Annotated in this window: 59 protein-coding genes (2 of these 59 only partly in view); 31 read left to right on the top strand and 28 right to left on the bottom strand. The window is 70.7% G+C overall.

Annotated features, from left to right (window positions below):
* The 17 genes from ACFFJC_RS04445 to ACFFJC_RS04365 all read left to right on the top strand — a co-directional run.
* On the top strand, nucleotides 1-795 hold the 3' portion of the coding sequence (locus tag ACFFJC_RS04445; protein WP_379486290.1) for a phage portal protein. 354 nt of this gene lie to the left of the window's left edge; 795 of the gene's 1149 nt are visible here — the last part of the coding sequence; its start codon lies beyond the left edge, outside the window; its stop codon occupies nucleotides 793-795.
* Nucleotides 792-1100, top strand: a complete 309-nt coding sequence (locus ACFFJC_RS04440) for a DUF6127 family protein (protein ID WP_379486289.1) — start codon at nucleotides 792-794, stop codon at nucleotides 1098-1100. Before ACFFJC_RS04445 ends, ACFFJC_RS04440 begins: the two co-directional genes overlap by 4 nt.
* Complete coding sequence (locus ACFFJC_RS04435) at nucleotides 1097-1534, top strand: HK97 family phage prohead protease (RefSeq protein WP_379486288.1); 438 nt, start codon at nucleotides 1097-1099, stop codon at nucleotides 1532-1534. Before ACFFJC_RS04440 ends, ACFFJC_RS04435 begins: the two co-directional genes overlap by 4 nt.
* A gap of 93 nt (nucleotides 1535-1627) precedes the next feature.
* Entirely contained in the window at nucleotides 1628-2761 is a 1134-nt protein-coding gene (locus ACFFJC_RS04430) for a phage major capsid protein (protein ID WP_379486287.1), read from the top strand.
* Between the two features lie 86 nt (nucleotides 2762-2847).
* A complete protein-coding gene (locus ACFFJC_RS04425; protein WP_379486286.1) occupies nucleotides 2848-3396 on the top strand; it encodes a head-tail connector protein in 549 nt (182 codons plus the stop codon).
* Complete coding sequence (locus ACFFJC_RS04420) at nucleotides 3393-3569, top strand: hypothetical protein (protein ID WP_379486285.1); 177 nt, start codon at nucleotides 3393-3395, stop codon at nucleotides 3567-3569. Before ACFFJC_RS04425 ends, ACFFJC_RS04420 begins: the two co-directional genes overlap by 4 nt.
* Nucleotides 3570-3572: 3 nt before the next feature.
* Nucleotides 3573-3962, top strand: a complete 390-nt coding sequence (locus ACFFJC_RS04415; RefSeq protein WP_379486284.1) for a DUF3168 domain-containing protein — start codon at nucleotides 3573-3575, stop codon at nucleotides 3960-3962.
* Between the two features lie 165 nt (nucleotides 3963-4127).
* Nucleotides 4128-4532 carry a phage major tail protein, TP901-1 family gene (locus ACFFJC_RS04410; RefSeq protein ID WP_379486283.1) on the top strand — a complete coding sequence of 135 codons (405 nt, stop codon included), beginning with the start codon at nucleotides 4128-4130 and terminating at the stop codon, nucleotides 4530-4532.
* Nucleotides 4529-4840, top strand: a complete 312-nt coding sequence (locus tag ACFFJC_RS04405) for a GTA-gp10 family protein (RefSeq protein WP_379486282.1) — start codon at nucleotides 4529-4531, stop codon at nucleotides 4838-4840. Before ACFFJC_RS04410 ends, ACFFJC_RS04405 begins: the two co-directional genes overlap by 4 nt.
* Complete coding sequence (locus tag ACFFJC_RS04400) at nucleotides 4837-5037, top strand: phage tail assembly chaperone (protein ID WP_379486281.1); 201 nt, start codon at nucleotides 4837-4839, stop codon at nucleotides 5035-5037. The genes ACFFJC_RS04405 and ACFFJC_RS04400 overlap by 4 nt, the downstream gene beginning before the upstream one ends.
* Nucleotides 5027-5584: a tail tape measure protein gene (locus tag ACFFJC_RS04395; RefSeq protein WP_379486280.1), complete on the top strand. Its 558-nt coding sequence runs from the start codon at nucleotides 5027-5029 to the stop codon at nucleotides 5582-5584. The genes ACFFJC_RS04400 and ACFFJC_RS04395 overlap by 11 nt, the downstream gene beginning before the upstream one ends.
* A 12-nt stretch (nucleotides 5585-5596) precedes the next feature.
* Nucleotides 5597-7945: a phage distal tail protein, Rcc01695 family gene (locus ACFFJC_RS04390; RefSeq protein WP_379486279.1), complete on the top strand. Its 2349-nt coding sequence runs from the start codon at nucleotides 5597-5599 to the stop codon at nucleotides 7943-7945.
* Nucleotides 7942-8763: a phage/gene transfer agent baseplate hub protein gene (locus ACFFJC_RS04385; protein ID WP_379486278.1), complete on the top strand. Its 822-nt coding sequence runs from the start codon at nucleotides 7942-7944 to the stop codon at nucleotides 8761-8763. The genes ACFFJC_RS04390 and ACFFJC_RS04385 overlap by 4 nt, the downstream gene beginning before the upstream one ends.
* Nucleotides 8760-9182, top strand: coding sequence for a hypothetical protein (locus ACFFJC_RS04380; protein WP_379486277.1), 423 nt, complete (start codon nucleotides 8760-8762; stop codon nucleotides 9180-9182). The genes ACFFJC_RS04385 and ACFFJC_RS04380 overlap by 4 nt, the downstream gene beginning before the upstream one ends.
* 1 nt (nucleotide 9183) lies before the next feature.
* Nucleotides 9184-11394: a phage tail protein gene (locus ACFFJC_RS04375; protein ID WP_379486276.1), complete on the top strand. Its 2211-nt coding sequence runs from the start codon at nucleotides 9184-9186 to the stop codon at nucleotides 11392-11394.
* Between the two features lie 18 nt (nucleotides 11395-11412).
* Nucleotides 11413-11871: a DUF2793 domain-containing protein gene (locus tag ACFFJC_RS04370; protein ID WP_379486275.1), complete on the top strand. Its 459-nt coding sequence runs from the start codon at nucleotides 11413-11415 to the stop codon at nucleotides 11869-11871.
* Nucleotides 11872-12056: 185 nt separating this feature from the next.
* On the top strand, nucleotides 12057-13076 hold the full coding sequence (locus ACFFJC_RS04365) for an OmpA family protein (protein ID WP_379486274.1): 1020 nt from the start codon (nucleotides 12057-12059) through the stop codon (nucleotides 13074-13076).
* 153 nt (nucleotides 13077-13229) lie between these two features.
* On the opposite strand, the gene queC is transcribed toward ACFFJC_RS04365, so the two are convergent.
* The 6 genes from queC to ACFFJC_RS04335 all read right to left on the bottom strand — a co-directional run bounded on the left by queC (nucleotide 13230) and on the right by ACFFJC_RS04335 (nucleotide 18385).
* Entirely contained in the window at nucleotides 13230-13925 is a 696-nt protein-coding gene (gene queC / locus ACFFJC_RS04360; RefSeq protein ID WP_379486273.1) for a 7-cyano-7-deazaguanine synthase QueC, read from the bottom strand.
* Nucleotides 13926-13964: 39 nt separating this feature from the next.
* The gene (locus tag ACFFJC_RS04355) at nucleotides 13965-14366 is read right to left on the bottom strand and encodes a hypothetical protein (protein WP_379486272.1); all 402 of its coding nucleotides are present in this window, start codon (nucleotides 14364-14366) and stop codon (nucleotides 13965-13967) included.
* A 98-nt stretch (nucleotides 14367-14464) separates the two neighbouring features.
* Nucleotides 14465-15373: an Hsp33 family molecular chaperone HslO gene (gene hslO, locus ACFFJC_RS04350; RefSeq protein WP_379486271.1), complete on the bottom strand. Its 909-nt coding sequence runs from the start codon at nucleotides 15371-15373 to the stop codon at nucleotides 14465-14467.
* On the bottom strand, nucleotides 15370-16296 hold the full coding sequence (gene argF, locus ACFFJC_RS04345; RefSeq protein ID WP_379486270.1) for an ornithine carbamoyltransferase: 927 nt from the start codon (nucleotides 16294-16296) through the stop codon (nucleotides 15370-15372). The genes hslO and argF overlap by 4 nt, the downstream gene beginning before the upstream one ends.
* Entirely contained in the window at nucleotides 16296-17486 is a 1191-nt protein-coding gene (locus ACFFJC_RS04340; protein WP_379486269.1) for an aspartate aminotransferase family protein, read from the bottom strand. The genes argF and ACFFJC_RS04340 overlap by 1 nt, the downstream gene beginning before the upstream one ends.
* A gap of 131 nt (nucleotides 17487-17617) precedes the next feature.
* Nucleotides 17618-18385 (bottom strand): cold-shock protein, encoded by a 768-nt coding sequence (locus ACFFJC_RS04335; protein WP_379486268.1) that lies wholly within the window; start codon nucleotides 18383-18385, stop codon nucleotides 17618-17620.
* A 299-nt stretch (nucleotides 18386-18684) separates the two neighbouring features.
* Between ACFFJC_RS04335 and ACFFJC_RS04330 the strand changes: the two genes are divergently transcribed.
* Entirely contained in the window at nucleotides 18685-19110 is a 426-nt protein-coding gene (locus tag ACFFJC_RS04330; RefSeq protein WP_379486267.1) for a protein tyrosine phosphatase family protein, read from the top strand.
* Nucleotides 19111-19314: 204 nt separating this feature from the next.
* Here the strand turns inward: ACFFJC_RS04330 and ACFFJC_RS04325 are convergent, their stop codons facing one another.
* The 12 genes from ACFFJC_RS04325 to hisN form a co-directional block, all read right to left on the bottom strand.
* Nucleotides 19315-20634 carry an ammonium transporter gene (locus ACFFJC_RS04325; protein ID WP_379486266.1) on the bottom strand — a complete coding sequence of 440 codons (1320 nt, stop codon included), beginning with the start codon at nucleotides 20632-20634 and terminating at the stop codon, nucleotides 19315-19317.
* Between the two features lie 13 nt (nucleotides 20635-20647).
* Nucleotides 20648-20986 carry a P-II family nitrogen regulator gene (locus ACFFJC_RS04320; RefSeq protein ID WP_007687500.1) on the bottom strand — a complete coding sequence of 113 codons (339 nt, stop codon included), beginning with the start codon at nucleotides 20984-20986 and terminating at the stop codon, nucleotides 20648-20650.
* Between the two features lie 161 nt (nucleotides 20987-21147).
* A complete protein-coding gene (locus ACFFJC_RS04315) occupies nucleotides 21148-21852 on the bottom strand; it encodes an endonuclease/exonuclease/phosphatase family protein (RefSeq protein WP_379486265.1) in 705 nt (234 codons plus the stop codon).
* Nucleotides 21853-21956: 104 nt separating this feature from the next.
* The gene (locus ACFFJC_RS04310) at nucleotides 21957-23492 is read right to left on the bottom strand and encodes a peptide chain release factor 3 (protein WP_379486264.1); all 1536 of its coding nucleotides are present in this window, start codon (nucleotides 23490-23492) and stop codon (nucleotides 21957-21959) included.
* Nucleotides 23493-23594: 102 nt separating this feature from the next.
* Nucleotides 23595-24344, bottom strand: a complete 750-nt coding sequence (locus tag ACFFJC_RS04305) for an SDR family NAD(P)-dependent oxidoreductase (protein WP_379486263.1) — start codon at nucleotides 24342-24344, stop codon at nucleotides 23595-23597.
* Nucleotides 24345-24355: 11 nt separating this feature from the next.
* Nucleotides 24356-25243, bottom strand: coding sequence for an aldose 1-epimerase family protein (locus ACFFJC_RS04300; protein ID WP_379486316.1), 888 nt, complete (start codon nucleotides 25241-25243; stop codon nucleotides 24356-24358).
* A gap of 27 nt (nucleotides 25244-25270) precedes the next feature.
* Nucleotides 25271-27679, bottom strand: a complete 2409-nt coding sequence (gene pheT, locus ACFFJC_RS04295) for a phenylalanine--tRNA ligase subunit beta (protein ID WP_379486262.1) — start codon at nucleotides 27677-27679, stop codon at nucleotides 25271-25273.
* A 20-nt stretch (nucleotides 27680-27699) separates the two neighbouring features.
* Entirely contained in the window at nucleotides 27700-28797 is a 1098-nt protein-coding gene (pheS, locus tag ACFFJC_RS04290; RefSeq protein WP_379486261.1) for a phenylalanine--tRNA ligase subunit alpha, read from the bottom strand.
* Nucleotides 28798-28998: 201 nt separating this feature from the next.
* Nucleotides 28999-29364, bottom strand: a complete 366-nt coding sequence (gene rplT, locus ACFFJC_RS04285; RefSeq protein WP_379486260.1) for a 50S ribosomal protein L20 — start codon at nucleotides 29362-29364, stop codon at nucleotides 28999-29001.
* Nucleotides 29365-29377: 13 nt separating this feature from the next.
* Nucleotides 29378-29581: a 50S ribosomal protein L35 gene (rpmI, locus tag ACFFJC_RS04280; RefSeq protein ID WP_091142070.1), complete on the bottom strand. Its 204-nt coding sequence runs from the start codon at nucleotides 29579-29581 to the stop codon at nucleotides 29378-29380.
* Between the two features lie 110 nt (nucleotides 29582-29691).
* Complete coding sequence (locus ACFFJC_RS04275; protein WP_379486259.1) at nucleotides 29692-30138, bottom strand: gamma-glutamylcyclotransferase family protein; 447 nt, start codon at nucleotides 30136-30138, stop codon at nucleotides 29692-29694.
* A gap of 15 nt (nucleotides 30139-30153) precedes the next feature.
* Entirely contained in the window at nucleotides 30154-30942 is a 789-nt protein-coding gene (gene hisN, locus ACFFJC_RS04270; RefSeq protein ID WP_379486258.1) for a histidinol-phosphatase, read from the bottom strand.
* Nucleotides 30943-31121: 179 nt separating this feature from the next.
* Between hisN and ACFFJC_RS04265 the strand changes: the two genes are divergently transcribed.
* On the top strand, nucleotides 31122-32066 hold the full coding sequence (locus ACFFJC_RS04265) for a helix-turn-helix domain-containing protein (protein WP_379486257.1): 945 nt from the start codon (nucleotides 31122-31124) through the stop codon (nucleotides 32064-32066).
* Nucleotides 32067-32117: 51 nt separating this feature from the next.
* On the opposite strand, the gene ACFFJC_RS04260 is transcribed toward ACFFJC_RS04265, so the two are convergent.
* Nucleotides 32118-33053, bottom strand: coding sequence for a ribose-phosphate pyrophosphokinase (locus tag ACFFJC_RS04260; protein ID WP_379486256.1), 936 nt, complete (start codon nucleotides 33051-33053; stop codon nucleotides 32118-32120).
* Nucleotides 33054-33260: 207 nt separating this feature from the next.
* Nucleotides 33261-34241, bottom strand: a complete 981-nt coding sequence (gene glpX / locus ACFFJC_RS04255) for a class II fructose-bisphosphatase (RefSeq protein WP_379486255.1) — start codon at nucleotides 34239-34241, stop codon at nucleotides 33261-33263.
* A 60-nt stretch (nucleotides 34242-34301) separates the two neighbouring features.
* Between glpX and ACFFJC_RS04250 the strand changes: the two genes are divergently transcribed.
* Entirely contained in the window at nucleotides 34302-34760 is a 459-nt protein-coding gene (locus ACFFJC_RS04250) for a hypothetical protein (protein ID WP_379486254.1), read from the top strand.
* A 12-nt stretch (nucleotides 34761-34772) separates the two neighbouring features.
* Here ACFFJC_RS04250 and ACFFJC_RS04245 read toward each other — a convergent pair whose 3' ends face one another.
* Nucleotides 34773-36080, bottom strand: a complete 1308-nt coding sequence (locus ACFFJC_RS04245) for a homoserine dehydrogenase (protein WP_379486253.1) — start codon at nucleotides 36078-36080, stop codon at nucleotides 34773-34775.
* Nucleotides 36081-36164: 84 nt separating this feature from the next.
* Nucleotides 36165-37010 carry a hypothetical protein gene (locus tag ACFFJC_RS04240; RefSeq protein ID WP_379486252.1) on the bottom strand — a complete coding sequence of 282 codons (846 nt, stop codon included), beginning with the start codon at nucleotides 37008-37010 and terminating at the stop codon, nucleotides 36165-36167.
* Nucleotides 37011-37386: 376 nt separating this feature from the next.
* On the opposite strand from ACFFJC_RS04240, the gene ACFFJC_RS04235 reads away from it, so the two are divergent.
* The 5 genes from ACFFJC_RS04235 to ACFFJC_RS04215 all read left to right on the top strand — a co-directional run bounded on the left by ACFFJC_RS04235 (nucleotide 37387) and on the right by ACFFJC_RS04215 (nucleotide 41504).
* A complete protein-coding gene (locus tag ACFFJC_RS04235; protein WP_379486251.1) occupies nucleotides 37387-38052 on the top strand; it encodes an energy transducer TonB in 666 nt (221 codons plus the stop codon).
* A 60-nt stretch (nucleotides 38053-38112) separates the two neighbouring features.
* Nucleotides 38113-38883 carry a MotA/TolQ/ExbB proton channel family protein gene (locus tag ACFFJC_RS04230; RefSeq protein ID WP_379486250.1) on the top strand — a complete coding sequence of 257 codons (771 nt, stop codon included), beginning with the start codon at nucleotides 38113-38115 and terminating at the stop codon, nucleotides 38881-38883.
* Nucleotides 38884-39002: 119 nt separating this feature from the next.
* Entirely contained in the window at nucleotides 39003-39536 is a 534-nt protein-coding gene (locus ACFFJC_RS04225; RefSeq protein ID WP_379486249.1) for an ExbD/TolR family protein, read from the top strand.
* 27 nt (nucleotides 39537-39563) lie between these two features.
* Nucleotides 39564-39998: an ExbD/TolR family protein gene (locus ACFFJC_RS04220; protein ID WP_379486248.1), complete on the top strand. Its 435-nt coding sequence runs from the start codon at nucleotides 39564-39566 to the stop codon at nucleotides 39996-39998.
* 204 nt (nucleotides 39999-40202) lie between these two features.
* A complete protein-coding gene (locus ACFFJC_RS04215) occupies nucleotides 40203-41504 on the top strand; it encodes a hypothetical protein (RefSeq protein ID WP_379486247.1) in 1302 nt (433 codons plus the stop codon).
* A gap of 485 nt (nucleotides 41505-41989) precedes the next feature.
* Here the strand turns inward: ACFFJC_RS04215 and ACFFJC_RS04210 are convergent, their stop codons facing one another.
* The 5 genes from ACFFJC_RS04210 to ACFFJC_RS04190 form a co-directional block, all read right to left on the bottom strand.
* Nucleotides 41990-44500 (bottom strand): ligase-associated DNA damage response DEXH box helicase, encoded by a 2511-nt coding sequence (locus tag ACFFJC_RS04210; RefSeq protein WP_379486246.1) that lies wholly within the window; start codon nucleotides 44498-44500, stop codon nucleotides 41990-41992.
* 60 nt (nucleotides 44501-44560) lie between these two features.
* Nucleotides 44561-46087 carry a phosphomannomutase/phosphoglucomutase gene (locus tag ACFFJC_RS04205; protein ID WP_379486245.1) on the bottom strand — a complete coding sequence of 509 codons (1527 nt, stop codon included), beginning with the start codon at nucleotides 46085-46087 and terminating at the stop codon, nucleotides 44561-44563.
* Nucleotides 46088-46252: 165 nt separating this feature from the next.
* On the bottom strand, nucleotides 46253-46849 hold the full coding sequence (locus ACFFJC_RS04200) for a DUF1993 domain-containing protein (protein ID WP_379486244.1): 597 nt from the start codon (nucleotides 46847-46849) through the stop codon (nucleotides 46253-46255).
* An 85-nt stretch (nucleotides 46850-46934) separates the two neighbouring features.
* Nucleotides 46935-47225 (bottom strand): molecular chaperone DnaJ, encoded by a 291-nt coding sequence (locus tag ACFFJC_RS04195; RefSeq protein ID WP_379486243.1) that lies wholly within the window; start codon nucleotides 47223-47225, stop codon nucleotides 46935-46937.
* Between the two features lie 4 nt (nucleotides 47226-47229).
* Nucleotides 47230-48042, bottom strand: coding sequence for a division plane positioning ATPase MipZ (locus ACFFJC_RS04190; protein WP_379486242.1), 813 nt, complete (start codon nucleotides 48040-48042; stop codon nucleotides 47230-47232).
* A gap of 136 nt (nucleotides 48043-48178) precedes the next feature.
* Here ACFFJC_RS04190 and panC point away from each other — a divergent pair, with 136 nt between their 5' ends.
* From panC to ACFFJC_RS04160, 6 genes are all read left to right on the top strand, one after another.
* Nucleotides 48179-49060: a pantoate--beta-alanine ligase gene (panC, locus tag ACFFJC_RS04185; RefSeq protein ID WP_379486241.1), complete on the top strand. Its 882-nt coding sequence runs from the start codon at nucleotides 48179-48181 to the stop codon at nucleotides 49058-49060.
* 615 nt (nucleotides 49061-49675) lie between these two features.
* On the top strand, nucleotides 49676-50362 hold the full coding sequence (locus ACFFJC_RS04180; protein WP_379486240.1) for a response regulator transcription factor: 687 nt from the start codon (nucleotides 49676-49678) through the stop codon (nucleotides 50360-50362).
* Entirely contained in the window at nucleotides 50359-51714 is a 1356-nt protein-coding gene (locus ACFFJC_RS04175; RefSeq protein WP_379486239.1) for a sensor histidine kinase, read from the top strand. Before ACFFJC_RS04180 ends, ACFFJC_RS04175 begins: the two co-directional genes overlap by 4 nt.
* The gene (locus ACFFJC_RS04170; RefSeq protein WP_379486238.1) at nucleotides 51711-52295 is read left to right on the top strand and encodes a hypothetical protein; all 585 of its coding nucleotides are present in this window, start codon (nucleotides 51711-51713) and stop codon (nucleotides 52293-52295) included. Before ACFFJC_RS04175 ends, ACFFJC_RS04170 begins: the two co-directional genes overlap by 4 nt.
* A 95-nt stretch (nucleotides 52296-52390) precedes the next feature.
* The gene (locus ACFFJC_RS04165) at nucleotides 52391-53491 is read left to right on the top strand and encodes a sensor histidine kinase (RefSeq protein WP_379486237.1); all 1101 of its coding nucleotides are present in this window, start codon (nucleotides 52391-52393) and stop codon (nucleotides 53489-53491) included.
* Nucleotides 53488-54306 (top strand): LytR/AlgR family response regulator transcription factor, encoded by an 819-nt coding sequence (locus tag ACFFJC_RS04160; protein WP_379486236.1) that lies wholly within the window; start codon nucleotides 53488-53490, stop codon nucleotides 54304-54306. Before ACFFJC_RS04165 ends, ACFFJC_RS04160 begins: the two co-directional genes overlap by 4 nt.
* A 132-nt stretch (nucleotides 54307-54438) precedes the next feature.
* Here ACFFJC_RS04160 and ACFFJC_RS04155 read toward each other — a convergent pair whose 3' ends face one another.
* On the bottom strand, nucleotides 54439-54484 hold the final stretch of the coding sequence (locus ACFFJC_RS04155) for an autotransporter domain-containing protein (RefSeq protein ID WP_379486235.1). The gene runs 7079 nt beyond the window's last position; only the last 46 of its 7125 coding nucleotides appear in the window; its start codon lies beyond the right edge, outside the window; its stop codon occupies nucleotides 54439-54441.

Raw genomic sequence — 54484 nt, 5'->3', positions numbered from 1 at the left:
GTCGAGCTCTTCGCGCTCAGGCCCGAGCGGGTGAGCGTGGTGGCGGGGGAGGACGGCTGGCCCGCCGCCTACGCCTACGAGGTCGCCGGGCGTCGCCTGTCGATCGCCGTGCTCGACGAGGACGCCGCGCCCAACCTCGTCCATATCCGCCATTTCCACCCCGGCGACGACCACTACGGCGCCGGCTGCCTGTGCGCCGCGGACGAGGCGATCGCCACCCACAACGCCGCCTCCGCCTGGAACCGGCAGCTGCTGGAGAACGCGGCGCGGCCCTCCGGCGCGCTGGTCTACGGCGCGGGCGACGGCGCGGCGCTGACCGGCGAGCAGTTCGACCGGCTCAAGGCCGAGCTGACCGGCGCCTATGCCGGCTCGGCCAACGCCGGGCGGCCGATGCTGCTGGAAGGCGGGCTCACCTGGCAGGCGATGGCGATGACGCCGGCGGACATGGACTTCGCCACGCTCAAGGCCGCCGCCGCGCGCGACATCGCGCTGGCCTTCGGGGTGCCGCCGATGCTGCTCGGGCTGCCGGGCGATTCCACTTACGCCAACTACCGCGAGGCCAATCGCGCGCTCTGGCGGCTGACGCTGCTGCCGCTGGCGGCCAAGATCTTCGCCGCTCTCGGCGAGGGGCTGGCGCCCTGGTTCCCCGAGGCGGCGCTGGCCATCGACCTCGATCGCGTGCCCGCGCTGTCCGAGGACCGCGAGCGGCTCTGGGCGCAGGTGAGCGCCGCCGATTTCCTGCAGCCTGCCGAGAAGCGTGCGCTTCTGGGGCTTGAACCGGAGAACAAACCATGAACTCCAACGACATGCTGGCCGGCCTGCTCGCGCAGGCGGCATCGGGAGGGGCCGACCTCGTCACCTTGCGCGCCGTCGTCGAGGAGGCCAGCGAGCTCGGCGCCCGGCGGATGCTGGCGCGCATCGGCCTGGACGACGAGACCGCGCCCCAGGACGTGAGCGAGCTGCGCGAGCTGCTCCAGGCCTGGCGCGACGCCAAGTCTAGCGCGCGGGCGGCGGCGATCGGCTGGATCGTGCGCGGGGCGCTGGCGCTGCTGCTGCTCGGCCTGGCCGTGCGCCTCGGCGCCACCGGGCTGCTGCGGTGATCCCTCGACAGGCCGGGGACGCGCGGGCGCTGCGCTTCGCCGGCTACGCCGCGCTGTTCGGCCGGCCCGACTGCGGCCGCGACACCATCCGCCGCGGCGCCTTCGCCCGCACCCTGGCCCAGCGGCGCCACCCGCTGCCGCTCTACTGGCAGCACCGGCCCGACCTGCGCATCGGCTGGGTGGAGGCGGCGCGCGAGGATGCCCGCGGGCTGCGCGTGGTCGCCACCATCGACAACCCGCAGGGCGCGGCCGGGCTCGCATTGCGGCGGGGCGCCGTGACCGGTCTCTCCTTCGGCTTCCGCGCCCGTGACAGCCGCCGCAGCGAGGCGGGGCGCGAGCTGCTCGACATCGAGCTGCTCGAGGTCAGCCTCGTCACCCATCCGATGCAGCACGAGGCGCGCGTCCACCTGGTGGCGCCCCCCCCCCCGGCCTGACCGGGGCTCGTCCCGCTTCGCCCGCTTCCCGTTCTCACGACGCCCGTTCTTCCCGCCGCGCCCGCGCGGCTCCAACCGAAAGGTGAATGCCCCATGGAATCCACACCCCCGGTCGAGGCGCTGGACGCCTCGTTCGACCTCGTCGCCCGGCAGGATGCGACCGACGCCACGGTCGCGGCGCTGCGCGGCGACGTCGACGACGTGAGGGCCCGGCTCGACCGCGTCTCGCGCGCCGCTGCCCGCCCGGTGATCGAGGGCGGCGCGCCCGGCATCGAGGTCAAGAGCTTCGTCCAGGGCTACCTGCGCGCCGGGCGCGAAACCGAGCTCAAGTCGCTGTCCGGCACGGTGGCGGCGGACGGCGGCTATGCCGTCCCGCGCGAGATCGACGCGCTGATCTCCGCCCGGCTGCGCGCCATCAGCCCGATCCGCGCGATCGCCCAGGTGGTGCAGACCGGCACCGCCGGCTACCGCAAGCTCGTCACCACGAGCGGCACCGCCTCTGGATGGGTGAGCGAGACCGCGGCGCGCCCGGAGACCGCGACGCCCGCCTTCGCCGAGATCGCGCCGCCCTCGGGCGAGCTCTACGCCAACCCGGCGGCGAGCCAGGCCATGCTCGACGATGCCGCCTTCGACGTCCAGTCGTGGCTGGCGGACGAGATCGCCATGGAGTTCGCGCGCGCCGAGGGGGCGGCCTTCGTCGGCGGCAGCGGCACCAACCAGCCGCGCGGGTTCCTGACCGGCACCACCAGCACCGCGGGCGACGCCGCCCGCACCTTCGGTCAGCTGCAGCACCTCGTCTCGGGCCACGCCACCGGCTTCGACACCGCGCCCGAGATCAAGCTGATCGACCTCGTCCACGCGCTCAAGGCGGGCCACCGGCAGGGGGCGAGCTGGGTGATGAACTCCCGGACGCTGGCGCTGGTGCGCAAGCTCAAGGCGGCGGACGGATCGTTCCTGTGGCAGCCGGGCCTGATGGAGGGCCAGCCCAACCGCCTGCTCGGCTATCCGGTGGTCGAGGCGGAGGACATGCCCGACGTCGCCGCCGGAGCGCTGCCGATCGCCTTCGGCAACTTCCGCGCCGGCTACCTCATCGCCGAGCGCAGCGCGACCGCGATCCTGCGCGATCCGTTCACCAACAAGCCCTTCGTCCACTTCTACGCCACCAAGCGGATCGGCGGGCAGGTGCTCGATTCCGACGCGATCAAGCTGCTCAAGATCGCGACCTGACGCGGCCGGGCGCCCGCGCCGTAGCTCCCCTCCGGCGGCGCGGGCACCTTCGCGTTCCCCAGCCCTTCCCTCGATCGGAGTTCCCCATGAACCGGGTCATCCTCACGCCCGCGGCCGTGCCGTCGCCGGCGCTTGCCGAGCTCAAGCAATGGCTCGGCATCACCACCGCGGTCGACGACGCCCCGCTCGCGGCGCTCATCGCCGCCGCGACCGAGACCTGCGAGGGCTTCACCGGCGCCTTGCCGGTCGAGGCCGAGTGCGAGGAAGTGCTCGCGCCGGCAAGCGGCTGGCGGCGGCTGGCGACGCGGCCGGTGCTCGCCATCATCGCGGTCGAGGCGCTGGCCGGCGATGGATCGCGCACGCCGCTGCCGCCGGGCGCGTGGGACAGCGATCTCGACGCCGAGGGCGGCGGCCATGTCCGCATCGCTCCGACTGCGGCGGCCGGGCGCGTGGCGGTGCGCTTCACCGCCGGCCTCGCCCCCGCCTGGGACGCGCTGCCCATGGCCCTGCGCCACGGCATCGTCCGCCTCGCCGCGCACCAGCACCGCGAGCGCGAGGGCGCGGGCGCGGCGCCGCTGCCCCCCGCTTCGGTGGCGGCGCTGTGGCGCCCCTGGCGCCGGATGCGGCTGGCATGAGCGGGCGCGCGATCCAGGTGCGCGTGGGGTTCGACGCCTTCGCCGCCCGCCTCGCGCGCCGCGCCGCAGCGCTCGCGCGCGCCCGCACCGCCGCCACCCTTCTCGCCGCACGCGGCGACGCGCGCCGCTGGCGCCGCCCCGCGCTCCTGTGGCCGCTCTTCGCGAAAGGATAAGCCATGGAACTGACCTTGCGCGCCGCGCTCGTCGCCTGGCTGGCGTCCGACCCGGTGCTCGCCGCCCGCCTCAACGCCGTGGCGGAGGAGGCGCCCGCGCGCACCAGCCTGCCCTGGCTCGCCGTCGCCGCCAGCGCCAGCACCGACTGGAGCTGCAAGACCGCCGCGGGCCGCGAAGTGCGCATCGCGCTCGAGCTGCACTGCCGCGGCGACGCCCCGGACGCCGCCGCCGATCTCGTCGCCGCCATCGAGGCGCGAGTGGAAGCGCTGCCGCGCACGCAGGGCCCGCTGCGGATCGCCGCCATCCAGTTCCTGCGCGCCCACGCCGAGCAGCGCCCCGCCAACACCCGCGCGGTGCTGCTGGAATACCGCTTCCGCGCGCTCGCCACGTAAGCCGGCGGGTCCATCCTTCGACAAGCTCAGGATGAGCGGCTTCGACAAGCTCAGGATGAGCGACTTCGAAAAGCTCAGGATGAGCGGAATGGGAGGACCGCACCTTTTCGTTGAACCCGCGTGGGCTGAGCCTGTCGAAGTCCCGCACCACCAAGGAGCCGAACCATGACCGCCCAGAAAGGCAGCGCCTTCCTGCTCAAGATCGCCAGCGGCACGCCCGCCAGCTACCAGACCGTCGCCGGCCTCAGGACCACCCAGATGTCGGTGACCGGCGACGCCGTCGTCGTCACTTCCAAGGACAGCGGCGGCTGGCGCGAGCTGCTCTCGGGTGCGGGCGTACGCTCCGTGTCGGTCAGTGCGGCGGGAATCTTCCTCGGCAGCGCGGCCGAGGCCCAAGTGCGCGCCAATGCGATGGCCGGCACGCTCGACGACTACGAACTGAGCTTCGAGGACGGCGAGAGGCTGCGCGGCCGCTTCCTGGTCCAGCGCCTCGACTACGCCGGGGACTTCAATGGCGAGCGCAACTACACGCTCCAGCTCGAAAGCTCGGGCCAGGTCTCGCCGGCATGAGCACGGCGAATCCCCTGCGCGGCGAGGCGGAGCTGGCGATCGCCGGCACCCGGCGCCTGCTGCGCCCCAGCTTCGCCGCGCTGTGCGCCGCCGAGGCGGAGCTGGGGCCGCTGTTCGCACTCGTCGCGCGCGCCGGCGCGGGCGAGCTGCGGCTGGCCGAGATGGCAGCGCTGTTCTGGCACTGCCTGGTCGAGCGCGAGGGCCTGAGCCGCGAGGCGGTGGGCGAGGCAGTGGTCGCGCAAGGCCTCGCCGCCTGCGCCGCGCCCTTGCGCAGCCTCCTGGCGCAAATCCTCAAGGGCGCGCCATGAACGCGCGGTTCGACGGCGCGGCCCTCGCGCTGTGGGCGCTCGCTGCGCGCACGCTCGGCTGGCGGCCGGCCGAGTTCTGGGCCGCGACGCCGGCCGAGTTCGCTGCCTCCCTGGGCCTCGCGCGCCTCGATGCGCCCGCTCCCGGCCTCGATAGGCAGACCCTGCAACGGCTGATGGACAACGATCATGGACGATGAGATCGACACGCTGCTGGTGGAAGTGCGCGCCGGCACCGAGGGCTTCGCGCGCGACATCGCCCGCCTGCGCGGCGCGGTGGAGGGCGACCTCGCCGCGGGCTTCACCCGCGCCGGCGATGCGCTGGAGCGCGGGCTGGCGAGCGCCATCCGCAGCGGCAACCTGGGCTTCGACGATCTCAGGCGCAGCGCCAGCTCCGCGCTCGGCGCGATCGCCGCGCAGGCCGCCGAGACGCTCGCCGCCCTGATGACCGGCAGCGGCACTCCGGCCGGGGCCGACATCGGCGGCCTGCTCACCGGCGCACTCGGCCTGCCGGGCCGCGCCACCGGCGGCAACGTGTCCCCGGGGCGCGGCTACCTCGTGGGCGAGCGCGGGCCCGAGGTCTTCGTGCCCACCGCCGCCGGCCGGGTGGAGGCCCCGCGCGCCGCGCTCCGCGACGTGCGCGTCTCGATCAGCCTCGACGCCCCGCGCGGCGCCTCCGTCCCGCAGTCGCTCCAGCGCTCCTCGCGCCAGGTGGCGAGCGCGGTGCGCCGCTCCCTCTCGAACTAGGAGGCCCGTTCCATGGCATTCTGGCTGGCAAGCGAGCGCGAGGGTCAGGCGAGCGACTGGATCATGCGCTTCGACCCGCGCTTCTGGACCGTCAACTTTCCGCGGCCGATGATGGCGGCGGTCGTCTCGACCGGCCCGGACGCGCTGCGCGTCGAGGCCGCGTTCCTGCGCAAGTGCGACCTGGGCGGCCTGATCTGGGACAGCGAGGACCGGCTCGACCACCCGCTTCTCGCCTACCGCACCGACCGTGACTACGCGCACACCGCGCTGCGCTTCCGCTGGCGCTCGGGCGGAATCGCCCCACTCGACGCGGTGAACGGCCCCACGCTGACGGTGGAGGGCCGCGACGCGGCGGGCGCTCCGCGGACCTGGTACGTCAGGCTCTGGAACTATGCCGAGGGAACCGGCGAGGACGCGCTGGTCTCGCTCGACTTCTCCCAGCTCGATGGCGGCTTCCTGCTGCCCGCGGAAGCGGATCGCGTGTGGCCAAGCGCGATCGAGCGCATGTTCATCTCCTTCGCCCCGCCCGGCTACGACGCGGAGAGCGACGAGCCGCTGCCGGCCGAGGCCGAGGGCTGGATCGAGGTGAGCGCCATCGCCGCCGACGGGGCGCGCGCCATGCTGGAGATCGGCGACGTGCTGGTTCAGGCGCACGGCCTTGGCATCGCCACCGGCTTCGACGACCAGGGCGTGCAGACCCCCGCCCGGCTCCTGCGCGCGGCGCGCCAGCTCGGCTACCGCGGTTCGGTGATCCACTATATCGGGATGAGCCACTATTTCCGGCTCGCCGCGATGGACGGCGCCTTCCTGGCAGGCGGGCCCGGCGCTACGCTCAATGCCCCGACGCGGGTCTGGCACCGCGCCTTCTTCGCCGAGTGCCTGCGGCTGGGGTTCAGCCCCGTCGCCTCGCTGTCCTACGAGCTGCTCGATCAGCACTGCCCCGCGGCGTGGAAGCAGCGCGCGCACGACGGCGCGCCGGCCCTCACCGGCTGGGACCCGCCCTCCACCCTGCTGTCGCCCGCGAGCGGGGAGGCGATGGATTGGCTCCGCGCGGTCGCGGGCGAGATGGCGACGCTGATGGCCGAGGCGGGCGCCCCGGTGCGCTTTCAGGTGGGCGAGCCCTGGTGGTGGACCTTTGCGGACGGCCGGATCTGCCTCTACGATGCAGCGGCACAGGCGGCGCTGGGCGGCGCGCCCGTCGCCATCCCGGACATGCGCGCACCGCTCGACGCGGGCCAGACAGCCCTGCTGGACGCGGCCGGCGCGCTGCTCGCGCAGTCCACCGCCGATCTCGTGGCGGCCGTTCGGGCCGCGGTCGCCCCCCGCTTGGTCGAGGCGCTGGTGCTGGTCTTCGCGCCTACGATCCTGGCGCCCGACATGCCCGAGCTCAGGCGCGCCAACCTGCCGAGCGGATGGGCCTCCCCCGCCTTCGACCGGCTCCAGGTGGAAGACTACGACTGGCTCACCGCAGGGGCCGACGCGCACCGGCGCCACGCCCTGGCCGAGATCGATGCCCGGCTGGGCTATCCCCCGCAGCAGCAGGACTACCTGGCCGGCTTCGTCCCGGCCGCGGGCCAGTCCGAGCTGTGGCGGCGCATCGACGCGGGCATCGACGCGGCGCGCGCCCGCGACCCGCACGAGATCGTCGTCTGGGCGCTGCCGCAGGTGGCGCGCGACGGTTACGTGCGCCTGCCCCCCGTTTCCACCCATGACCCGGGATCCGACCCCATGCAGCCTTTCGACGACGTGCCCTACCCGCTTGCGCTCGGCCGCGACGCCACCGTCGTCGCGGAGTTCTCCACCAGCGTGTCGACCACCGCCTCGGGGTTCGAGCGGCGCAACAGCCTGTGGTCCGACGCGCGCCTGCGCTTCGATGTCGGCCCCGGCGTCCGCTCCGAGGCCGAGTTGGGCGCGCTGCTCGCCTTCTTCCGGGCCCGGCGCGGACCCGCGCGCGGGTTCCGGCTGCGCGACCCGGGAGACTTCAGCTCCGGCGGCATGACCGAGGCGCCGAGCGCGCTCGACCAGCACATCGGCAGCGGGGACGGGATCACCGCCGAATTCGCGCTGACCAAGCGCTATGGCGCGGGACCGGAGGCACAGCAGCGGCGCATCACCCGGCCCGATCCCGCGAGCGTGCGCGTCTCGATCGACGGCGTGCCGCAAGCGGGCAACTGGCACCTGCGCCCCGCCGGGATCGTGGCGTTCGACCTGCCACCCCCGGCGGGCGCGATCGTTCGCGCAGGGTTCCTGTTCGACGTGCCGGTGCGCTTCGCGCAGGACAGCCTGGAGATCTCCGGCGCCGCCTTCGCCGCAGGAGAGGCGCCCAGCGTTCCCCTGGTCGAGATCCGGGAGCCGTCATGAGCCGCCGCTGGTTCGCGCGCGAGCTGGAGACGGTCGCGACCTTCTGCCGGATCCTGCGCACCGACGGCGTCGCGCTCGGCTTCACCGCGCACGACCGCGACCTGTGGTTCGACGGCGTGCTGCACCGCGCCTCGCCCGGCATGGTCCCCTCCTCGATCCGCCGCTCCGCCGGACTGGATGCCGACAGCGCCGAAGTGAGCGGCGCACTGACGCACGACGCGATATCGGGCGCCGAGCTCCACGCCGGCCGCTTCGACGGGGCGCAAGTTCGCATCGGCGTGGTCGACTGGGAAAGCGGTGAGCGCGATATCCTCTATGCCGGCACCATCGGCGCGATCGCCGAGGAGGACGGCGCCTTCTCCGCCGAGCTCGTCTCGCGCAAGGCGGAGCTCTGGCGCGATCCCGTCCCACGCACCAGCCCGGCCTGCCGCGCCGCCTTCTGCGGACCTGGCTGCAACCTCAATCCCCAGCGCTTCATGCGGGAGCTGCGCCTCCAGGCGATCGATGCCCCCGCCAACGCCGTCGTGCTGGAGGGCGCGCCCGAAGCAGCACTCCACGCCGGCGGCACCCTGCGCTGGCTGGACGGGCCGCAGGCCGGCATCGTGGCCGGGGTGATGGGCCCGGGCCCGGCGGGAGGGCTGGTCCTCGACGTGCCGATCGAACCCGTCGCCGCCGGCAGCCGCGTGCTGCTGCGCGAGGGGTGCGACCACCGGCTGGACACTTGCGCCACCCGCTTCGCGAACGCCGCGAATTTCCGCGGCGAGCCGTTCCTGCCCGGCAACGACCTGCTCGTGCGCACGCCGGGACCCGGCCAGTGAGCGGCGAGGCTCTCGCGCGGGCGGCGCTGTCGCTGGTCGGCGCGCCGTTCCGGCTGCACGGACGCGATCCTGCGAGCGGGCTCGACTGCCTCGGCGTCCTGGCCCTGGTCTGCGCAGCCACCGGGCGCACGGCAAGGCTGCCGACCGGCTATGCCTTGCGGTCCCGGCGGGTGCCGGACGCGGACCGCCACGCGGCCATGCTGGGGCTGCGCCCGGCGGCCGGGGAGATCGCGCGGGGCGACGTGCTCCTGCTGCGGACCGCACCGTGCCAGCTCCATCTCGCCATCGCCGTCTCGGCCGCATCCATCGTCCATGCCCATGCCGGGCTCGGCAAAGTCGTGCGCGGACCGCTTCCCCCCACCTGGCCGGTCCTGGGGCACTGGCGCGCGGCCCCGGCAGCCCCCCTGGAGGACATCTGACATGGCGACACTCGTATTCGGCAGCCTGGGCACGGCGCTGGGCGGCCCGCTGGGCGGAGCGATCGGCTCGCTGATGGGCCGCCAGGTGGATGGCATGGTGCTCGGCGGGGCGGGCCCACGGGGGTCCCGCCTCAAGGAGCTGGAACCGACCTCCTCCACTTACGGTCAACCGCTGCCGCGCCACTTCGGCCGCATGCGTACCGCCGGCTCGGTGATCTGGGCCACCGACCTCGTCGAGCACGACGAGGCGCAGGGGGGTGGCAAGGGGAGCCCGGCGATCGCCGGCTATAGCTACAGCGCGAACTTCGCGGTCGCCCTCGCCAGCCGACCGATCCTGGGGCTCGGCCGGATCTGGGCGGACGGGCGGCTGCTGCGCGGTGCGGCCGGCGATCTCAAGGTCGCTTGCACGCTTCGCGTCCACACCGGCGAGGGCGACCAGGCGCCCGATCCGCTGATCGCCGCCGCCGAGGGAGAGGACCGCTGCCCGGCCTACCGCGGCCTGGCCTATGTGGTTTTCGAAGGGCTCGACCTGTCGGACTACTACAACCGGATCCCCGTGCTGTCCTTCGAAGTGATCGCCGACGACGCCTTCGATCTCCGCCACCTGGTGGGCGAGGTGATCGAGCGCGTCGATGCCGCGGTGCCGCTCGACGGGCTTGCCGGCTACACCAGCGAGGGCAGCCCCGCCGCCGACCTCGAGGTCCTTGATCGCGTGATGCCGCTGGACGTGGACGCAGCGGGCACCGATCTCGTGATCGCCCGCCAGCGCCGGCAGGACGGGCCGATCCTGCTGTCCGAACCGTGCATCCCGCTCGAAGACGAGGACGGGTCCGGCGGTCGGGCGGGCCACGCGCGCCACCGCGCGGCGCCCTTGGCGCAGGCGCCCTCGGTGCTGCGCCACTACGACCCTTGGCGCGACTACCAGCCCGGCGTCCAGCGTGCCTCCGGCCGCGCCGGTCCGGGCGAGCCGGCGATCGTCGAGCTGCCGGCGGCGATCGAGGCCGCGGACGCGCGGGTCCTGATCGAGCGCCTGGCCCGCCGCGCCGACTGGACGCGCGAGCGCATCACCTGGTGCAGCGGCGAGCTCGACCCCGCGGTCGGCCCCGGCGCGCTGGTGGCGCTGCCGGGCATCGCCGGGCACTGGCGGGTGCGCGAGTGGGAGTGGCGCGCGAGCGGCGTCGCGCTTGCGCTCGAGCGCGTGCCGCCGACCGGTGCCGATGCCGCGCCCGCGATCCTGGCCGACCCCGGCCGCGCGGCCGCGGCGGCCGACCTATCGGTCGCGGAGACCCGCCTGGTCGCCTTCGAGCTTCCGGTCGACGGGCTCGGTGGAGCGCCGCAGGTCCCGCGCCTGTTCGCCGCCGTCACCGGCACGACCGCCGACTGGGCGGGCGCCGCGCTCTATGCCGACGCGGGCGCGGGCCAGCTCGTCCCGCTCGGCCCCAGCGGCCATCGGCGCGCGGTGATCGGCACCGCGCTGTCCCCCCTGCCGCCGGCGAGCCCGCTGCTGCTCGACCGCGGATCGCGGCTGACCGTATCGCTCCTCGACCCGGCGATGCAGCTGGCCACGGTCGAGCTGGCGCAGATGCTCGCCGGCGCCAATCGCGCCCTCGTCGGCGAGGAGATCGTCCAGTTCGCGAAGGCGGAGCCGCTCGGAGGCGGCCACTGGCGGCTCTCCGGACTGCTGCGCGGGCGCGGCGGGACCGAGCATGCCGTCGCCGGGCATGGCTCGGACGAGGGGTTCGTCCTGCTCGGGCCGGGGCTGGTGCCGCTCGACCCTGCCGTCCTCGGCACCGACCCGGCGCGCCGGGTGGTGGCTCTCGGCCGCGGCGATCCGGCGCCCGTCAAAGCGCCGGTGCTGCTCCGCGGCCTGGGCCTGCGCCCGCTCTCCCCCGTCCGTCCGCGCCGGACCGTGGCCGCGGACGGTTCCTGGACGCTGGCCTGGACGCGCCGCGCGCGCGGTGGATGGTCCTGGCGGGGCGGCGTGGACATGCCGCTCGTCGAGGAAGCCGAAAGCTACCTGGTGACCCTGGGTCCCCTCGAAGCCCCCTTCGAAACCTTCCTCGCCACGTGGACGACCGCCACCCCGCTGCTCCGGCTCGAAGCGAGTACGCTGGCCGATCTGGCCGCCCGCAATCCCGGCGCCCCGATCGCGGTCCGCCAGCGTGGCACCGCATCGCTCTCGCTCCCGCTCCTCCTGTGCCACCTGCCCTGATCCCCGGAAGGAAAGCCGATGACCGACCCGTTTCCCTTCGCCAGTGCCACCTCCCGCTTCGCGCTGCCGCTGCTCCATGCCGGGCAGGCGGAGAAGGAGGTGGTCGTGAACGAGGCGCTCGCGCGCGCCGATGCCCTGATGCACTGCGCGATCCAGGGCGAAACGGCCACACCTCCGGAATTTTCCGTAGATGGCCAGGCCTGGCTGGTCGCCGCAGGCGCGACCGAGGCCTGGCAGGGACAGGCCGGCTCGATCGCGCGAAGGCACGGCAGCGGCTGGATTTTCGCGGAGCCGTGCGACGGCCTGCGGGTCTTCGACCTCTCCGCCGGCCAGGAGATGCTGTTTTTCGGTGGCTGGAGAAAAGCTTCCCTGCCGCTGGAACCACTTGGAGGAACGAGTGTTGATGGTGAGGCTCGGGCCGCGATCAATGATCTGGTCTCGGCTCTTCAAGCCTTGGGTATCTTCCCGGCGGCATAACGATGCAGGAACAGGGTCCTTCGGGGTGGCAATGATTTCGGATACCGGGTCGGCAGCGTACCCCAACCTCCCGAACATGCGGCATTTTTGCCACAGGTGCGGGTAATGTGCGCTTGCACACGCATTGCCAAAGGGCTAGACACTCTAGCACTCGGTGGCTCCAAATCTCTTAGTAGGGGAAACGTATGAGGAAACTCGTCCTTGGACTGGCGCTGGCTTCGACAGCTATCGCCACGCCCGCGTTCGCGCGCGACGATTCGTGGTATCTGGAACTCGATTTCGGCGGCATGATCGTCGAAGACGCCGACGTTGACGTCGATGGTGTCAACAACGCCGGTGAAATCGAATTCAAGAAGGGCTTCGACGGCGGCGCTGTTCTTGGCTACGACTTCGGTCCGTTCCGTCTCGAGACGGAAGCCAGCTATCGCCAGGCCAACATCAAGTACAGCGGTGGCGCTGACGCCAGCAACCTGTCGTTCATGGTCAACGGCCTGCTCGACTTCGGTCCGGACGACGGCCTCCAGGGCTTCGTCGGCGGTGGTGCCGGTGTCGCTCGCGTCGACGCCGACGTGATCGACGATTCCGACAGCGGCTTCGCATGGCAGGCGATCGCGGGTATCCGCGCTCCGCTCAGCGCCCACTGGGACATCGGCCTCAAGTACCGCTTCATGAACGTCGACAACGTCGACCTCGTGTCGCCCGCGGGTGACTCGCTGGAAACCCGCTGGCGTTCGCACTCGCTGATGGGCACCCTGGCGTACAACTTCGGCGAACCGGCTGCTCCGCCGCCGCCCCCGGCGCCGCCGCCCCCGGCGCCGCCGCCCCCCCCGCCGCCCCCGCCGCCGGCTCCGGCCTGCAACAAGGGTCCGTACATCGTGTTCTTTGACTGGGATAAGTCGGACATCACGCCGGAGGCTTCGACCATCCTCGACAGCGCCGTCAGCGCCTACGCGAACTGCGACAGCGTTCCGATCATGCTGGCCGGCTACACCGACCGCTCGGGCTCGACCACGTACAACCAGGGCCTGTCGGAGCGTCGTAACGCTTCGGTCCGTTCGTACCTGACCAGCCACGGCATCCCCGACGGCTCGATCTCGAGCCAGGGCTTCGGTGAAAGCAACCCGCGCGTTCCCACCGCCGACGGTGTGCGCGAGCTGCAGAACCGCCGCGTCGAGATCACTTACGGTCCGGGCTCGGGCATGTAAGCGAACCGGCAACGGTCAAGATCAGGGGGTCGGAGCAATCCGGCCCCCTTTTCTTTTGGACCTGCCGCGGCTTCCGGCTTCCGCGCGGACGCACAGCAAGAAGCCCTGCGGCTTGGCCGCAGGGCTTCTTGCTGTGCCGAACTGTTGGGGGCCTCAGGCCGCGTAGGGGGTCGGATCGATCAGGCCGGCTTGCGCGAAGCCGCCCTTGCGCAGGCGGCAGCTATCGCACAGGCCGCAGGCACGGTCGTCCGGCTGGGGGTCGTAGCATGACCAGCTCATCCCCGGATCCAGCCCCAGGCGATCGGCCTCGCGCGCGATGTCGGCCTTGCCCATGAACTGCAGCGGGGCATGGATGCGCAGCTTGTGCCCTTCGGCACCCGCCTTGGTGGCCAGCTCGGCGATCGCCTCGAAGGCGGAGATGAACTCCGGCCGGCAGTCGGGATAGCCCGAATAATCCAGCGCGTTGACGCCGATGAAGATGTCCCGCGCGCCGATCGCCTCGGCCCAGGCGAGTGTGAGCGAAAGGAACACCAGATTGCGGGCCGGCACGTAGGTGACCGGGATCTCCGCCCCGACGCCTTCCTTCGGCACCGCGATGTCGTCCGTCAGCGCCGAGCCGCCGAACTGCCTCAGGTCGAGCGGCATGACGACGTGACGCGCCGCGCCGATGAACCGCGCGATCTCGGCCGCCGCCTCCAGCTCGCGCCGGTGCCGCTGGTTGTAGTCGATGGTGAGCGCGTTGACCGCGAAGCCCTGCTCGCGTGCGATACCGGCCGAGACCATGGAATCGAGACCGCCGGACAGCAGCACGACGGCCGGCCTGGCCGTGGGGGAAGAGGTTTCCTGCATGACCGTCCCGCTACGCCGGCTGCGGCGCGGCCGCAATGGTCAACCGCCGCAGGCCCCTGTCATGCGACCTTCCGCGGAGAACGAGAAGGGCAGCCCGTCGACGATCCCCTGGCTGTCCACCTGAACCAGGCGATTGGTCTCGCGCCGGATATGGGTGCGCCCGTAGCCTTGTCCGCGGCAGGTGTACTGCACGGTGACTTCGTCCGGCAGGTCGTCCACCACGACGCTGCTGCAGGGTGCGCCCGGATGGCGCAGCTGGATGAAGCGGCGACCGTTGTCCACGCACATGGCGCGCACGGGCCCTCCACGCTCGCGCAGCTCCCAACTCCCGCGATCGAGCTCGTCCAGCATGTGCAGCGACTTGCGCTGACCGTGGGCCGGAACGACGACAGCGGTGGCGGCAGTCGCAATGGCGAGCACGACAAGCGCAGATCTCAACATCGTTTCATCGCCTTCACTCATCGTCCTGCCGCATACAATATCGGAACAGGAGAGGGCGAATGCAAGTCGGCCCGCAGCGGATGGGCCTCAGACTGGCGTCAGACGGGAATGCGGAGGATCTTGGAGCAGAACGCGCAGTCCACCGGTACGAGACCGTCATCGTCGCGCATATCGACGATCTGGTCTTCGGGAAAGCGCGAGAGGATGGATTGATAGTGCTCCACGGTACAGCGGCAACCCCGCTGGAGCAACAGCAGGGGCTCGACCCGCACTTCCTCCTCTTCGTGGAACAGGCGCCAGACGAGCTGCTCCAGGTTCAGCACGGGATCGATGAGTTCCGCCTCGCTGACGGTGGAGGCCAGGATCGCCACATGCTCCCAGTCCGGGTGGTCCTCCTTGGCATGAAGGCGCTCCTTGCCTTCCTCGCCGTCGGGAAGGTGCTGGACGAGCAGACCACCGGCGGTGCATCGCGGCCCGTTGGAGCGCACCGCGATGCGGATGAGCGTGGGCAGCTGCTCCGACTGCGCGAAGTAGCTCTCGCAGGCATGGGCCAGCGACTCGCCTTCCAACGGCACGATGCCCTGATAGCGCTCCTGGCTGGCGGCCAGGTCGAAGGTGATCGCGAGATAGCCCTTCCCGAAGATCGTCTCCAGCGTGCAGCCTTCCTCCAGCTCGCCCACGCGCTCGGGATCGTGGCGCAGGTAGCCGCGAAGTTCTCCGTTGCGGTAGTCGCACACGAGGAGGTCCACCACGCCGTCCTCGGCCTGCGCCTGCAGGGTAAGCTGGGCGTGCTCCTCCTTCAGCAGCGAGCCCATCAGCGCGGTGAGGACCAGGGCCTCCGCCAGCAGGTGCTTGACGATCTTGGGGTAGTCGTGCGCCGACAGCACCGTCTCGAGCACCGGCCCGAGCCGCACGACACGCCCGCGGGCATGGCGTGCGGGCACCGTGAAGGCGAGGACCCGGTCGAAGCCGGTGTCGTCGTCGCGCAGGAGGTCGTCGAGGCTCACAGCTTGCCGAGGCTCCACAGCAGGACCGACTTCTGGGCGTGGATGCGGTTCTCGGCCTCGTCCCAGACCACCGATTGCGGGCCGTCCATGACCTCGTCGGTAACCTCCTCGTTACGGTGCGCGGGCAGGCAGTGGAGGAACACGGCACCGGGCTCCGCTGCCGCCATCAGCGCGGCGTCGACCTGGTAGGGCTGCATCGCGGCGACGTGCTGCTCACCCCCGGCCTGGCCCATCGAGACCCAGGTGTCGGTGACCACGACCTGCGCCCCCGCCACCGCCGCGCGCGCATCGGGCGTAAGGATGACCTCGCCCCCCGCCGCGCGTGCCCGCGCCACGAAGCCCGCGTCGGGCTCGTACCCGGCCGGGCCGCCGATGCGGATGGTGAACTTCATCAGCCCCGCCGCCTCGATCAGCGAATTGGCGACGTTGTTGCCATCGCCCAGCCAGGCCAGTTGCAGACCGGGCAAGGCGAAGCCCCGCTCGACCACCGTCAACAGGTCGGCGACGATCTGGCAGGGGTGCGACAGGTCGGTCAGCCCGTTGATGACCGGGACGTCGGCGTAGTGCGCCAGTTCCTCGATCTTGGCGTGGTCGTCGGTGCGGATCATGATCGCGTCGACCATCCGGCTGAGCACCCGCGCGGTGTCGGCAATGGTCTCGCCCCGGCCCAGCTGCGTGCTGTCCGCCTCCATGATCAGCGCCGACCCGCCGAGCTGGCGCATCGCCATGTCGAACGACACGCGCGTGCGGGTGGAGTTCTTCTCGAAGATCATCGCCAGCACGTGGCCAGCCAGAGGCGCATCCGCATCGGCCCGACCCTTGGGCCAGGCCTGGCGTGCCGCCTTGCGATCCAGCGCGTCGTTGATCATGGCCGCGATCACGTCGCCGCCGGCATCCGACAGGCTGAGAAAATCCTTGCTCATCAGGCACCCTCCTCGGGCTGGTAGCTCGCGGCCGCGGCGGAGAGCTTCTCCATGAATTCATCTATATGGCTGTCGTCGATCACCAGCGGCGGCAGGATACGCACGACGTTGTCCCCCGCCGAGACGGTCAGCAGGCCATGGCTGTCGCGCATGTGGGCGACGAAGGCGCGCGGCTCCACCCTCATCTTCAGGCCGATGAACAGGCCGCGCCCGCGCACGAGCTCGAACAGATCGGGGTAGTTGCCGATGAACTGCTCGAGGCGGGCCTTCAGCCGCTCGCCCTTGGCGCGCACGTCGGCGAGGAAGGCCTCGTCCGGGATCACGTCCAGCACCGCCCCGATCGCGGCCATGGCGAAGGGGTTGCCGCCGTAGGTCGACCCGTGCGCGCCGAACGTCATGCCCCGGGCCGCCTTCTCGGTGGCCAGGCAGGCGCCCACCGGGAAGCCGCCGCCGATGCCCTTGGCGGTCGCGAGGATGTCGGGCGTGATCCCGTACTGCTCATAGGCGTAGAACGTGCCGGCGCGGCCGACGCCGCTCTGCACCTCGTCGAGAACGAGCATCAGGTCGTGCTCGTCGCAAAGCGCGCGCAGGCCCTGCAGGAACGCGTCGGTGGCGATGCGGATGCCGCCCTCGCCCTGGATCGGCTCGACCAGGAAGCCGGCCGTGTTGGGACCGATCGCCGCCTTCGCCGCCTCCAGGTCGTTGAAGTCGACGTACTTGAAGCCGGGCAGCAGGGGCAGGAAGCCCTTGTGCATCTTCTCCTGGCTCGAGGCGCTGATCGTCGCCATGGTCCGGCCGTGGAACGCGTTGTTGAACGTGATGAGCTCGAACTTGTGGTCGTTGCCGGCGGACTGGTGATAGGCGCGCGCGGTCTTGATCGCGCACTCGACGGCTTCCGCACCGGAGTTGGTGAAGAACACCGTGTCCGCGAAGGTCAGGTCCACCAGCCGCTGGGCCACGGCCTCGCCCTGCGGGCTGCCGTAGAGGTTCGAGACGTGCATCAGCGTCTGGGCCTGCTTCTGGATCGCCGCGACCAGCCCCGGGTGCGAGTGCCCGAGCGCGTTCACCGCGATGCCGCTGGCGAAGTCGAGGAAGCGACGACCGTCCTCGCTGACGAGATGGCAGTGCTCACCGCGGACGGGACGCACGCCGCACCGGGGATAAACGGGCATCAGCGGGGTCATGGACATGTCGGAAATCCTCGAGAATTCTGGCGTGAAGATCGCAAACGACAAATGGCGGCCCTATCCGGACCGCCATCTGCGCGCATTTAGACTTTTGCAGACGCCCGGTCAAACCGCCGGGCGCAGTGCAGGCAGGATCAACCCTGGCGCGGCACCAGGTTGACCGCCGAGTACTTGCCTCGTCGATCGACCTCGATGTCGAATTCCACGCGATCGCCTTCGTTCAGGCCCTGGAGGCCCGAGCGTTCCACGGCACTGATGTGCACGAATGCGTCCGGCTGCCCGTCATCGCGGGTGATGAAGCCGAAGCCCTTCATGGAGTTGAAGAACTTGACCGTGCCGGTAGCCTTTTCGCCGGTGAGCTGGCGCTGCGGGGCAGCCGGCTCGCGCTTGGCGACCGGGATCACGTCGCCCACGACCGAGAGGTCGGTGGCCGAGATCTTGCCGCCACGATCGACGAGCTGGAATTCGAGCTGCTGGCCCTCGGCCAGGCCTTCGAGGCCGGCGCGCTCAACCGAGCTGATGTGCACGAACACGTCGTCGCCGCCTTCATCGCGCTGGATGAAGCCGAAGCCCTTTGCTGCGTTGAAGAACTTAACGACGCCGCGGCCCTGGCCAACGACCTGCGCGGGCATTCCGCCACCGCCGCCGCCACGACCACCGCCGAAGCCGCCACCACCGCCGCCGCCGAAGCCGCCGCTGCGCTGACCGCCGCCGAAGCCGCCGCCGCCGCTGAACCCGCCGCCGCCACCGCCGCCGCCGAAGCCGCCGCGATCACCGCCGCCGCCGAACCGGTCGGAGCCACCGAAACGATCCTGTCCGGCAAAGAACGGATCGAACTCGTCCTCCCCAAACCGATCCCGCTTGTCGCGTCCCCTTCCGCGACGACCTCTGTCAAAACCCATGTCTACGAACGTACCTTCGCTGCGCCCCTCAAGCATCCGCCCGGACGCGTGGACGAAGCACGCCGGGCGTCAGGCGAGCGGCCGGGCAATACCCGACCCTCTCCTGCAATCATCACTCTTACACGACTCCAGCCGCGATGGCGAACGGAAATACGTGTCCTTTTCGGACCGTCGCCGCGAAACATCCGATTCTCGTCCAAGATTTGCCTTGCCACTTCGTTGCTGAGGGTCTTGATGACGGCACTCACGGCGACCTGATCGTTGTACCGCCTGTGTTTTTGCCGGAGAAGAAGCGAGCCATGTTCCGCCAGATCACCGAGACCGTATTCGCCAGCCCGCAGATCGACGTGGACGCCATCGCGCAGGCGCAGGCGCTCGGCATCGTCCGGATCGTCAACAATCGCCCCGAAGGGGAGAGCGACGACCAGACGCCCGGGGCCGAGATCGAGGCGGCGGCGCGGGCGGCCGGCATCGACTACGTGGCGATTCCCGTGACCCATGCCGGCTTCAGCCAGGCGCAGGTGGATGCGATGGAGGCGGCGCTCGCCATCGACGGGCCGGTGCTGGCGTATTGCCGGTCTGGCACGCGCTCGACGCTGTTGTGGGCGCTGGCACGCGCCAAGGCGGGGGACAGCCCCGCCGCGATCGCCTCGCGCGCCGCGTCCGCCGGATACGACGTGACGCCGATCCGGCAACTCATCGAGATGCTCTCCGCCGGCCGCTGAGGCGGCACACCCGCTGACCCTCGCGCCATCGCCCGCGACCTTCCGCGGACGGTTCGCCGTGCCTGCGACACGCGCAAAAAAATGGGCCGGAGCGGCTGGCTCCGACCCTTTGAAGGTTGTGTTCGCAGGAGGAACAACGGTTGGCGACGACGGGGGGAAGGAGAGGAGGATGACCCCGCCGCCGCCAAACTGGATAGTCTCGACTTAGTTGTAGGCGCGCTCGCCGTGCTCGCCGATGTCGAGGCCGTCGGCCTCCACCTCGGGCGAGACGCGCAGGCCGGTGACGGCCTTGGCGATGAACATCGCGATCGCGGTGCCGACGATCGAAAGGACGATCGTGGCCGCCACGGCAGCCGCCTGGACCCCGAACTGCGATCCGATTGCGAAGTCGTCGCCGCCGGGGCCACCGAGCGAAGGCGCATAGACGATCGCCGTGCCGAGAGCGCCGACGATGCCACCCACGCCGTGGATGCCGAAGGCGTCGAGCGAGTCGTCGTAGCCGAGCGCCGGCTTTACCTTCGAGACGAAGATGAAGCAGACGATCGACGCGACGGCGCCCAGCACGATCGCGCCGAACGGACCCGAGTTGCCGGCCGCGGGCGTCACGGCGACGAGGCCGGCGATGATGCCCGAGCAGTAGCCCAGCGCCGAACCCTTGTGGCCCGAGAACTTCTCGGCCAGCATCCAGAACAGGCCGGCCGATGCGGTGGCGACGAAGGTGTTGATCATGGCCAGGGCGGCGGAGCCGTTCGCTTCGAGCGCCGAACCGGCGTTGAAGCCGAACCAGCCCACCCACAGCAGGCCGGTGCCCACGAAGGTCAGCGTCAGCGAGTGCGGGGCCATCGGCTCGGCCGGGTAGCCCTTGCGCTTGCCCAGGATGATCGCGGCCACCAGTGCCGAGACGCCGGCATTGATGTGCACGACGGTACCGCCGGCGAAGTCGAGAGCGCCCATCGCGAAGAAGACGCCGCGTGCTTCCCAGACCATGTGCGCGATCGGGTAGTAGACAAGCAGCAGCCAGACGATGGCGAACACCATCACCGCCGAGAACTTCATGCGCTCCACCACCGAGCCCAGGACCAGCGCGACCGTGATCGCGGAGAAGGTCATCTGGAAGCAGACGAAGACGAGTTCGGAGATCACGACGCCGTCGGTGAAGGTGGCGGCGGTCGCGTCGGGCGTGACGCCGGCGAGGAAGAACTTGCCCCAGCTGATGAACTGGTTGCCTTCCGGCCCGAAGGCGAGGCCGTAGCCGACCATGACCCACATGAGCATGGCGAGCGCGGTGACGCCGCCGATCTGGGTCATCGTGGACAGCATGTTCTTCGAGCGGGTGAGGCCGCCGTAGAAGAGCGCGAGGCCAGGAAGGATCATCAACAGGACCAACAGGGTCGAGGTCATCATCCAGGCATTGTTGCCGGGCTCAGGCACGGGCGCGGCAGCCGCCTCCTGCGCAAAGGCCGGAAGGGCGGCGAAAAGCGACGCGGTCAGAGCGCCGCCGCCGCAGAAAAGCTTGCGGTTCATCATGAAATCCCCCTCAGAGCGCGGTGTCGCCCGCCTCGCCGGTGCGGATGCGCACGGCCGAAGCGAGGTCGAGGACGAAGATCTTGCCATCACCGATGGCCTCGGTGCTTGCGACCTGCTGGATTGTCTCGACGATCTTGGGCGCGAGATCGTCAGGCGCGGCGACCTCGATCTTCACCTTCGGCAGCATGTTGGTCGAGTACTCGGCGCCGCGGTAGATTTCCGTCTGCCCCTTCTGGCGACCGAAGCCCTTCACTTCCGAGACGGTCATGCCGGCGACGCCGATGGCCCCCAGCGCCTCCCGCACTTCGTCCAGCTTGAAGGGCTTGATGATGGCTATGATGAACTTCATGCCTATCCCCTGTTAGCCACCGGCCCAGCGCCGGCTGCAAACAGGCAAAGCAAGCCGCGTGCCATTTACCCGAGGAAGGAATAATCGTGCGCCTGTCGGTCGGCAGGCGAACAGCACCACGCCGCGCAGGCCGCGCGGTCGCTCAATTCATGTGCAGCTGCTTATTTCTTGGGCAGCGCCAGGGTGGCGTGGACCGGCAAGTGGTCGGAGCCTACCGCAGATAACGGGCTGTGGTGGACAGCGGTTCCCTGCACCTCCCACTCGGGTGAGACGATGATGCGATCGAGCAGCGCCATCGGCCGCCGCGACGGGAAGCTGCGGCCCGGCGCCAGCACGCGCCAATCGGCTCCGAACTCGCGCAGGCAGCCGCCGCGATGGGCCCATTCGTTGAGATCGCCCATCATCACCGTGGGCACCTGCTCCGCGCAGTCCGCCCAGTGGGAGAGCACGCTGCGGACCTGGTGGCGGCGCCGCAGCCCGGACAGGTCGAGGTGCATGCCGATCACGCGCAGGCGGCGACCCTCCACCATCATGTCGGCGCGCAAGGCGCCGCGCGGCTCCAGCACCGGCAGCGGCACCGCCGCCGCCTCGACCAGCTCGATCCCCTTGCGCACCAGGATCGCGTTGCCGTGCCAGCCCAGGCTGTCCGGCTTCATCGAATAGGGCACCGGCACGTAATCGGTGGTCGACTGGATGACGTCGAGCGGGAGCACCGCCATGCGCCGGCCATAGCGGCGATCGACCTCCTGCAGCGCGACGACGTCGGCGTCGATCTCGCGCAGGACCGTCAGGATTCGCTCGGGGTCGCGCCGCCGGTCGAGGCCGACGGCCTTGTGGATGTTGTAGCTGGCGAACTTGATCTGCAACGGAATGTTTCCCGGTGAGTGGGCCCGGTAACAATCCGCGGCACCACGCGCAGGTTCCGGGCCCGCCCTCCCAGGCCCACCCTTCCAGGCCCGGCCGCGCGGCCTCAGCGCTCCTTGGTGGCGCTGAAGGTGAGCTCGGGGTTGCGCTCCTGCTGGTAGTTCACGTCCCAGGCCGAGCGGGCCATGAACACCGGATCGCCATCGCGGTCGCGCGCGAGGTTCATCTTGTTGAACTCGGCGAAGTCGCGCAGCGCCTTGTCGTCGCCCTTGAGCCAGCGCGCGGTGTCGAAGGGCGAGCCTTCCAGGACCGCCTCCACCTTGTACTCGGCCTCCAGCCGGGAGATGAGCACGTCGAGCTGCAGCTGGCCCACCACGCCGACGATCCACTGCGAACCGATCTCCGGATAGAACACCTGGATCACGCCCTCCTCCGACAAGTCGTCGAGCGCCTTGCGCAGCTGCTTGGTCTTGGTCGGGTCCTTGAGCTGGACGCGGCGCAGGATCTCCGGCGCGAAGTTGGGCAGGCCGGTGAAGCGCACGTCGTTGCGCTCAGAGAGGGTGTCGCCCACGCGCAGGGTGCCGTGGTTGGGGATGCCGATGATGTCGCCGGGCTCGGCATTGTCGGCGATCTCGCGGTCCTGCGCGAAGAACAGGATCGGCGAATGGACGGCAATCGGCTTGCCCAGCCCCGACGGCGTCAGTTTCATGCCGCGCTTGAAGGTGCCCGAGACGAGCCGCATGAAGGCAATGCGGTCGCGGTGCATCGGGTCCATGTTGGCCTGGACCTTGAAGATGAAGCCAGTGACTTCCTTGTTGTCCGGCTCGATCGTGCCCTGCTCCGACGGCTGCGGCCGCGGCGGCGGCGCGAACCGCTCGATCGCGTCGATCAGTTCGGTCACGCCGAAGTTCTTCAGCGCCGAGCCGAAATAGACCGGGGTCAGGTCGCCGCCACGATAGGCGTCGACGTCGAACTCGGGATAGCCCGCCTGCGCCAGCTCCAGCTCCTCGGCCACCGCCTCGGGCAGCGCCGCGCCCTCGTCCACCTTGCCGAGGTACTCCTTGCTCGGCCCCTCGGGGCGGCTGATGCGGCCGGTGGCGATGTCGAGGATGCCCTCGAACTGCCCGCCCATGCCGACGGGCCAGGACATCGGGCATACGTCGAGCGCCAGCATGTCGGCGACTTCGTCGAGCAGGTCGAAGCAGGCGCGGCCCTCGCGATCGACCTTGTTGACGAAGGTGATGATCGGCACCGAGCGCAGGCGGCAGACTTCGAACAGCTTGCGGGTCTGCGGCTCGATGCCCTTGGCCGCGTCGATCACCATGATCGCCGAATCGACCGCGGTCAGCGTGCGATAGGTATCTTCCGAAAAGTCCTCGTGACCCGGGGTGTCGAGCAGGTTGAAGGTGATCCCGTCGCGCTCGAAGGTCATGACCGAGCTGGTAACGGAGATTCCGCGCTGCTGCTCGATCTTCATCCAGTCGGAGCGGGCGCGGCGGGCCTGCCCGCGCGCCTTGACCTGGCCGGCAAGGTGGATCGCGCCGCCCTGCAGCAGGAGCTTCTCGGTCAGCGTGGTCTTGCCCGCGTCAGGGTGCGAGATGATCGCGAAGGTACGGCGGGACTGGTGGGGGGCGGACGTCATCCGCGCGCCTTTAGTTGGCGCGGAAGAAGAAGGGAAGGTTTAAGGGCGCCGCGGGGGGCCTTGCCCTTACCTCCCCGCCGCACGCAACGAACAACGAGCGGGCTACCCCTCCCGCGCGATCTGGAAGCCGGCGAACGACTGGTTCACCGGCATCACCTCCAGCGTGTTGATGTTCACGTGCGCCGGCAGCGAGGCGACCCACAGCACGGTTTCGGCGATGTCCCCGCCGGTCAGCGGGTTGACCCCGGCGTAGAAACTGTCGGAGGCCTGCTGGTCGCCGCCGTTGCGCACCACGGTGAACTCGGTCTCGACCATCCCCGGCTCGATCGAGGTGACGCGCACGCCCGTGCCCGAGAGGTCCGAGCGCAGGCCCAGCGCGAACTGGCGCACGAAGGCCTTGGTGCCGCCGTAGACGTTGCCGCCGGTGTAGGGGTAGGTCGCGGCGACCGACGAGAGCATGACGATGCTGCCCTTGCGCGCGATCAGCCCCGGCAGCAGCCTGTGGGTGAGCGAGACGAGCGCGACGACGTTGGTGTCGATCATCGTCATCCAGTTGGCGAGCTCGGCCTGCTGGGCCGGCGCGGCGCCGAGCGCGAGGCCGGCGTTGTTCACCAGGCAATCGATCTGCGCGAAGTCCGCGGGAAGGCCGGCGAGCGCCGCATCGCGTGCGGCTTCGTCGCGGACGTCGAAGACGCAAGGCTGGAAGCGATCCGGACCCAGCGCCTCGGCGAGGGCGTGGAGCCGCTCGGCGCGGCGGCCGGTGCCGACCACGCGCCATCCCGCTGCCGCGAAGGCGCGGGCGCAGGCCTCGCCGATCCCGGACGTGGCGCCAGTGACGAGAACGGTCTTCATGGGAAACTCCTTCAGTCGGCCGAGAGGACGGTCACGTCCATGCGGAAGCGGCGCGTGTCGCCGGGCGGCAGGGTGACGATGCCGGGCTTCTGGCGAAAGTCGCGGGCAAAGCCGAGCGGGTCGGCCATTCCCTGCCACGGCTCGATGCACAAGTACGCCGCCCCCGGCTTCTGCCAGATGCCGAGCATCGGCGTGTCGGGGAAGGCGAGGGCAAGCTGCGCCCCGCCGGGCGCGCCGAAAGTGGCGCTGCGGCTGGACAGCCGGTCCCAGATCAGCGCGTCGGCCTCGAACTGCGCCGCGTCGGGGCAGAGCAGGTGGCCTTCGACAGGCGTGGCGAAGGGCTCGGGCAGCGTGAGGCCGCTCGCCGGGTCGAGGCGGCGGATCGGCTGGGGCTCGGCCGCCTCGAACGCGACCCGGTGATCCGCCTTGGCAGCGCCGCCGGGAAGCGGCCACGCGAAGGCCGGATGGAAGCCGAAGCTGAACGGCAACGGCTCCTCGCCGGGGTTGGAGACCCGCGCCTCCATGCGCAGCGACGCGCCGTCCAGGCGAAACGCCATGTCGAGCACGAAGGCGAAGGGATAGACGCTGCGCGTCTCTTCGCTGTCGGTCAGGCGAAAGCACGCGCGGTCATCCGCCGCTTGCACCACCGCGAAGGCGGAGCGGCGGGCGAAGCCGTGCTTCTTGAGCGCATACTCGCGCCCGTCGAGGCGGTAGCGGTCGCCGTTCAGCGCCCCCACGATCGGGAACAGCAGGGGAGCGTGGCCGGTCCAGAACGCCGGGTCGGCATCGGTCATGTACTCGCGGCCGAGACGGTCGGCGAGCGACCAGAGCTCGGCCCCGAGGGGATGGATCCGGGCGGTGAGATCGCCCGAGGAGATGGTCACCAGTTCCACGTCGATCCCCTTTGCCCGCGTCCTGTCCGTGTCCTAGCCGCGCAGCACCGCGCCGATCTTGGCGGCGGCGGCAGTCACCTTCGCGCTGATCGCCTTCAGGTCCTCGTCCTTGTAGCTCTTGTCGACCGGCTGGAGCGTGACTTCAAGCGCGAGCGACTTGTGCCCTTCGGGCACGCCCTGGCCCCGGAAGTCGTCGAAGAGCCGGGCTCCCACGATGTTCGCCTTGTCGGCGCCCTGCACCGCGCGCACCAGGTCGCCCGAGGGCAGCCCCGCGGGCACGAGGAAGGCGAAGTCGCGGGTCACCGCCTGCAGCGCCGGGGGCGCATAGGAGATGCGGGCGAAGCTGGCGGCGCCCCTGCGGCCGGGAATGGCGTCCAGGTGGATCTCCGCCATGGCGACGGCCCCGTCCACGTCGAACTGGCGGGCGACCTGCGGGTGCAGCATGCCGAAGCGCGCCAGCACCGTCTTGGGTCCGAGGCGCAGCGTGGCCGACTGGCCGGGGTGGAACTGCGGCCCCGCCTCGCCCATCACCTGCAGCTTGTCGACCGGGGCGCCGGCCTCGGCCAGCAGCGCCAGCACTTCGGCCTTGGCGTCGAACGCGTCGAAGGCAGAGGCCTTGCCGGTGGCCCAGCCGCGCCGCGTCTTCTCGCCCGCCAGCACGAGGCCCAGCGTCAGCTTCTCGTCGCTGGCCCCGCCGGCGCCGCGCAAGTACCGGCGGCCCACCTCGAACAGCCGCAGCGCAGCGGCACCGCGATCAAGGTTGCGCTTGGCGGCCATCAGCAGGCCCGGCAGCAGCGAGGGGCGCATGGCCTTCATGTCCTCGCTGATCGGGTTGGCGAGCACCCACAGCGGACCTTCGGCGAAAGCCTGCGCCTCCGCCTCGGGCAGGAACGACCAGGTGACGGCTTCCTGCAGCCCGCGCGCCGCGGCGGCGCGGCGCACGCGGCGCTCCAGCGTCTGCGCCGGGGTGGCGGTGGGCCTGGCGACGCCGTCGGCGCGCGGCAGCGCCACGCTCTCGACCTTGTCGAGGCCGTGGATGCGCACGACCTCCTCCACGATGTCGGGCGCGCCGTCGATGTCCGGGCGCCAGCCGGGCACGGTGACCGCCCAGCGCGGCTCGCCGTTCTCCTCGCTCGCCACGACCGAGAAGCCCAGGCTCGCCAGGATGCGTTCCTGCTCGGCGAGCGGCACGTCGACGCCGCCGAGCCGCGCCACCAGCGCGGGCGCGAAGTGGACGATCTTGGGCGTGCTGGGCGGCGCACCGACGCGCACCACCTCGGACGCCTCGCCGCCGCACAGGGTCTGGATCAGCTTGGTCAGGTGCTCCAGCCCGGTGTCGAGGAAGGCCGGGTCGATGCCCCGCTCGAAGCGGCTGCGCGCGTCCGAGGTGAGGTTGAGCTTGCGGCCGGTCCGCGCGATGCGCTCGGGATCGAAGTAGGCGATCTCCAGCAGGACGTCGGTCGTGTCGTCGCCGCAGCCCGAGTGAGCGCCGCCCATGATCCCGGCGATGTCGTGGACGCCCGCCTCGTCGGCGATCACCGTCATCTCGGCATCGAGCGTGTAGGTCTTCTCGTTCAGCGCCACCACCGTCTCGCCGTCGCGGGCGCGCCGGGCCACGACCGCGCCGCTCAGCTTGGCGAGGTCATAGGCGTGGGCCGGGCGGCCGCTGACGAGCATCAGGTAGTTGGTGGCGTCGACCAGCGCCGAGATCGGGCGCTGGCCGGCCGACTTGAGCCGGTCCTGCAGCCACTGCGGCGACGGGCCGTTCTTCACGCCCCTTATCACGCGGCCGTAGAAGGCGGGGCAGCCTTGCGCATCCTCGATGCGGATCGCCACCGGGCACGGGAAGGTGCCGGGCAGGTCGAGCGGCTCGATCGGCTTGAACGCGCCGAGCCCCGCCGCCGCGAGATCGCGGGCGATGCCGTTCACGCCCATGCAGTCGGGCCGGTTGGGGGTGATCGCCACCTCGATCACCGGGTCGGCGCCGTGGTACTGCGCGAAGGGGGTGCCGACGGGCGCGTCCTGCGGCAGCTCGATGATGCCGTCGTGGTCCTCGCCCAGCTCCAGCTCGCGCGTGGAGCACATCATGCCGTTCGATTCGACGCCGCGGATGGCGGACTTGCGCAGCACCAGGCCGTTGGCCGGCACCGTCGCGCCGGGCAGGCCGAGCACGCCGACGAGCCCGGCGCGGGCGTTGGGGGCGCCGCAGACGACCTGCAGGGGTTCGCCCTCCCCCGTATCGACGGTGAGCACCTGCAGCTTGTCCGCATCGGGGTGGCGCGCCGCGGTGAGCACGCGCGCGACGCGGAAGCCCGCCAGCTTCTCGGCCGGATCCTCCACGCCTTCGACTTCCAGGCCGATGGCGTTGAGCTTGGCGGCGATCTCCTCGATCGTCGCGTCGGTTTCCAGGTACTGCTTGAGCCAGGAGAGCGAGAACTTCATCGTCTTGTCCTTTCCCGCGCTCAGACCGGAGTACCGACGCCGCCCGACAGGGTCGGCACGTCGAGGGCGGAGAAACCGTAGTGGGAGAGCCAGCGCACGTCGCCGTCGAAGAAGGCGCGCAGGTCGTCCATCCCGTACTTCAGCATGGCGAGGCGATCGACGCCGGTGCCGAAGGCAAAGCCCTGCCATTCGTCGGGATCGAGCCCGCCCGCGGCGATGACGTGGCGGTTGACCATGCCCGAGCCCAGCACTTCCATCCAGGCATGGCCCGGCGCATCGCCCGAGCCGCCGACGACGCGGCGGCCGCCTTCGTTGGAATAGCCCACGTCCACCTCGATCGAGGGCTCGGTGAAGGGGAAGTAGCTGGGGCGCAGCCGCAGCACGATGTCGTCGCGCTCGAAGTAGGCCTTGAGGAAGGTCTCCAGCGTCCACTTGAGGTGGCCGAGGTGGATGCCCTTGTCGATGACAAGGCCCTCGATCTGGTGGAACATCGGCGTGTGCGTGGCGTCGCTGTCCGAACGATAGACGCGGCCCGGCGCGATCACGCGCAGCGGCGCGCCCTGGCTCAGCATCGTGCGGATCTGCACCGGCGAGGTATGCGTGCGCAGCAGCATCTCGCGGCCGCCCTCGTTCCTGTCGGGGAAGTAGAAGGTGTCGTGCATCGCCCGCGCCGGGTGGCTTTCCGGCATGTTGAGCGCGGTGAAGTTGTGCCAGTCGTCCTCGATCTCGGGACCGGTGGCGACGGCGAAGCCCATGTCGGCGAAGATCTCGGCCAGCTCGTCCATCACCTGCGAGATCGGATGCACCGAGCCGCGCGGCGCCTCGGGCGCGGGGAGCGAGAGGTCGATCGTCTCCGACGCGAGGCGCGCGTCGAGCGCCGCGGTCTCGAGGGCGTCCTTGCGCGCGGCCAGCGCCTCGCTCACGCTTTCGCGCAGGGCGTGGATCCGGGGACCCTCGACCTTGCGCGCCTCGGGGTCGAGCTTGCCCAGCGTCTTGAGCAGGCCCGAGATCGAGCCCTGCTTGCCCAGGAACTCGACCCGCAGGGACTCCAGCGTATCGAGATCATCGGCGCCCGCGATGCGGGATAGCGCCTCCTGGCCGGTTGCTGCGTGGTCCACTGGTCGTCTCGCTGTCTGCTGATGTCTTCGTCGCGCTCCTTAAGGAGAAGGGGCGCGGATCGCAACGTGGGAGGGATGGCGGGGCCTGGTATGGCCCGGCCACTTACGGGCCCCGCCACTCACGCGAAAAGGGCGCGGACGGCCAAGCCATCCACGCCCTTTCGAAACGCGCTGTGAAGCGGGTCGCTTCGCGTCGGTGGCTTACGCCGCCGCCGGCAGAGCGGCCTTGGCCTGCGCGATGACGGCGCTGAACACGCCGCCCTCGTTCATGGCGAGGTCCGCCATGGCCTTGCGGTCGAGCTCGATCCCGGCGAGCTTCACGCCGTGGATGAACTGCGAGTAGGTCAGGCCTTCGGCGCGGACCGCAGCGTTGATGCGCTGGATCCAGAGCGCGCGGAAGGTCCGCTTCTTGATCTTGCGGTCGCGGTACGCGTACTGGCCGGCCTTCTCGACGGCCTGGCGCGCGATGCGGATGGTATTCTTGCGACGACCCCGGTAGCCCTTGGCCTGGTCCAGGATCCGCTTGTGCTTGGCGCGGGTGGTGACACCCCTCTTGATACGGCTCATGTGCTAGCGCTCCTCAGTTCAGCCCGTAGGGCGCCCACTTCTTGATCACCTTCGCGTCGGCGTCGGAGATGACCTCGGTGCCGCGGTTCTGGCGGATGTACTTGCCGTTGTGGCTGATCAGGCGGTGGCGCTTGCCGGCGACGCCGTGCTTCACCTTGCCGGTGGCGGTGAGCTTGAAGCGCTTCTTGACGCCGCTCTTCGTCTTCAACTTGGGCATTTTCGTCTCCTATGTCAGGGACACGTCCCGCCGGCCATGGCAGCCCTTTTCGCCAGGCCGACCCGCGAATCTCGTGAAAGATCCAACCGTGTCGATTGAAGGGCGCGCCTTTAGTCACATGCGCGGCGAAAGGCAAGCGCGCGAAAATCGCGCGGCTGCGCGGCATAGGCGCAGCGGGCCGTCCGGCCCAGCCACTCGGCGAACCCGCCGGCGATGACCGGCGCGCCCCGCGGCACGGCAAGGCGCCAGAGGTAGGCCTGCGCCGGCACCCGTTGCCCGGAGGCGGTGCGCACCGGCAGCGTCACGCGCCGGTACTCGCAGCCCTCGTAGCGGTCGAGCAGCGCCAACTCGGCGCGCGTCAGCCGCAGCGCGCACAAGGTGCCCGGCACCCGGCCCGTGCCGCGCACCAGCGCCGGATACCAGCCGCGGCCGCCGTCGATGCCGTGGAGCCGGCCCGGCACGCTCGCGGGCTGCGCATCCACCACCCGCGCCCGCACCCAGGCGGCGATCGCGGTATCGGCCTGCGGCTGCAGCGTGCCGTAGAGGAAGAGCCGCAAGCCGCGCGCCGCAGGTCAGTCGTGGTGGTGGCAGGCCATCGCCTCGACCACGTCCTCGAGCCGGGCGGGGTCGCCGATCGCCAGCACCTCGCCGCCCGAATCGATGTTCAGCGGCTCGCCGTTCCAGTCGCACATCGTGCCGCCGGCGCCCTCGACGATCGGCACCAGCGCCGCCCAGTCGTGCAGCTTGAGCCCGGCTTCGCAGACGAGGTCGACGTGGCCGCTGGCGAGGAGCCCGTAGTTGTAGCAGTCCCCCCCGAACATCATGCGCTTGTGGTCGGTCTTGGCGGCGAGCGCCATGAAGTGGTCGCCCTGGTGGTCGTCGAAGTACTGCGGCCCGGTGGTCGCCATCATCGCGTCGGACAGTTCGCGACAGGGGCGGGTGCGCGCCGCGATGCCGTTGAAGGTGGTCGGGTGGCCGCTGGCGCCCACCCAGCGCTCGCGCAGGATCGGCTGGTCGATGATCCCCAGCACCGGCCACCCGTCGACCAGCAGCGCGATCAGCGTGCCGAAGATCGGCCGGCCCGCGATGAACGAGACGGTGCCGTCGATCGGATCGAGCACCCAGGTCCGGCCGGAGGACCCGTCCTCCGCGCCGAACTCCTCCCCGATGATGGCATCGCGCGGCACCTCGGCCTTGAGGATCCGGCGCATGGCTTCCTCCGCGTCGCGGTCGGCGACGGTGACGGGCGAGGCGTCCAGCTTGCGGTCCCCGGTGAGGCCGGTGCGGAAATGGGGGCGAATCGCCTCGCCCGCCGCGTCGGCGAGCCGCAGGGCGAGGGCGATGTCCTGTTCGATCTTCATCGCTCCCCTGTGCCTTGCCGGCGGCGACGCGGTCAAGCGGCAGGCCCTCGCAGCTTTCGCCGTCCAAGCGGTAAAGACCGACTATCGCCGCGGTGGATGTACATGCAACTTTAATTGCATTGCCGTGCGTTCTACGCGGAAGTATTCGGATTTACGGGGCAATCACGAAATTGAGTGGCATGCAACGCAAGAACACGCCTGCGGTGGACCGCACGATTGCGCCGCAGCAGGGCAGCACACGCGACGGGCAACCCCTGTCCTACAATCGGGCACCCGCCGGCGATCTCGCCCCGTGGATCGCGCGACTGTACGTGACGAAGGTTTCCGCGCCGGCGGACTATACGCTGTCCTGCGGCCTCTTCAGCGACACCGCATTCATCCGCATCCAACTGGCGGGAGACTGGGTCGCCATGCCGCCGGCGGGGGAAGTCCGCGCCACCCGGGGCGCCTTCTACTTCGGACCGAACACGCGGCGCATGCCGATCAGCGTGACGGGCAGCTTCGTCAGCCTGGGGCTGGCCCTGCGCCCCGGCGCGGGCACGGCGCTGGGCGGACCGCGTGTCCAGGACTACGTCGACCGCGTGGTGCCAAGCGCGGCGGTGGTCTCGCCTTCGGAGGTCTACCTCGCGCTGTTCGACCCCGAGGGCTCGCCCGAGGACTGGCTGCAGAGCCTGGAGGCGCACTGGCGCCGCAAGATCCACCTGCGGGGCGGCACGCCGCCCGACCCGGTCAGTTCCGCCTTCGAGGAGATCGCCCTGCGCGATCCGAGCACGTCGGTGAGCGAGGCGGCGGACGCGATCGGGGTGGACCGGCGCAAGCTGGAGCGGGTGGTCAGCCGCGACTTCGGGATGGCGCCCAAGCAGGTCCTGCGCCGCGCCCGCGCGCTCGACATGGCGAGCCACTTGCGCGGCGTCGCCGATTCGGCGGAGGGCGAGGAGATGGCCCTGCGCTACTACGACGAGAGCCACCTGATCCACGAGTTCACCGACCTGTTCGGCATGTCGCCGCGGCAGTTCGTCACCACTCCGCAGCCGATCCTCACCCTCGCGCTCGAATCGCGCCAGGCCCGCCGGCTGGAAGCGCTCAAGCGGATCGAGCCGGGGCAGAGCCGCCCCTGGGAGTGACCGGCGGCAGAGCCGCCCTCGTTCGCAGCGGCGGCAGAGCCGCCAAGCCCGTCAGTCGAACAGGCTGGAGACCGAGCTCTCGTCGGCGATGCGGCGGATGGCCTCGCCCACCAGCGGGGCGATGGTGAGGATGCGGATCTTGTCCGAACCCTTGGCGGCGTCGGTCGCCTGGATCGAATCGGTGATCACCAGCTCCTTGAGCGCCGAGTTGGTCACGCGGCTGACCGCCGCACCGGAGAGGACGCCGTGGGTGATGTAGGCGGTGACGCTGGAGGCGCCCGCGTCCATCAGCGCCTGCGCCGCGTTGCACAAGGTTCCGCCGGAATCGATGATGTCGTCGATCAGGATGCAGGCGCGGCCCTTGACGTCGCCGATGATGTTCATGACCTCGGACTGGCCGGGCTTGTCGCGACGCTTGTCGACGATGGCCAGCGGCGCGTTGTCGAGCCGCTTGGCCAGCGCGCGGGCGCGCACCACGCCGCCCACGTCGGGCGAGACCACCATCAGCGACTGGTCGCCGTAACGCGCCTGGATGTCCGCCGCCATCACCGGCGCGGCGAACAGGTTGTCGGTCGGGATGTCGAAGAAGCCCTGGATCTGGCCGGCGTGCAGGTCAACCGAGAGGACGCGGTCGGCGCCCGCCTCGGTGATCAGGTTGGCGACGAGCTTGGCCGAGATCGGGGTGCGCGGGCCCGGCTTGCGGTCCTGGCGGGCGTAGCCGAAGTACGGGACCACCGCCGTGATGCGCTTGGCCGAAGCACGGCGCAGTGCGTCGATGCAGATCAGCAGCTCCATCAGGTTGTCGTTGGCCGGGTAGCTGGTGGGCTGGACCACGAAGACGTCCTCGCCGCGCACGTTCTCGTGGATCTCGACGAAGATCTCCTCGTCCGCGAAGCGGCGTACGCTGGCGTCGGTGAGCGGCACCTCCAGGTAGCCGGCGATGGCGCGCGCGAGCGGCATGTTGCTGTTGCCGGACATGATCTTCATTTGGCGAATCCCTTGGCGGTTCGTGGCGTCGGCCATTGGGACCGGCCCTGTAGCCGGGAGTCGCGGGATTGCAATAGTCCGCGCCCCCGTTTCCGCCCCGTTTCCTTCACGCGACGAGCACGCGGCGCCCGCCCTTCGATGCGAAAAGGCCGTCCCCGGCGCCAACCGGGAGCGGCCTTTTCACGATTCCGACGGGAGCCTGCCGGATCAGATCCGGTGTTCGCCCTTGATCCAGCGCACCGTGCCCGAGCTGGCGCGCATCACCACGCTCTCGGTGGTCATCTTGCCGCCCTTGAGGCGCTTGACGCCGTCGAGCAGCGAGCCGCTGGTCACGCCGGTGGCCGCGAAGATGCAGTCGCCCTTGGCGAGCTCCTCGAGCTTGTAGACCTTGTCGAGGTCCTCGATGCCCCACTTGCGGGCGCGGGCGCGCTCGTCGTCGTTGCGGAACAGCAGGCGGCCGTTGAACTGGCCGCCGACGCAGCGCAGCGCGGCGGCGGCGAGCACGCCCTCGGGCGCGCCGCCCGAACCCATGTAGAGGTCGATCGTGGTGTCCTCGTCGGTCACCGCGATGACGCCGGCGACGTCGCCGTCGCCGATCAGCACGACGCCGCAGCCCAGGCCGCGCAGCTCGGCGATCAGGTCCTCGTGGCGCGGACGATCGAGCACGCAGACGATGATCTCGTCGGGCGCGACGCCCTTGGCCGCGGCCACCGCCTTGACGTTCTCGGTCGGCGACTTGTTGAGGTCGATGATGCCCTCGGGATAGCCCGGGCCCACCGCGATCTTGTCCATGTAGACGTCGGGCGCGTTGAGCAGGCCGCCTTCCTCCGCCGCGGCGAGCACCGCCAGCGAGTTCGGGCCGGCCTTGGCGGTGATGGTGGTGCCTTCGAGCGGATCGAGCGCGATGTCGATCTTCGGGCCCTTGCCGGGCGCGCCGCCGACCTTCTCGCCGATGAAGAGCATGGGCGCTTCGTCCCGCTCGCCCTCGCCGATCACGACGGTGCCGTCGATGTAGAGGCCGTCAAAGGCCTTGCGCATTGCTTCGACTGCGGCATGATCGGCCGCCTTCTCGTCTCCGCGGCCGATGAGCTTCGACGCGGCGATGGCGGCAGCCTCGGTTACGCGCACCATCTCGAGGACGAGGACGCGGTCGAGTACGTGACTTGCGGGAGTAGCGTTATCGGACATGTTCACTCCGGATTAATCCTGGGAGGAAAGGTTCGGAACGCTTAGACAGAGGATCTTCACTTGTCGAGAAGCTGGACGTACCTTTTCGCACTCGCAACAATCGCCCCCGCTCCAGCGATTGGGCAGGAGGCTGGCGGGACTTCTGCGGCGGACCGCTCGGTCGCCGAGACCGTGCTCGGCAGCAACGGCCGGGTGACGCAGGACACCTCGCGCAACGCGTGCTTGCGCACCATCCGCCAGGGCGAGATCGTGGTCTGCGCGCCGGAGCAGGACCAGTTCCGCATCCCCTCCACCGGCGATGACGATCCCACCGGCGCCGGTGCCCGCGACGGGCAGCTGCGCGCGCCCGACGTCTCGGGGAACGGCATCTTCAAGGGCAAGGCGACGATGGGGGGCATGTGCCTGATCCCGCCCTGCCCGCCCGAGCAGCCGTACATCATCGACCTGTCGACGATCCCCGAGGCGCCGGCCGGCTCCGACGCCGACAAGATCGCCAAGGGGGAGCTGCGGGCGCCGTGACGCCGCCCGGCGTCAGGCGCCGATGATCTGCATCACCAGCGGCCGCCCCGAAAGGCTGTCCGAACCGTCGAGGATGCGCATGGCCTCGGTCACCGCGCTTTCGGGCCCGGGGTGCGTGACCACCGCCAGGATGACCTCGCCGTCCTGGTCCGGGTCGCCCTTCTGGATCAGGCTCTCGATCGAGACCCCGGCATCGCGCATGGCGGCGGTGATGTCGGCGAGCACGCCGGGGCGGTCGGGCACGGTGAAGCGGATATAGGCGCTGCCCACGCGGTGGCCCGAAGGCGCCGGTGCCATCGCCTCGAGCTCGCCGGAGGGCATCGAGAACGCAGCGCCCTTCTCGCCGCGCGCGATGTCGATGATGTCGGCGACCACCGCGCTCGCGGTCGGCCCGTCGCCGGCACCGGCGCCCTGGAACAGCAGCCGGCCCATGAAGTTGCCCTCGGCCACGACCGCGTTGGTGGCGCCATCGACATGCGCGAGCGGGTGGTCGATCGGCACCAGGTGCGGGCGCACGCGCTGGAACAGGCGGCAGGTGCCGTCGCTGGCGTCGGTCTCGGCCATGCCGATCAGGCGGATGACGTAGCCGAGCGCCCGGGCCTGCTCGATGTCCGCGGCCTTGACCCGGCTGATGCCCATGGTCTCCACCGCGTCGAAGCGCAGCTGCGAGCCGAAGGCGATGGCGGCCAGGATCGAGAGCTTGTGCGCCGCGTCGGTGCCCTCGATGTCGAAGGTCGGGTCCGCCTCGGCATAGCCCAGCCGCTGCGCGTCGGCGAGCACGTCGGCGAAGTCGCGGCCGGTGTCCTCCATGGTGGAGAGGATGTAGTTGCAGGTGCCGTTGAGGATCCCGTAGACCCGCTCGATGGCGTTGGCCGCGGCGCCCTCGCTCAGCCCCTTGATGACCGGGATGCCGCCCGCGACGGCGGCCTCGAACTTGAGCGCGACGCCCGCCGCCTCGGCTGCGGCCGCCAGTTCCAGCCCGTGATGCGCGATCATCGCCTTGTTGGCGGTGACCAGGCCCTTGCCCCCGGCAATGGCGTTCCGCGCCAGCGCCAGCGCCGGACCGTCGGAGCCGCCGACCATCTCCACCACCACGTCGACGTCGGGGCGGCCGGCCAGCGCCGCGGTGTCGTCGACCCAGTCGTAGCGCGACAGGTCGACGCCGCGATCCTTGGTGCGGTCGCGCGCGCTGACCGCGGCGATGCGGATCGGGCGGCGGGCGCGGCGGGCGATCAGCTCCGCGTTGGTCTCGATGAGGCGGACGACGCCGCCTCCGACGGTTCCCAGTCCGGCAAGCGCGATATTGAGCGGTTCGGCCATGCAAGCTCCCTTTCGGGAGCGCGCCCTAGGGCAGGCGCGCCACGATTTCCAGCACGAAGCGGACCGGCCCGGAGCGGCGAAGCCTCAGCGCAGGGTGCGATCGCAGGGGCCGAGCTGGCCGAGCACGCCGCGGTAATCCGCCAGCGCCTGCTGCTGCTCGGCATAGGAGCCCGACACGTTCGCCTCCGCCGGCGGGGTCTTGGGCAGGAAGCAGGCGAGGCGGTACCATTCGAGGGTGTCGCGCTGGGGCGGGCGACCGGCATCGGCCACCAGCTCGGAGAAGGAGACGCCCCAGGCGGGCGGCTGGCCCGGCTCGTGGCGCACGGTGATCGAGGCGGCCGAGCCGTCGGCGGTCTTGAGGAAGATCTGCGTCTCGCCCTGCCCGGCGAGGTTGCCCGGCACGTAGAGCAGCTCGCGCACGCCGGTCACCTTGGCCGGCGCCTCGGGAGCGACGAGCCCCTGCAGGATGCTGCGCAGCCGCGCCTCGCCGGCCCCCGTCCAGGCCTGCTGCGCCGTGGGGCGCACCAGCTGCAGCTCGCCCGGCCGGCCGGGCACCGCACGGGCGAACAGCAGCACGTCCTGCTTCCTGAGCTTGGGCGCCTTGCCCTTGGCATCGAGCGGCAGGTCGACGAGGTAGCGGATCGATTCGCCGAGGGCAGCCTTGCCGGTCAGCAAGGCCTTGGTCCGCGCCTCGATGTAGAAGCGGGCATGGCCGGGGGTCAGGCCGGGGGCGCGCGCGTCCTCGACCCGGGCCATCTTCAGGACCTGGGCATGCACCACCAGCCCCGCCGAATCGGCAAGGTCGGCAACATCCGCATATGTGACCTCTCCGGGCGAGGGTGGGAGTGCCTGCGCCGGCGCCGCCAACGGCGCGAAGGCCAGATAGGCACCCGCCATCGCCGCTGCAAGGTGCTGAATTCTCGATGGCATGGACGATAAACTCCGTGGAAATGCGATGGCTTATAGCCGCAGGGCGAGGCTATACAAAATTGCACTGGATCAAATTGAGCCAAGCGGGCATGAATCGTGCGTTAACCTGCGGTGACCCGATAAGGCGTTGCGTGGGGGAGGCTTCACCGTTAAGAAGCCTGCAAATTGGGGCAAAAATACTAATAAGCCCCGCGGTTCGCCTTCCCGTTCGGCTTCGCTCACGGACAGGCGGATTGTCAGCCGTCAGGGTGGGTAATTTTGAGTTTCGTCATGGGTTCCTCTTTCCGGGGGGAGGCCATGGGCGCCCTTGGACACGTCCGGCCTGAACTCGTTCAGTCGATTTGCCCGGGGCTTGGTAATGGAGTGATGCGTCTGAATGGCTTACGCTGACCAGCAGATGAGCAGTAACAAGGTTATTGCTCTTGTCATTGTCGCCTTGATCCATGTCTTCGTCGGCTATGCGCTCGTCACCGGCTTGGCCTATGAGGCGGCGAAGAAGGTCATCAACAAGGTGACCACCGTGGATATCAAGGAAGAGAAACCCAAGGAGGAGGAACCCCCTCCGCCGCCGCCGGATCAGCCGGACACGCCGCCGCCGCCCATCGTGGCGCCGCCGCCGCCGATCAACATCGCTCCGGCCCCGCCGCCGGTGCAGACCGTGATCACGCCGCCCCCGGCCCCGCCGGTGGTGATCCAGACCGCATCGCCGCCGCCGGCTCCGCCGCCGCCGCCGCCCGGTCCCTCCAAGGCACGGGGCGTCCGCGCGAAGAACCAGGGCAGCTGGGCGGGCCGCATCCAGGCCAACTACCCGACCCGCGCCGCGCGTGAAGAGCGCGAAGGCCGCGTCGGCGTGCGCGTCACCGTCGGCACCGACGGGCGGGTCACGGCCTGCTCGGTCAGCAGCTCGAGCGGCAGCCCCGACCTCGACGAGGCGGCGTGCGACGGCATGACGCGCTATGCGCGCTATGACCCGGCGCTGGACGACGCGGGCAACCCGATCTCGTCGACCACCTCGACCGCGATCGTCTACAAGCTCAACTAAACTCAAGGCGGTCGGCCTCGCCCCGACCACATCCTGCATTCTTCTTGAGAGGTAAATCGCATGCTTATCGTTGACATCCTTGCCGCTGCCGGGGAAGCCGCGCCGCAGAACAAGTTCGGCTTCGCCGAGGCTCTGAAGCAGGGCGGTTTCATCGCCTACGCGACCGTCATCATCCTGGGCATCATGTCGTTCGGTTCGTTCTACATCCTGTTCACCAAGTGGTTCGAGCAGTCGAAGATCCTGCGCCAGTTCAACACCGTGCGCACTTCCTTCTGGCGCGCGCCGACCCTGCGTGAGGGCGCTGCCAAGCTCGAGAAGAACAGCGCCTGGCGCCAGCTCGTCGACGACGGCATCGCCGCCGAGGACCAGCACGCCAAGATGACCGACTCGCTCGAGGCGCACGACTGGCTGCACGGCTCGCTCGCCCGCTCGGAAGCGACCATCAACGCCCGCCTCGCCGGTGGCCTGCCGTTCCTCGCCACCGTCGGTGCGACCGCGCCGTTCATCGGTCTGTTCGGTACCGTCGTCGGCATCTACCGCGCGCTGATCGCCATCGGCATCGCCGGTTCGGCCTCGATCGACAAGGTCGCGGGTCCGGTCGGTGAAGCTCTGATCATGACCGCGCTCGGTCTGCTCGTCGCGGTTCCGGCCGTGCTCGCCTACAACTACCTGCAGAGCCGCAACAAGCGCATCGCCGAGCTGCTGACCGGCTTCTCGAATGACGTCCTCGCGAACATCAACTCGAAGGGCGCCGTCAAGCCGGTCCTCGCCGCTGCTCCTGCCAAGGCCGCTGCTCCGGCCAAGCCGGCTGCCGCTCCGGCCAAGCCGTAAGGAGCACGGGCCAGCGGACCGGCCCTTCGGTCCGCCCCCGTCGGGGACCAGGGGCGGCGGCACGATGCAGGCGCAGGCCGCCGCCCGCCCCCAGGCAACGCAAGGATTAGGATAAGACTATGGCGATTTCCACGGGCGGAGGCGGTGCAGAGACACCGATGTCCGACATCAACACGACGCCGCTCGTCGACGTCATGCTGGTGCTGCTGATCATCTTCCTCATCGCGGTTCCGGTCGCGATCCAGACGATCGAAAAGCTGCGCATCCCCGTCATCGTAGCCACCGAATCGAAGGACAAGGTGGAGAACCTCCTCCTGACCGTCTCGACCACGGACAGCGCTGGCCGCAGCGCCGGCGAGCCGGGCTACGAAGGCGCCTCGCGCGGCGGCGAATGCCGCATCTACTTCAACAACATCACGCCGGTGACCTCCGAGGAACTGCGCGACCAGGCCTTCAAGCGTCTCGACTCGATCGTGAAGCGCGAAGGCGGCGCCCAGGCCCTCATGGCGAACCCGGATCTCATCCCGCAGGTCCACATCCGCGGTGACGTCAACGCCCCCTGGCGCTGCGTGGCCGGTGCGATCTACAACGTCCAGGTCTCGGGCTATCCCACGGTTGGCTTCATCACCAACCCGGTCGACCCGAACGCCTGACGTTCGCTGGAACAGGAGTAACTTTCCATGGCAATGTCAGGCGGCAAGGAAGATGGCTCGCCGATGATGGAGATGAACACGACGCCGTTGATCGACGTCATGCTCTGCCTCCTCATCATGTTCATCATGTCCATCCCGGTCGCGACCCACTCGATCGACATCGATCTCCCGGTGGCCAGCCCGCCGGATCAGACCCCGCCCCCGATCGACCCGGTCAAGAACAAGATCGTGCTCACCGCCGATGACCGTATCATGTGGAACGGCACGCAGATCGACCAGAACACCCTGGTCAACTCGCTGTCGGCGACCACCCGCATGAACCCCGAGCCGGAACTGCAGTTCCAGCCGGAGCCGGAAGCCAGCTACGAGCTGTCGGCCGGCGTGCTGGAGGTCATCAAGGCCTCGGCGGTCACGAAGTTCGGCTTCGTCGGCAACGAACAGTTCGCCACCTTCGGCAAGTAAGCCGCAGGCACGAAACTGGCCCCGCCAGGGGCACCCAGAGGGGGCGGAGCGATCCGCCCCTTTTTCTTTGATCTCTCGCCTTCGGCCGGGCCCGTCCCCCGCGCGGCGCCGGCGCCGCAACAGCGGTGGGACGCACCATGGTTACCTGATGATAACCAATTGCGCCCAAGCAGACGCGTCGGACACAATGGCGAGGGGGCGGCGATGCGCAGAGTGATTCCCGTGGTGATGGCAGCGCTCGTGCTGGCGCCGCTGTCGGCGGTGCCGGCCACCGCAGGCTCGAAGCCGCGCAAGACCAAGGAGGAGGAGGCCAGCGCCTTCGAACGCTACCTCGCCGCGCGGCCTGGCGTGCCGGAGGCCCGCGAGCGGCGGGTGTTCGTCCAGCCGCTCAACAAGACCGAACCCTGCAAGCTCCCCTCGTCCCCCGACCAGGTCCGCCGCCCCCACTTCCGCGCCTTCTGGGACGGGGCATGCCGCAACGGCTTCGCCTACGGCCTGGGCCGCGACATCGCCATCTCCGACACCCACCACATCGAGGAGATCAGCGTCCACGACGGCACCGGCGAGAACTGGACCGGGCCGCACGTGGTCTACGACTACACCGGCAAGAGCGTGATGCACGTGATCGGCGGTGCGTCCTATCCCGCCGCGGTCCTCTACCGCGAGAGCATGGAGACCGGCGCCTCCGGGTTCAACCAGGTCAACCAGCTGATGGTCCAGGACAACCTCGGCAACCGCTGGGCGATGGTCAGCTCGCCGTTCAACCCCGAGCGGCGCCTCCTGGCGACCGAGGGCTATGGCGCGGTCGGCTACGCCATCATCGACACAAGGTCGGCGCCGGTGGTCAACCCGGAGAATCCCAACCTGGTCTACGCGGTGACCGACCCCAGGGGCATGACCTCGGATGCGGTCACCGTCGCGCGCTATCCCGAAGGCGGGGTCGGCCACTTCATGCGCCGCGCCGGCCAGCTCGAGCCAGTCACCCTGCCCAAGTCCTACACGGCCCACCTCCAGGCCAAGTTCGACAGCCTTCAGAGGATGCTGGAATGGGGCAGGGGCTACCTCGCCCCTGCTGCGGCGATGGAGCGCGAATACCTCCAGAAGGCCTGCCAGGGATCGGCAGGCGTCAAGGGGCTGGCGCCGGCGCAGTACCGGAAGATCTGCAGCTGGCGCGACCAGTTCCAGCCTGCCTACGCCGCGGCCCAGGCGAACTACCAGCGCCAGCTCGCAGTGCTGAACCAGCAGGCCGAAGTCGCCGGCCAGCAACGGCTCGCCGCGGCCCAGATGCGGTTGCAGGCGGCGGTGGCGGCACAGCAGGCGAGCGCGCAGCGCGACCTCGCCTCCGCCGTCCAGGGGCTTTCGAGCACCATCCAGACCATGCAGACGCAAAGCACCCTCAACGGGCTGATGAGCTTCCGCGCGCCCGAAGTGGCGCCGCTGCGCTCCCCGATGAACAATCTCCATGTGTGCCGCCAAGTGGGCCCCTTATTCTCCTGCACCAACTGAGCGGGCGCTTGCGGCCAGGCCCGGGCAGGGGCCCAGGAGGACAGGCACGGCAGGTCGCCCGCCGGCGAGCGCGGGATAACGCCTGGGTAGNGACATCGGGCCGGCGTCGGGGCGTCCTTGCGGCACGCAAGGAGGGGGCCTGCTCTGTGCGAACGGCCGGGTAGCATGCTGGCAGCCCGGCTCGGTCCTGGCGGAGCGGAACGAACCGGCGGCGCGGACTCGCAGGCGAGCGCCGGTCCTCTCAGGCGACTTCCGGGAAACCACCCTCGTGAGGGCCGGCCGTTTGCGGAAGGCCTTGGTACCTCGACGGATCGCGGTACCCGGAACCGCTCCGGGGGACGCTGTGGGCGTGGTCCACGACTTGCACTCGCGTACGGCCTACGACGCCGGCCCGAAACACCGCTTCGGAACGTGCGCACGCTCCGCAGCGGATGGCGGGGCTTATAACCTATATGGTACTGGTTGTCAAGGGCAGCGCTCCGCGCTCAGCCCTCCTTCCGCTCCTCGTCCTCGTCCTGCTCCTCGTCCTCGACCGGGTCCACGCGCATGGCGACCGAGGCGAGGCTCTCGGCCTCCAGCAGCAGATCGTCGTCAGCCGCGCCGGCCGGCAGGTTCTCGCGCCCGATCATCGACAGCGCCGGCACCGCGAGCGGGCTGATGCGGTCCAGCCGGACATGGTCGATCTCGCGCGCCGCGCGGTCGAGCACGTCGGCGACGCGGCCCACGTCGGTCATGCGCGCGCGCGCGTCCGCCCAGGCCGCCTCGATCAGCAGGTGGTCGGGCTCGTACTTGCGCAGCACGTCGTAGATGAGGTCGGTGGAGAAGGTGACCTGCCGCCCCGACTTGCGCTTGCCCGGGTGCTGCCGCTCGACCAGGCCGGAGATCACCGCAACCTCGCGGAACGCCCGGCGCAGGAGGTACGACTGCTGCACCCAGTCGACGAACTCGTGCGTCAGGATGTCGGGCGAGAGCAGCGCGGCGGGGTCCTCGACCGGCTTCAGGCCCCAGACGATCAGCGTGTAGTCGGTGGCGACGAAGCCCAGCGGCCCCAGCCCGCGGTCTTCCATGCGCCGGGTCACCAGCATGCCCAGCGACTGGTTCGCGTTCCAGCCCTCGAACGTGTAGTAGCTGGTATAGGCGAGCTCGCGGTGCGGGAAGCTCTCCACCAGCAGCCGCCCCGGCGCGGGCAGGTGCGAGCGCCAGTCCTGCACTTCCAGCCATTCGCGCACGTCCTCGGGGAAGCGCGCCCAGCCCGCCCGGTCCGACAGCATCGTCCGGACCCGGTCGGCCAGGTGGGTCGATATGGGCATGCGCTGGCCCATGTAGCTGGGGATCGTGGCCGAGCGCCTGGCCGCGCGCACGATCAGCTCGAGGTCCTTGAGCGCCTCCACCTCCAGGTCCATGCCCGCGAAGCGGAAGGTGTCGCCCGGCTCCAGGCTGGCGCCGAAGCCTTCCTCCACCTTCCCGAGCGACCGGCCGTTGCGGAAGCGCACCTCCAGCATCTCGGCATCGACGATGATGCCGGCGTTCAGCCGGTGCCGCGCGGCATGCTCGGGATGAGCCAGGCGCCAGGTGCCGTCCTTCTCGCGCACGATGCGGCGGAACTTGTCGTAGCTGCGCAGCGCGTACCCGCCGGTGGCGACGAAGGCCAGCACGCGCGCGAAGACGGTCTCGTCCACCCAGGCGTAGGCGAGGCTGGAACGGACTTCCGCCAGCAGGTCCTCTTCGCGGAAGGGTCCCGCGCAAGCCACCGCCATGACATGCTGGGCCAGCACGTCGAGCCCGCCGGGGCGGAACGGATCACCGTCGCGCTGCCCCTCGCGCACCGCCTGCTGCGCCGCGAAGGCCTCCAGGAACTCAAAGCGGTTGCCGGGGACCAGCACCGCCTCGCTCGGCTGGTCGAGCCGGTGGTTCGCGCGCCCGATGCGTTGGAGCAGCCGCGAGGAGCCCTTGGGCGCGCCCATCTGGACGACGAGGTCGATGTCACCCCAGTCGATGCCGAGGTCGAGGCTGGCGGTGCAGACCAGCGCCCGCAGCTTGCCGTCCGCCATCGCCGCCTCGACCTTGCGGCGCGCCTCGCGGCTGAGCGAGCCGTGGTGGATGCCGATCGGCAGGTTGCCTTCGTTGGCGTCCCATAGCTCCTGGAAGATGTATTCCGCCAGGAACCGGGTGTTGGTGAAGACCAGCGTGGTGCGGTGGGCGCGGATCTGCTCGATCAGCTGCGGGATCGCCCAGGTGGCCGCATGGCCGCTCCAGGGGATGCGCTCCTCGCGCGGGAGGAGGATCTCCACTTCCGGCTCGGCGCCGGGCTCGCCGTGGACCAGGTCCACCGCGTCGATCTCGCCCCAGGGCGCCAGCCAGCCGCGGTACTCGTCCGGGTCCGCCAGCGTCGCCGAGAGCGCGGCGCGCCGGGTCGCCGGAGCGATCGCCTGGAGCCGCGCGAGCGAGAGCGCCAGCAGGTCGCCGCGCTTGCCGGTGGCGAAGGCATGGACTTCGTCGATCACCACGTGGCGCAGCCCCGCGAACAGAGCCGGCGCCTCCGGGTAGCTCAGCAGCAGCGACAGCGATTCGGGAGTGGTCAGCAGGACGTGCGGGGGCCGCGCGCGCTGGCGGGCCTTGCGATCGCTGGGCGTGTCGCCGCTGCGGGTCTCGACCCGGATCGGCAGCCCGATCTCCTCGATCGGGGCGATGAGGTTGCGCTGCACATCGGTCGCCAGCGCCTTAAGCGGCGAGACGTAGAGCGTGTGCAGCCCTTCAAGCACCTTGGCGCCGGCGAGGCGCGAGGGGCAGAACGCGGCGAGCGTGGGCAGGAAGCCGGACAGCGTCTTGCCCGCGCCGGTGTCGGCGACGAGCAGCGCGTGGGCGCCCCGGTCCGCGGCGGCGAGCATCTCCTGCTGGTGGCGACGCACGCGCCAGCCGCGCGCGTCGAACCAGGCGGCGATCTCGGGCGGGATGGACCCGGGCTCGGTGTTCGGGGCGGCGTCAGCGGGTGGCATTGCACAAGGATATAGGGGCCCGCGCGGGAAAAGCACCGCGCGCAGGCGATCGGCGTGCGATCATCCCGGCGCGCGCACGATGCCGGAGGCGGCGAGGTGCCGGTCGATCTCGGCCAGCAGGTGCGCGAGCGCCGCGGGCGTGTCGCCCTCGGCGCGGGCGGTGAGCGCAGCCTGGGTGTTGGACGCGCGCAGGAGCCACCAGCCCTGCGCCGTGTCCACCCGCACGCCGTCGAGCGCGTTCACCGCGGCGCCTTCGGCCGCGAGCCGCGCGCGGACCTCCTGGACGACGGCGAACTTGCGCGCCTCCGGTACGGCGAAGCGCAGTTCCGGCGAGGTGTGCGTCGCGGGCATCGCCTGGTGCAGCGCGGTCAGCGAGCGGCGGAGGCGGTGGCAGGCGGCGATCAGGCGCACGGCGGCGTAGAGGCCGTCGTCGAAGCCGTACCAGTCGTCGGCGAAGAACATGTGCCCGCTGGTCTCGCCGCCGAGCAGCGCGCCCGTCGCCTTCATTCTGGACTTGATATGCGAGTGCCCCGAGGGGGCCATCAGCGCCTGCCCGCCGAGCGCCCGCACCGTCTCGAACACCAGGCGGGAGGCCTTGACGTCGGCGATGACGGTGGCGCCGGGATGCCGCGCCAGCACGTCGCGAGCGAAGATGGCGAGCAGCCGGTCGGCGTCGACGATCTGCCCTTGGGCATCCACCACACCAATGCGGTCGGCATCGCCGTCGAAGGCCACTCCGAAATCGAGGTTCTTCGCGGCGACGAGCGCCTGCAGGTCTGCCAGGTTCTCCGGGATTGTGGGATCGGGGTGGTGATGCGGAAACCGGCCGTCGACTTCGGAGTGGAGCAGATAGTGTTCGCCGGGCAGCAGCGATGCGAGCCTCTCCAGCGCGGGGCCGGCGGCCCCGTTGCCGGCGTCCCAGCCGATCCGCCAGTGCCGAGCCGCTCCCTGGCCTGCGCAGCCCGACTCGTCCCGCTGCGTCTCGTCCCGCTGCGTTTCGTCCCGCTCCGGGGCGTCCCGCTCCGCGGCATCCCCCTGCGCGCCCTCACCGCCCGCGGCATCGCCCGCACCGCCGGGCTGGCCCTCGACCAGGCGGGCGACGTAAGCGGGCAGGACATCGCGCGTCTCCTCCCGCCCGCGGGCACCGCCAGGGCCGGCGCCTTCCTCGCCCTTCGCCGCCGCCGCGCCAAGCCGCTGGATGTCGGGGCCAAAGAATGGCCGGCCGGCAAGTACCATCTTGAAGCCGTTATGATCGGGTGGATTGTGGCTGCCGGTTACCTGAATGCCGCCCTGCACCTCTGGGATTGACGCTTCGGCGAAGTAGAGCATCGGGGTGGGACCCAGGCCGATGCGCACCACGTCGATCCCGCCGGCCAGCAGCCCCCCCACCAGCGCGGCCTCCAGCGCCGGGGAACTGAGCCGGCCATCCCGGCCGACCACCACCTTGCCGCCGCCCGCACGGCGCACCTCCGCGGCGAAGCAGCGGCCGATCGCCTGCGCATCCGCCTCGAACAGCGTCTCGCCATGGACGCCGCGGATGTCGTATTCGCGCAGGATCGAAGGGTGGAAGGCATGGCCATGGCTCATGGCGCACCATCTGCCCCAGCGCAGGCGGGGCAGGCAAGCCTTGGCGCGCGAAGCCAGATCGCTGCCGTCCGCTCGCACGAGGTCGCCGCCGAGCCCGGTGCCACCACCGCTTCACCGGTCAGGACCGGCCGCAGAACACCGCGCCGCCGCTCCCCGGCGCGGGTCTCAGGCGGCCGGCGCCGTCTCGGCCCGCAGGAAGGGGAGCATGTGCGCGACGTAGTCCGCCTTGCCCAGCACCACGCCCTGGCTGCGCAGGATGGCGTAGGCGGTCATCACGTGGAAGTAGAACTGCGGGATCGCCCAGTCGCGCGCGTATTGCCCGGCGGTCAGATCGAAGACCATGCCGTTGGGAAGAGCGTGGGCCAGGGGCCGCTCCGCTTCGTCAAGGCCATCCGCCGCGGGTTCGCCCTCGGCGCCGTCAGCCGCCAGCGCCTCCACCCGCGCGAGGGTCTCGTCGATGCGGGCACGGGCCTCGGCCAGTGTTCCGGGATGCGCTCCGGCATGGCGGCCTTCGTCGAGCAGGGTCTCGATTGCGGCTGGAAAGGCCTCTCCCCTCAGCCGGTACATGCCCTCGTGCGCCTGCACGCAGGCGAAGCGGATCTGGGTGGACAGCGGGTACATGTCCGGCGCCAGGCTGGCGCGCAGGAGCGCCTCCCGCGCCGTGTGGTCGTGCGCGAACTGCTCCCCCGCCTTGTCCAGCCATGCCCCGAGCGCCGAAAGCATCTGCACGTAAGTGGGAGCGAGAAGGGTCTTCAATTTCATGTCTGGCGTTCCTCGCTCCACGGCGATCCGCCCGGCGTCGGTGGATTGTGCCGGGGCATCCGCCGCAGCACTTGGGAGGACCCGGTCACCCGGCCTCGGCGGCAAGCTGGGCGAGCAGCAGGTCGCGCGCGGCATTGGCCTCGTGGACCTGCTCGTTGCTGCCGCCGCGGTCGGGATGGATCGCGGCCAGGCGGCGACGGTGGGCCTCGACGATTTCGCGGCGGCTGGCGTCCGCCTCCACGCCGAGCAGGACGCGTGCCCGCGCGGCCTCGAACGAGGGAGCCGCCTTGCCGACCCGCGGCTGCCAGGGCCAGCGTCCGGAGTAGAGCCGCCACGCGATGCAGCCGAGCGCGACGAGCCAGAGCAGCTTGACCATGGCGTCAGGCGCTGGCGGCGAGCGCGAGTTCGGACTGGCTGCGCCCGGGCATCGGCAGCTTGAGCCCCGCGAGCAGGCCCCGCACTTCCTGCCGGGCGACGAGGTGGCTGGTTCCCAGGTCGCCCAAGTGGCCCTTGTCGAGCAAGGTCAGGCCCGAGGGGAACAGCTCGCGAAAGATGACGCGCTCGGACAGGCCGGCCGAGATGCGAAAGCCCGCGCGCTTCGATAGTTCCTGCAGCGCGCCGTCGATGCGCCGCATGTTGCGCGCCTCCACGTGCTGCACGCGGTTGCGCACCACCACCCAGTCGAGCTCGCGTCGCCCCTCGGCGATGGTCTTGAGCCCGCGCTTCTTGCGCGCCTCCCACATCACCTCGGCATAGAACGACAGCTTCTTCACCTTGAACGTCTCGCTCTCGACCTGTCCCAGCAGGTCGAAGTCGACGAAGCTGTCGTTCAGCGGGGTGACCAGCGTGTCGGCGGTGGTGGCCACGTGGCGGGCGAAGGCATCGTCGCGGCCCGGGGTGTCGAACACCAGGAAGTCGTAGCCTTGCGCGATCTGTTCGGCGAGGTCGTCCAGCTCGTCGACATCGTCGCCGTCGTAGACCGCGAATCGTGCGCCGGGCAGCGCGATCTCGCGCTTGCGTTCGGTCTCCACGCGGTTCTCGAGGTAGCGGAACAGCGTGCGCTGGCGCGGGTCCAGGTCGATGCAGGCGACGTTCGCGCCCTGGTAGGCGAGCGCGATGGCGACATGGACGGCGGTGGTGGACTTGCCGGTGCCGCCCTTCTCGTTGGCGAAGACGATGCGATGCGCTGTCACGGGACCGTTACGCTTTCCTGCTCGCGGCCCGGCGGAAGCCGGTCCGACCGTTTCAATTTCGTTGCCCCCGCTGGCGCGCAGCGGCTAAGGCCGGGCGCCGTCGGTCAGCCCCATCATACCGGAGCAGCGAACCCCAATGCAAATCGTCCACAGCCTTGATCCACTGCGCAATGCGGTCGCCACGCTTCGCCAGGTCGGCACGCAGGCCGGCACGCGGGCCGGCACGGTGGCCCTGGTGCCGACGATGGGGGCGCTGCATGACGGCCATCTGACGCTGGTCCGTGAAGCCCGCCGCCAGGCCGATGCGGTGGTCGTGTCGATCTTCGTCAATCCGCTCCAGTTCGGCGCCAACGAGGACCTCGATGCGTACCCCCGGCAGCTCGAGCGCGACAGCCGCCTGCTCGAGGCCGAGGGCGTCGATCTGCTCTGGGCCCCGACGGTGGAGGTCATGTACCCGGACGGGTTCGCCTCCAGCATCGCCGTCGCCGGCGTGAGCGAAGGCCTGTGCGGCGGGGCGCGGCCCGGCCATTTCGACGGAGTGGCGACCGTGGTGTGCAAGCTGTTCAACCAGGTGCTGCCCGACCTCGCCCTCTTCGGCGAGAAGGACTGGCAGCAGCTGGCCGTGATCCGCCGCATGGCGCGCGACCTCGACCTCACCCGCCCCGCCGCCGATTCGATCCTGGCCGTGCCCACCGTGCGCGAGGCCGACGGGCTCGCGATGTCCTCGCGCAACGCCTATCTCTCCGCGCCGGACCGGGCCCGGGCGGCGGCCCTGCCGGCCGCCATGCGCACCGCGATCGCGGCGATCGAGGCGGGCGAAGATGTCGCAGCGGCGCTGGCCCGGCTGGAGGCGGACCTTGCCAAGGGCGGGTTCGGCAGCGTCGACTATGCGCAGCTGCGCGATGCTCGCAGCCTCGAGCCCCTGGATGCCCGCTCCCAAGCGCCGATGCGGCTGCTGGTCGCGGCGCGGATCGGCGGGACCCGCCTGATCGACAACATGGCCGTCGCGCCCGCCTGAGGCGCGCCGGGGCCGGCCTGTGCCCCCGTGTTGACTCAGCCGGTCCGAGACATAGGATCGCAGGCGCCAAGGGCAGGTGCGCCCTCGTCGTCGCGAGCGCGCGGCGGGGGTAACAGGCATTGTCAGGGGACCCGGCGCGACCGGTGGTCTAATGCGGGGTCGCGCGCAGGATGGGGACATCGCGGGACGGGTCCGCAGGCAGGTCGGGGCTGCAGCCGAGGCGCTGGACGGAGCAGGGCCGGGGCTGGGGAACATGACGATTCGCGAAGGACATTCAGATCGGCCCACGGCTGGCACAGCTGCGGTTGGCGCCGCTGCGGCGGCACGGCGCGCCGGCGGCAGGAGCGCTGTCGCACCGCCGCCCGCGTCGGCCGGGAGCATGGTAGCGCACGGGAAAGCGTTTCGGTGCCGGGCATGCCGCCGTCCCAGTCCCCTTGGGCGGCACCCGGTGCCACCCCGCCCGGCGGCGGCCGGCGGACCTGGGGGGCATACGGGACGGGAGGGTCTCGTGGCCCGCAGCGGTCCGGCGGCCGCCGTCGGCACCGGTCTCGAAACTGGGATCAGCGCCGGGACCAGCACCGGCTCCGGACGGCGCGTCCGGCCGGAGGCTCGCGCGTGAGCGGCCTCAGCATCCTCTACATCGAGGACGACGCGCGCGCCGCCTCGCAGGTGGGCGAACTCGCCACCCGCTCGGGCGACAGCGTGACCTGGTGCGCCACCGGCGGTGACGGGCTCAAGCGCGCCGGGGCCGAGCGCTTCGACGTCATCATCCTCGACCGCATGCTCCCCGACCTCGACGGCATCACCATCCTGTCGCGCCTGCGCGAGAGCGGCGTCGGAACGCCGGTCCTGCTGCTCTCGGCGCTGGGCCGGACCTCGGACCGCGCCGAAGGCCTCGACGCGGGGGCGGACGACTATCTCGCCAAGCCGTTCGAGGGGGAGGAACTGCTCGCGCGCCTGCGGGCGCTGCATCGCCGCGCTTCGGGGCGCGAGCATTCGGCGGTGATCCTCTATGGCGCCTTCGAGTGCCACGTGAAGGCGCGCACCGCCTTTCGCGACAATCGCCACCTCTCGCTCAGCCCGAAGGAATTCGAGCTGTTCCGCTACTTCATGGAGAACGCAGGCGAGGTGCTGACGCGCGAGATGCTGCTGCGCGACGTGTGGAAGATGAACTTCGATCCGCAGACCAACGTGGTCGACGTCAACATCGGCCGCCTGCGCCGCAAGCTCGAGGACGGCTTCGACACGCCCGCGCTGGAGACCATCTGGGGTTCGGGCTACAGGCTGCTGGACGGGCGGTGAGCCGCCTCTTCGTCATCCGCAAGTCCATCTTCGCGCAGATCGTCCTCTGGGCCATCGCGACGGCGGCGATCATCACCTTCGGGCTGTGGCTGCTGACCAACGCGACGATCCAGCGCACCAGCCGGCAGGCGCTGGAGCGGGCGGTGGACGTGGATCTCGCAGGCATGGTCGACATCTACGCCAGCGGCGACGAGCAGGAGCTGGCCGAGCGCATCGCCGACCGCCTGGCGTTGCAGCCGCGCGACGCCGATCCCGCGCACTACCTGCTGGCGGATGCAAAGGGCCGGCGCATCGCCGGCGACATGACCGCCTGGCCCAACCTCCACGCCGGCCTGTCGCAGGCGGGCGAGGTGCGCATCGCGGGCAACCGCCACGCGTATGCCCGCGCCACCCAGCTCAGCCCCGACCTGCGGCTGCTGGTCGCGCACGAGCACCGCGACATCGGCATCCTGCTGCGCCAGGTGGCGCTGGTGTTCCTCACCGGCGGCGTCCTGGCGGTGCTGGCGGTGGCGCTGGGCGGGTGGATGGCCGCGCACCGGCTGGCCGGCCGCATCGAGCGCATCAACGCGGCGTTCCGCCAGCCCGACGACGCCGCGCTGGCGGAGCTGGCGCGCGGTTCGGCGGGGCACGATGAGATCGACGAGCTCACCAGCCATTCGGGCAACGCGCTGGCCCGGCTCAAGCAGCTCGCCGCCGCGCACCGCGAGACCACCGACCACGTCGCGCACGAGATACGCACCCCGCTCATGCACCTCGACAACCGGCTGGTGAAGGCGCTCGCCGCCACCCCGGACGGCGAGACCGCGGCGCGGATCGCCGATGCCCGCACCGAGATCCGCGGCCTCATCCGCATGCTCGAGTCGCTGCTCGACATCGCCGCCAGCGAGGCGCGGCGGGGCGACCGGCACGGGCTCGCGCCGGTCGACCTCAGCGCGCTCGCCACGCGGCTGGGCGAGCTATACGCCGACAGCGCCGAGGAATCCGGCCACCGCTTCCAGCTCGACATCACGCCCGGCGTGGTGGTGGAGGGAGAGGAGATGCAGCTCACCCGACTGGTCACCAACCTGCTCGACAACGCCTTCAAGTTCGTGCCGAGTGGTGGTACAGTGTCGCTGAAGCTGGACCGGGGGCCCCTGCTCGTCGTCAGCGACGACGGACCCGGGATTCCCGAGGACCAGCGCGAAAGCATTTTCGAGAAGTTCGGCCGGGGCGGGAACTGCTTCGGCACGGAAGGGGCGGGCCTCGGCCTCGCCCTGTGCCGCGCGATCGCCGAGCGCCACCATCTGGAGATCACGCTGGCCCCGTCGCAGCGGGGCGCCCGTTTCACCGTCAGCCCGGAGTCCAAGCGATGAGCGTCGCGTCGCGCAAGCCCATGGTTCTCGCCGGAGCGGCCGCCTTCCTCGCCGCCGCCGCGCCTGCTCCCCTCGTTCCCGAGCCCACCCCGGAGAACGCGCTCGAGATCGGCGAGCGGGTGGCCCTGGCGCTCGCGACCGCGCGCACCGCGCAGGACAGTCCCGACCGCGCCGGCCTCGCCGAGGCCCTGGGCGTGATCGCGCGCGCCGGCGCCCGCCCGATCGACGATTGGGCGGGTGAAGACCCGGTCCCCGCCTGGCGCGCGCTCGTCCCCGTCGCGGACAGCCCGCTGCGCGGCAGCCCGCTGGGACCCGGCTACCGCACCGGCAAGGCCCTCCCCGGCCGCAGCGACAGCTTCGAGCAGGTGTTCCTCTCCGGCAAGAAGGCGAGCATCGCCCTGTCCACCCCCGGCGACACGCCGGTCACGCTGCAGGTCCTCGACGCCGATCGCCGGCCGGTCTGCACCACCGCCGACGCGCGCCGCGCCTGCCGCTGGATCCCGCTGTTTACCCAGCGCTACGTGATCGAGGTACGCAACGGCGGCAACCGCGTGGCCGAGTACTTCCTCGTCGTCGAGTGACCGTCCGCTGCCACGCGGCCGGTTGCGACCGGGGCGGACCAGGCGGCGACGAAGCCGGTCCCGTGGCGGGCGCGGCCGTGCTATCCTCGACGTGGATGGACGACCCCGACAAGCCTTCCCCGCCTGCACGAGGCAGCGTCGCGATCGGTGCCGCCTTTACGCTCGTGCTGTGGCTGCTGGCCCTGGTGCTGTGGTCGGCCAACGACCTCTCGAAGCCCGGGCCGCTGCCGGGTGCGCTCAAGATCCTGCTGCTCCAGACCTTCGTCGTCGGGATCGCCTTCTCCGCCGTTCTGGGCCTGGCGGTGAACCGGGCCCAGCGGCTGCCGGTGGTGCCCTGCGTCGCCGCGACGGCGGGGGCTGCGCTGTTCATGGGCCTTGCCCACGGCTTCCTCGATGCCCTGCTCGTGCGCGAGTACGCCCGTGCCGAGGGATTCGCCTTCGCGGGGCTGTGGCGCCAGTTCGTCGGCGGGCTGATGCCCTTTCCGCTGCTCTACCTGTTCTACGCCGCGGTGCTCGGGCTGCTGCGCTCGGCCGAGCTCGGCCGCCGCCGCGAGCGCCAGCTGGCCGACGCTCGGCACGCGGCGCAGGAGGCCCGGCTGGCGGCGCTGCGCTTCCAGCTCAACCCGCACTTCCTGTTCAACACGCTGAACGCGATCTCGTCGCTGATCGTCAACGGCCGCAACGAGGACGCCGAAGTCATGACGGTGCGCCTCTCCTCGTTCCTGCGGACCTCGCTGGAGGCGGACATGCAGGGCACGGTGACGCTGGACGAGGAACTGGCCACGCTCCATTCCTATCTCGACATCGAGGCGGTCCGCTTCGGCGAGCGACTGTGCTTCGACGTGCGGTGCCCGGTCCAGCTGCTCGATGCGCAAGTGCCCAGCTTCCTGCTCCAGCCCTTGATCGAGAACGCGGTGAAGTACGGCGTCGCGCCTTCGCGCGGGACGGTGACGATCGCGGTCGAGGTGGTGGCCCATGACGGGCGGCTGGAGATCACCGTGCAGGACGACGGCGGGCGCGCGCTCGCCTCGCGGCCGGCGGCGGGCACCGGGCTCGGGATCGCCAACGTGCGCCAGCGCCTCGCCGCCCACTATGGCGAGGCGGCGCGGCTGGAGGCGCTGGCCCGGCACGACGGCTTCACCGTGCAGATCGCCATGCCTCTCGCTCTCCTGCAGATCCGGGACGCTGCCGAGTGATCCGGGTCCTGCTGGTCGACGACGAGCCGCTCGCGCTGGACCGGCTGAAGGCCGCGATCCGTCCGATCGAGGGCATCGCCGCCATCGCCACCGCGGGCGACGGACCCGAGGCGCTGGAGGCGATCGCCACCGGCGCCTTCGACCTGCTCGTCCTCGACATCCAGATGCCGGGCTGCTCGGGCATGGACGTCGCGCGCCATGTCGCCGCCATGCCGGCGCCGCCCGACATCGTCTTCGTCACCGCCTTCGACCGCTTCGCACCGCAGGCGTTCGAGGTCGAGGCGGTGGACTACCTGCTCAAGCCGGTCAGCTTCGACCGCCTGCGCCTCGCCATCGAGCGCGTGAAGCGCCGCCGCGCCTCGCGCGACGCCGAAGGCCGCGCCGCCGAGCTCGACCTCGTCGTGCGGGCGCTGCGCGAGGAGGCGCGCGCCGGCGCCGCGCCCCAGGGGGCCGCCTACGAGGGCGGGATCTGGATTCCCTGTCGCGGCGGCGCGGTGCGGGTGCCGGTCGAGACCATCGACTGGATCGAGGCGGCCCGCGACTACGTGCTCATCAACACGCCGACGCGCTCGTACATCCTGCGCGCGACGATGACCGAAGTGGCCGGCTGGCTCGACCCCGCGCGCTTCCTGCGCATCCACCGCTCGCATATCGTCAAGCGCGCCGCGGTGGTCTCGATCGACCGCCCTGGCAAGGGCGTCCTGCGCCTGGTCCTGAGCGACGGGGCCTGCCTCCAGGTGGGGCCCAGCTACCAGACTGCGGTGGTCGAGGCGCTCGGCATCGAGAGCGTCACCCGCACTTTCACCGGCGCGTAGCCCCCGGCGGGCGAAAGCCTCGCCTCTCCGCCGCTCCTCCGCCGTATCCCCGACACGGAAACGGGCGGACCGGTTTCCCGGCCCGCCCTCCCCGCCATGGCGCGCAGGGGGTGATCGCGCCATGAGCCCGGATCAGAAGCGGAACGACACCCCGCCGGTGAGGTTGTGGCGCGCGTGA

Origin of the sequence: Novosphingobium soli, assembly GCF_042432915.1 — a bacterium.
GTDB classification, from domain to species: Bacteria; Pseudomonadota; Alphaproteobacteria; order Sphingomonadales; family Sphingomonadaceae; genus Novosphingobium; species Novosphingobium soli.
The sequence above is the reverse complement of the archived record's forward strand: the minus strand, read 5'-3'. Positions and strand labels throughout refer to the sequence as shown.

What these genes read in the sequence shown, in the direction of transcription:
- ACFFJC_RS04425 (WP_379486286.1), top strand. Translation starts at nt 2,848, where the DNA reads ATGAACCGGGTCATCCTCACGCCCGCGGCCGTGCCGTCGCCGGCGCTT.
- ACFFJC_RS04330 (WP_379486267.1), top strand. Translation starts at nt 18,685, where the DNA reads ATGTTCCGCCAGATCACCGAGACCGTATTCGCCAGCCCGCAGATCGAC.
- glpX (WP_379486255.1), bottom strand. Translation starts at nt 34,241, where the DNA reads ATGTCCGATAACGCTACTCCCGCAAGTCACGTACTCGACCGCGTCCTC.
- ACFFJC_RS04310 (WP_379486264.1), bottom strand. Translation starts at nt 23,492, where the DNA reads ATGACGTCCGCCCCCCACCAGTCCCGCCGTACCTTCGCGATCATCTCG.
- ACFFJC_RS04400 (WP_379486281.1), top strand. Translation starts at nt 4,837, where the DNA reads ATGAACGCGCGGTTCGACGGCGCGGCCCTCGCGCTGTGGGCGCTCGCT.
- ACFFJC_RS04305 (WP_379486263.1), bottom strand. Translation starts at nt 24,344, where the DNA reads ATGAAGACCGTTCTCGTCACTGGCGCCACGTCCGGGATCGGCGAGGCC.
- ACFFJC_RS04355 (WP_379486272.1), bottom strand. Translation starts at nt 14,366, where the DNA reads ATGTTGAGATCTGCGCTTGTCGTGCTCGCCATTGCGACTGCCGCCACC.
- ACFFJC_RS04245 (WP_379486253.1), bottom strand. Translation starts at nt 36,080, where the DNA reads ATGGCCGAACCGCTCAATATCGCGCTTGCCGGACTGGGAACCGTCGGA.
- queC (WP_379486273.1), bottom strand. Translation starts at nt 13,925, where the DNA reads ATGCAGGAAACCTCTTCCCCCACGGCCAGGCCGGCCGTCGTGCTGCTG.
- ACFFJC_RS04325 (WP_379486266.1), bottom strand. Translation starts at nt 20,634, where the DNA reads ATGAACCGCAAGCTTTTCTGCGGCGGCGGCGCTCTGACCGCGTCGCTT.
- ACFFJC_RS04210 (WP_379486246.1), bottom strand. Translation starts at nt 44,500, where the DNA reads ATGCCACCCGCTGACGCCGCCCCGAACACCGAGCCCGGGTCCATCCCG.
- ACFFJC_RS04200 (WP_379486244.1), bottom strand. Translation starts at nt 46,849, where the DNA reads ATGAAATTGAAGACCCTTCTCGCTCCCACTTACGTGCAGATGCTTTCG.
- ACFFJC_RS04225 (WP_379486249.1), top strand. Translation starts at nt 39,003, where the DNA reads ATGGCGATTTCCACGGGCGGAGGCGGTGCAGAGACACCGATGTCCGAC.
- ACFFJC_RS04385 (WP_379486278.1), top strand. Translation starts at nt 7,942, where the DNA reads ATGAGCCGCCGCTGGTTCGCGCGCGAGCTGGAGACGGTCGCGACCTTC.
- ACFFJC_RS04265 (WP_379486257.1), top strand. Translation starts at nt 31,122, where the DNA reads ATGCAACGCAAGAACACGCCTGCGGTGGACCGCACGATTGCGCCGCAG.
- ACFFJC_RS04230 (WP_379486250.1), top strand. Translation starts at nt 38,113, where the DNA reads ATGCTTATCGTTGACATCCTTGCCGCTGCCGGGGAAGCCGCGCCGCAG.
- pheT (WP_379486262.1), bottom strand. Translation starts at nt 27,679, where the DNA reads ATGAAGTTCTCGCTCTCCTGGCTCAAGCAGTACCTGGAAACCGACGCG.
- ACFFJC_RS04205 (WP_379486245.1), bottom strand. Translation starts at nt 46,087, where the DNA reads ATGAGCCATGGCCATGCCTTCCACCCTTCGATCCTGCGCGAATACGAC.
- ACFFJC_RS04260 (WP_379486256.1), bottom strand. Translation starts at nt 33,053, where the DNA reads ATGAAGATCATGTCCGGCAACAGCAACATGCCGCTCGCGCGCGCCATC.
- panC (WP_379486241.1), top strand. Translation starts at nt 48,179, where the DNA reads ATGCAAATCGTCCACAGCCTTGATCCACTGCGCAATGCGGTCGCCACG.
- ACFFJC_RS04335 (WP_379486268.1), bottom strand. Translation starts at nt 18,385, where the DNA reads ATGGGTTTTGACAGAGGTCGTCGCGGAAGGGGACGCGACAAGCGGGAT.
- ACFFJC_RS04215 (WP_379486247.1), top strand. Translation starts at nt 40,203, where the DNA reads ATGCGCAGAGTGATTCCCGTGGTGATGGCAGCGCTCGTGCTGGCGCCG.
- ACFFJC_RS04170 (WP_379486238.1), top strand. Translation starts at nt 51,711, where the DNA reads ATGAGCGTCGCGTCGCGCAAGCCCATGGTTCTCGCCGGAGCGGCCGCC.
- hisN (WP_379486258.1), bottom strand. Translation starts at nt 30,942, where the DNA reads ATGAAGATCGAACAGGACATCGCCCTCGCCCTGCGGCTCGCCGACGCG.
- rplT (WP_379486260.1), bottom strand. Translation starts at nt 29,364, where the DNA reads ATGAGCCGTATCAAGAGGGGTGTCACCACCCGCGCCAAGCACAAGCGG.
- ACFFJC_RS04370 (WP_379486275.1), top strand. Translation starts at nt 11,413, where the DNA reads ATGACCGACCCGTTTCCCTTCGCCAGTGCCACCTCCCGCTTCGCGCTG.
- ACFFJC_RS04165 (WP_379486237.1), top strand. Translation starts at nt 52,391, where the DNA reads ATGGACGACCCCGACAAGCCTTCCCCGCCTGCACGAGGCAGCGTCGCG.
- rpmI (WP_091142070.1), bottom strand. Translation starts at nt 29,581, where the DNA reads ATGCCCAAGTTGAAGACGAAGAGCGGCGTCAAGAAGCGCTTCAAGCTC.
- ACFFJC_RS04390 (WP_379486279.1), top strand. Translation starts at nt 5,597, where the DNA reads ATGGCATTCTGGCTGGCAAGCGAGCGCGAGGGTCAGGCGAGCGACTGG.
- ACFFJC_RS04220 (WP_379486248.1), top strand. Translation starts at nt 39,564, where the DNA reads ATGGCAATGTCAGGCGGCAAGGAAGATGGCTCGCCGATGATGGAGATG.
- ACFFJC_RS04375 (WP_379486276.1), top strand. Translation starts at nt 9,184, where the DNA reads ATGGCGACACTCGTATTCGGCAGCCTGGGCACGGCGCTGGGCGGCCCG.
- ACFFJC_RS04420 (WP_379486285.1), top strand. Translation starts at nt 3,393, where the DNA reads ATGAGCGGGCGCGCGATCCAGGTGCGCGTGGGGTTCGACGCCTTCGCC.
- ACFFJC_RS04405 (WP_379486282.1), top strand. Translation starts at nt 4,529, where the DNA reads ATGAGCACGGCGAATCCCCTGCGCGGCGAGGCGGAGCTGGCGATCGCC.
- ACFFJC_RS04410 (WP_379486283.1), top strand. Translation starts at nt 4,128, where the DNA reads ATGACCGCCCAGAAAGGCAGCGCCTTCCTGCTCAAGATCGCCAGCGGC.
- ACFFJC_RS04430 (WP_379486287.1), top strand. Translation starts at nt 1,628, where the DNA reads ATGGAATCCACACCCCCGGTCGAGGCGCTGGACGCCTCGTTCGACCTC.
- ACFFJC_RS04240 (WP_379486252.1), bottom strand. Translation starts at nt 37,010, where the DNA reads ATGCCATCGAGAATTCAGCACCTTGCAGCGGCGATGGCGGGTGCCTAT.
- ACFFJC_RS04365 (WP_379486274.1), top strand. Translation starts at nt 12,057, where the DNA reads ATGAGGAAACTCGTCCTTGGACTGGCGCTGGCTTCGACAGCTATCGCC.
- argF (WP_379486270.1), bottom strand. Translation starts at nt 16,296, where the DNA reads ATGAGCAAGGATTTTCTCAGCCTGTCGGATGCCGGCGGCGACGTGATC.
- ACFFJC_RS04235 (WP_379486251.1), top strand. Translation starts at nt 37,387, where the DNA reads ATGGCTTACGCTGACCAGCAGATGAGCAGTAACAAGGTTATTGCTCTT.
- ACFFJC_RS04440 (WP_379486289.1), top strand. Translation starts at nt 792, where the DNA reads ATGAACTCCAACGACATGCTGGCCGGCCTGCTCGCGCAGGCGGCATCG.
- ACFFJC_RS04320 (WP_007687500.1), bottom strand. Translation starts at nt 20,986, where the DNA reads ATGAAGTTCATCATAGCCATCATCAAGCCCTTCAAGCTGGACGAAGTG.
- ACFFJC_RS04415 (WP_379486284.1), top strand. Translation starts at nt 3,573, where the DNA reads ATGGAACTGACCTTGCGCGCCGCGCTCGTCGCCTGGCTGGCGTCCGAC.
- ACFFJC_RS04395 (WP_379486280.1), top strand. Translation starts at nt 5,027, where the DNA reads ATGGACGATGAGATCGACACGCTGCTGGTGGAAGTGCGCGCCGGCACC.
- ACFFJC_RS04340 (WP_379486269.1), bottom strand. Translation starts at nt 17,486, where the DNA reads ATGTCCATGACCCCGCTGATGCCCGTTTATCCCCGGTGCGGCGTGCGT.
- ACFFJC_RS04195 (WP_379486243.1), bottom strand. Translation starts at nt 47,225, where the DNA reads ATGGTCAAGCTGCTCTGGCTCGTCGCGCTCGGCTGCATCGCGTGGCGG.